Source organism: Kinneretia sp. DJ1R-11 (assembly GCF_025717595.1).
Classification (GTDB): Bacteria; Pseudomonadota; Gammaproteobacteria; order Burkholderiales; family Burkholderiaceae_C; genus Paucibacter_A.
In genome coordinates this window covers 1-57,274 of the sequence record NZ_JAJIRR010000005.1, presented here as the reverse complement: position 1 = coordinate 57,274, position 57,274 = coordinate 1, and the positions used below count along the sequence as shown (strand labels likewise).

Below are 57,274 nucleotides of genomic sequence, written 5' to 3'. Positions count from 1 at the left end.
GCCCGTCGCCCCGCTCGGGGGCCGGGCCAGTGACACGGTCCGGGCCTGGCCAGGGGCTGTACAGCGGCTGGGGCATGCGAACCGGGGTCACGTCGAGGTAGAGGTTGACGACGGTGAACTCCTCGCCGCCCCATTCCTCGGTGCTCCAGCCATAACTGCCCTTGCCCTTGTACAAGCGGAACAAGAAACCAAGCTCGGCCACCGGGTCTCCCGGCTTGGGCAGCACGTCGAAGGACAGGCCGCGCACCTCGTTGCGGCTGCTGTCGATCAGATAGGTCATGGCATTGGCGATGGTGGAGTCGCCCAGCATGTCCAGATCGAAGCGCTCTTCGGTGAAGTAGGGCTTGAAGTCCGGCGCCATGTGGTCGTGCTTGGCGCCGCGCAGCTTGATGGGCGCGGGCGTGGTCTGCCGGGTCTTGAGGTTGTAACGGTCGCCCTGGTCCAGATAGCTCAGGCGAGCGCTGGTCACATTGAAAGCGCCCAGGGTCGGGTCGGTCTTCACATCGGTCAGGTCCACCAGCAAGGCGCCCTTGTCGCCGATCACCTCGACTTCATCACCATGCACCACAGCGGCCGAGTTCTCCTCCACGCCCAGGCCCAGCTTGTAGCCCTTGGCCATCATCAGCGGGATCATGCGGCCGAAGCGGCCACGCTTGAGGAAGTGCTGGTCCACGAACAGGTCAGGCCCGACAAAGCCCAGGCCGCGGTCGATCTGTTTGCCCTCGGCCCACTTGCCTTTCATGATGTTGATGACGCTTGGCGCGTCACGGAACATCACCGTGCTCATGATGGCGGCACCCGCCGAGGTGCCGGCCACCACGCCGCCGCGGCGGTACACGTCCCAGATGGCTTCCAGCATGGGCGTGCTGTGGCCGCCTGGCATCAGCACGTCAACGATGCGCTCTTGCGAGCCGCCGGTAAAAAACACACCGCGGGCGTTCTTGACCTTGGCGATCAAGGACGGGTCGCGCACCACCTTGCTCAGGTCCACCCAGCTGAACTTGGGCGCCACCGGCAGGGCTTCGGCCACGGCGCCGCGTTTTTGCAGCATGTCCACCGCCGTCTTGGCACTGGCCTCGGGATCCTCGGCCGCCGTGCCGAAGACAACAAAACGCGCGCCCTTGCCGCCGGCCAGTTGGACGATGCGGCCCCAGACGTCTTCGTTGTCCGCCTTCAATGCCCCCCCGATGGGCACGGCATAACCCTTGATGGCGCCCTCGCCCGCGGCCAGCGGGCCGGGGCCTGAGGCATTGCCGGCCGCGGCATTGTTGCCTGCCGTCGAGCTGGCCGGTTTGGCCGGCACCGGCGAGGGCGCATGCACGCCCTTGACCGGCGTGGTCGGCGGCGGCGGTGTGGCACCCAGCACCGTGCCGGCGGGGCCGAATGAGCCGGGCTTCAAGGTGTGCACGGTGCCACCCTGGGCTTGGGCGCCCAGGCTCGCCGTGACCAGCAGACCGGCTGCCAGGGTGGAAATCAAAAAATCAGAAACGTGCTTGGTGTTCATGGCCTGGGAGACTGTGTGGATTGGCCACCGCTAACAGGGAGGGAGTCAGCGGCGACACAGACGACGACAAATGCGACGGCGGAACGAATCATGGCACGGCCGCCTCTGGGCCGCCGCACCGGTCAGTCTGAGGCCAGGCCCAAGGCACTTGGAACGCTATGCGAACGCTGAGCGAAAGATAGGTACCCTGAGTTGCGCTGATGCGACTGCAGCGTGAATCCCCTATGGCCCGACAGGCACATGCTTCCTAGACTGGCGCGGAAACCTCATTGGAAGACCGGTTGTCAGCGCCTCGGCGCCTGCGCCGGCCCCCTCACACCCCCGGGAGAAGTACAGATGACCCAGCCCCGCGCTTGCCCCCCCCCCGTTCTGCGTGCCACCGCCCTTGCAGCCCTGATGGCGGCCGCCGGCCTGGCCGGCAACCTGGCTCAAGCCCAGGAAGCACCCAGCACCTTGAACCGAGTCGAAGTGACCGGCTCGGCCATCAAGCGCCTGGAGTCAGAGACTGCCCTGCCGGTGCAGGTGATCACACGGGCTGACATCGTCAAGGCCGGCATCACCACCGCAGCCGAACTGGTGGCCAGCCTCAGCGCTGCCAGCAACAGCCTGACTGACGGCGTGTCCATCGGCACCGGCGGCTTCAAGGACCAGATGGGCTTCAACTCGGCCAATCTGCGTGGCCTGGGCACCTCCTCCACCCTGGTGCTGCTGAACGGCCGGCGCATGGCCAACTTCGCCTCGCCCGGTGACGACTCGGGCGTGGACCTGAACACCATCCCCATGGCCGCCATCCAGCGTGTGGAAGTGTTGCTGGACGGCGCCTCGGCCATTTACGGCACCGACGCCATCGGCGGCGTCGTCAACTTCATCACCCGCAAGGACTACCAGGGCGTGCAACTGGACGCTTATGCCGGTGCCAGCAAGGAAGGAGGCGCAGGCAAGCGCAGTGCCTCGCTGGCCGGCGGCACAGGCGATATCGGTCGGGACGGCTTCAATCTCTTCGGTGTGCTGGACCTGCAGCGCACCGACGCCTTGAGCACCTCGCAGCGTCAGTTCATCTCCGACCTCAAGATCCCCGAACGCCTGCCCCACCTGCTGTCCTCCGCCGGTTTTCCAGCCAATATCCGTCTGAGCCGCGATCAGCGGGACTACCTTCAAGATCAAGGTTTCAAGATCAATGGCAAGACCATCAGCGGCCGAACCATCAATCTCAGCGCACCGGGCTGCCAGCCACCGCACACCCTTTACCTGCCCGAGGGCATCGGCGGCGTCGATGGCTGCACCTACGATTTCATGCGTGACATCGAGCTCTACCCCAAGACCGACAAGGCCAGCTTCCTGGGTCGTGGCGTGTTCCAGCTCGACAGCAGCACCCAGGTGTTTGTCGAAACGGCGCTGACTCGCTCCAAGAGCTGGTACGTGGGCACCTCCAATCGTATCGACGGTGAAGTCGACGTGGCCCGCATCCCGGCCCTGGCAGCCACCGGCCTGGCTGACGCCTTGCCTGACGACCGCAGCATCACCGTGCGCACTCGCTTGCTCGACGCCGGCAAACGCGCCAGCGAGCTGACCAGCACGGGCCAGCGCGTGGTGCTGGGTCTGACCGGCAGCACGGCCGGCTGGGACTACGACTTGGCTTACAACCGCAGCACCAACAAGGTGGCCGACCGTGATGTGGCCGGCTACCTGCTCTACGACAAGACCATGGCTGCCTTTGCCGACGGCACCATCAACCCCTTTGGCCTGCAAAGCGACAAGGGCCTGGCCTTCCTGCGCAACAACCAGATCAATGAGGAAGTGCGCAGCGCCAAGGGCACGATGGAGGTGTTCGACATCAAGGGCACACGTGCCCTGACCCAGCTGGCTGGCGGTGAGATGGCCTTGGCCATCGGCGCCGAAGTGCGGCGCGAAAAGGGCAGCTCGGCCGCCTCGGCCCTGCTGCTTTCCGACAACATCGTCGGCGACAGCACACCCGGCGACGCCCAGTTCACCAACAGCTCACGCAAAGTCTGGGCCGTCTATGGCGAGTTGAACGCCCCCGTCAGCAAAGAGCTGGAAGTGCAACTGGCCCTGCGCCACGACCACTACGACGTGGTCGGCTCCACCACCAACCCCAAGATCGGCCTGCGCTATTCACCGAGCAAGCAGCTGCTGGTGCGAGCATCGGCCGGTACCGGCTTCCGCGCGCCTTCGCTGAACGACCTCTACCGCCCGGTCAAGACCGGCCAGACCGCCGTGCTGCCCGACCCGGTCTGCATGAAGGAAAACGACAACGACCTCTCCACCTGCGCCGACTTCTGGGAGACCCGCACCTACGCCAATCCCAAGCTCAAGCCGGAGACCTCCAAGCAGTTCAGCTTTGGCCTCGTCATCGAGCCGCATCCGCAGTGGACCGTCAGCCTGGACTACTGGAATATTGCCAAGAAGAACGTGATCAGCACCATCGGTGACGATGTGATCCTCGGCAACCTGTCCAAGTACGAAAGCCTGGTGCACCGCCTGAACGAGAACGAAGGCCTGGCAGGCTGCGACTATGACCCTGAAGACTCGACCATCTGCTTCATCGAGTTGCGCAAGGAAAACCGGGGTCGCCAGCGCGCCTCGGGCCTGGACATCGGCATCGACTTGAAGGGTTTGAAGAGCAGCGTCGGCGAGTTCGGCGTGCGCCTGGCCGGCACCGTGGTGCTGAAGTCGCAGAAGCAGACCGGCTTCGGCGACGACTACATCAGCAACCTCGGCAAATTCGTCACCGACGGCGTGGTGCAACGCTGGCGCCATCGCCTGACCCTGGACTGGTCGCAAGGCGCTTACAGCCTGGCTTTGAGCAACACCTACTCGAGCGCCTACACCGACCAGAACTCGGCCATCGACACCAATTCCGGCACCATCGTGGCGCCCAACAAGGTCAAGGCCTATTCGCTGTGGGACCTATCCGGTGCCTGGAACGCAACGAAAGACCTGACCCTGCGCGCCGGTGTGAAGAACCTGCTGAACACCACCCCGCCCTACTCCAACCAGGCCTACTTCTTCCTGTCTGGCTATGACCCGAGCTACACCGACCCGCGCGGCCGTTTCGCTTACCTGAGCGCCCAGTACCAGTTCCGCTGATCGAGGTCGCACAGCCATGAAGCGCCGGCATTGCCTGGGTGGCGCAGCCGGCGCCCTATTGACCGGCTCGGGGCTGAGCTGGGCCCAGAGCGACGCTGCGCTGTCGGCGCTGCACATGGCGCAGCGCCTGGAGCAGCGCCAGCGTGAGCTGAACGAGCAGCTGCCGGCCAGCATGCAGCGCCTGGGCGTGCCCGGCCTGTCCTTGCAACTGCTGCGTCACGGCGAACCCAGCCAGGCCTGGCATCTGGGGTGGCGCGAACGCTCGGAGGACGGTGCGCCGGTGGACGCCAGCACGGTGTTCGAATGCGCGTCCATGAGCAAACCGGTGTTTGCATTTCTGCTGTTGCAACAGGTGCAGCGCGGCCGGCTGGGCTTGGACCAGCCCATCCTGGACTTCTACCCCGAACGTTTCAGCCCGGCTCAAGCGGCGCAGGCGCGCATCACCGCGCGCCAGCTGCTCAGCCACAGCTCGGGCTTGCCGAACTGGCGCGAGGGCGATGAGAACACCGGCCCCCTGCCCCTGAGCTTTGCACCCGGCGAGGGCTTTCAATATTCGGGCGAAGGCTATTTTTATCTGCAAAGAGCGCTTGAGCATCTGCTGGGCGAGCCCTTGCAGACAACGGCCGAGCGCGAGCTGTTTCAACCCCTGGGCATGCGCCAAAGCAGCTTTGTGCTGAATCTAGCGATAGAAGCTCAGCGAGCGCGCGGCCACGCCGAAGACGGCCGCGCCCTGCCCTGGAGCCGTTACGAACGGGCCAATGCGGCCTACACCCTTTACACCACGGCGGGCGACTACGGCCGTTTTCTGGCCCACTTGCTGCGCCCAAGGCAATCAGGTCCGGGACTGCTCAGTGCCGAACTGCGCACCGAAATGCTGGCCGCACAGGCCGTTGCCACCGATCGCCAAGCCCTGGAACGCGCTGGGCGTGCAGAAGGCTTGAACGGTCAGCCGGTCAAGGTTCACTGGGGTCTGGGCTGGATCCTCAACCACATGGCCGATGGCAGCAGGGTGGCCTATCACACCGGCACCAACAGCAGCGGCTTTCGCGCTTTCTGCCAGTTCAACCCTTCACAGGGCAGCGGCATGGTCTTTCTGAGCAACAGCCTGGCCGGCCATCAGCTCTGGCAGCCCATGATCAAGCGCTGGGGCGACCTCTAAGCCTCCAAGCTCAAAGGCCGCGCAGCCCCCTCAGTTCTTGCCGCCTTGCGCGGTGCCCGAATTGCCCGACAGGCTGGACTGGAAGGCGTCCTTGTCCACCAGCTTGACGTTCAGGGCATTGCGGTCCTTGCGGGCCAGATTGCTGCCGGTGGTGTACTCGGGCCGCTCATACGCTGCGTCTTTCTCGTCCGGTGCCTGGCTGCTGGCACAGGCCGTCAGGGCGAGGCAGGCGGCGGCCGACAGCAGGCCGAGGATGGAATGGCGTTGTTCTTGCTTCATGGACTTGGTCTCCCTGGTGTCGAACCGTGCCTCTTGAGCACCGGTCGCGATCTCAACCCTCAATCGGGCCTGCGAATTCTGCCCAGCGCTGGCGAGCCGCCACTCCGGGATAACCCGGCTCATCGACGGAAACGTTCTCAGATCGCCCCGCCGGCGTCCATGCCCAGCTCAGCGGCCATGCGCTGAACCAGGGCCTTGAGTTGCTCCAGCTCCTTGCCCATGCGCTGCTGTTCGGCGCGCAAAAACGCGATGTCTTCGTCCTGCGCCGCGCTGGCGCCGGGCGGGCCGGCATAAGAGCCGGCATAAGCGCCAGCATCGGCCGCCGGCTCACCGCTGAGCAGATGGGCCCAGCGCGCTTCTCGGGCACCGGGTGCACGCGCCAGCTTGACGACAAAGGCCGGGCGCCGCTCGGTGGCCTCGGCCAGTTCTTCCAAAAAGCCCTCGACCGAGGACACATCGGCAAAGCGGTGCAGGCGCTCGGTGTGCAGGCGCAGCTCGGCCGTGGTCTGCGGGCCGCGCAACATCAGCAAAGTCAGCAAGGCCAGGCCGGCACCCGGTACGCCCAGGCCGCGTGCGCCGTTGTGCTCGAAGCGCACGACGCGGCTGCCGCTGACGGTGTTGACCAGGTGCATGGCCTTGAGTTCTTCCAGCGCCAGCAGCACATCGGCCTCGCTGGCGTTCATCACCGGTTCACGCGCGGTCTTCTGGTTGCAGCCCAGGGTCAGGGCGTTGAGGGACAGGGGATAACTGTCCGGCACCGTGGATTCTTTTTCCACCAGCACCGCCAGCACACGCGCCTCCAGAGCGCTCAAAGTTCGCAAAGACATGGATGTTCAGACCCCGAAGCCGTCGTCGGCCTGGATGATGGCCCCGTTGATGAAATGGCTCTCGTTGGCGCAGAGCATGAGCAGAGAGGTGTCCAGATCCTTGGGCTGGCCGACACGCTTGCGCGGCAGCAGCTCCACCAGCTTCTTGCCCTGCTCGGTGCCCCAGTGGTGGTGGTTGATCTCGGTGTCGATATAACCGGGGCAGATGGCATTGACATTGATGCCGTACTTGCCCCACTCCAGCGCCATGGCGCGGGTCATGTGGATGACCGCGGCCTTGCTCATGGAATAGACGCCGATCTGGCTGAGCACGCGCAGGCCGGCCATGGAGGCGATGTTGACGATGCGGCCGCCGATGAAGGTGCCAGGCGCCGAGCCCTGGGCGCGGGCCAGCATGCGCTTGCCCACCTCCTGCGCCACGAAGAAGGCGCCGCGGACATTGGTGTCCATGACGAAGTCGTAGTCGTCGGGCGTGACCTCGGTCAGGCGCTGGGTGGTGCTGACGCCGGAGTTGTTGATCAGGATGTCCAGGGTGCCGACTTCGGTCTCGGCATGGGCCACGGCCGATTTGATGCTGTCCAGATCGGTGACATCCAGGGTCACCACATGGGCATCGCCTCCCGAACCCTCGATCTCGCTGCGCAAGGTCTTGAGCCGCTCGGTGCGGCGGCCGGCCAAGACCACGCAGGCGCCGGCCTGGGCCAGGGTCTTGGCGAACTGGGCGCCCAGGCCGCTGGACGCGCCGGTCACCAGGGCCACACGGCCCGACAAATCAATGCTGTAACTCATGGTCATCCTCTGGGAAAACTGCTGGGGAAGCGTAGCACGCGACCCTGGGCCCGAATGCGAAAACAGAGCGCCACGCCGGGTTCTGATTGACAAGCCGGCAGCGCCTTCGGCCCCGCTAGAGCCCCGCACCTAGCGGCAAGAAAAGCACGACCGTTCGTTTTATCAAAGCCCCTTATAGAATGCCGCGCAGACAAGCCAGCTCAACAGCTTCAGCCAGGACAAGAACACCATGACGACAAACCAAGATCTTCTGAGCCAGTACGGACCGCGTGAATCGATGGAATACGACGTGGTCATCGTCGGCGGCGGCCCCGGCGGCCTGGCCACCGCGATCCGGCTCAAGCAGCTGGCGGCGGCCAAAGGCCAGGAGCTGTCGGTCGTGGTGCTGGAAAAAGGCTCGGAGCCGGGCGCCCACATCCTTTCGGGCGCCGTCATGGACCCGCGCGCGCTGACCGAGCTGCTGCCCAACTGGAAGGAGCTCGGCGCGCCGCTGAACCAAGCGGTGCAGGCCGACGAGGTGCTCTTCCTCAACGAAACCGGCGCCACCGCCACGCCGCAGTGGCTGATCCCAGGCTGCTTCCACAACCACGGCAACTACGTCATCTCCCTGGGCGCCGTCACCAAATGGCTGGGCGAACAGGCCGAGGGACTGGGCGTGGAGATCTTCCCCGGCTTCACCGCCGCCGAAGTGGTCTACGGTGAAGACGGCAGCGTACGCGGCATCGCCACCGGCAATCTGGGCGTGGGCAAGGACGGCGAGCCGACCGAGAACTTCCAGCTCGGCATGGAGCTGCTGGGCAAGTACACCATCTTTGCCGAAGGCGCCCGCGGCCATCTGGGCAAGCAGCTGATCGCCAAGTTCCAGCTCGACGCCGGCAAAGACCCGCAAAGCTACGCCATCGGCATCAAGGAACTCTGGGAAGTGCCGGCCGCGCAAGCGCAGCCCGGCCTGGTGGTGCACACCGCCGGCTGGCCCATGGACGGCGACACCTACGGCGGCGGCTTCCTCTACCACCTGGAGGGCAACAAGGTCACCCTGGGCTATGTGGTCGGCCTGGACTACAAAAACCCCTGGCTCTCGCCCTTTGAAGAGATGCAGCGCTGGAAGACCCACCCCAGCATCCGCAAGCACATCGAAGGCGGCAAGCGCCTGGGCTACGGCGCCCGCGCCATCACGGCCGGCGGCCTCTTGAGCCTGCCCAAGACCGTGTTCCCCGGTGGAGCCCTGGTCGGCTGCGATGCCGGCTACCTGAACGCCGCCCGCATCAAGGGCAGCCATGCCGCCATCAAGACCGGCATGCTGGCCGCCGAAGCCGCCTTCGAAGCCCTGGCCGCCGGCCGCCAGCATGACGAGCTGAGCGCCTACCCCGCCGCTTTCGAGCAAAGCTGGCTCCATGAAGAGCTGAACCAGTCGCGCAACTTCAAGCAGTGGTTCAAAAAGGGCAACACCGTCGGCACCCTGATGACCGGCATCGAGCAATGGCTGCTGCCCAAGCTGGGCCTGAAGAGCCCGCCGTGGACCATCCACCGCCCCCTGCCCGACCACCTCTACCTCAAGCCGGCCGCCGAGTGCGCCAAGATCGACTACCCCAAGCCGGACGGCAAGCTGACCTTTGACCGCCTGTCCTCGGTCTTCGTGTCCAACACCAACCACGAAGAAAACCAGCCCGCCCACCTGACGCTGAAGGACGCCTCGGTGCCGGTGTCGCTGAACCTGGCCAAGTTCGCCGGGCCGGAAGCCCGCTACTGCCCGGCCGGCGTCTACGAGTTCGTCAAGAGCGATGCCGGCGAAGACCGCCTGCAGATCAATGCCCAGAACTGCGTGCACTGCAAGACCTGCGACATCAAGGACCCGAGCCAAAACATCGTCTGGGTGACGCCGGAAGGCGGCGGCGGGCCGAATTACGCCGGCATGTAAACCCGGCACAGCCGCAACGGCTGTTGCGCCCTGACCCTGGGATGGCGGCCAGGGCGCAGCTCAAAACCCCCACAACTGCCTACAAATTCGCACCAGCGCACGCGGCAAGCATGGCCGCACTGGCCCTGGTACGCCAGCGCACGTAAGCTACCAGCACCCGCAAACCTTGTGAAAGCAAGGGACGCAAAACCTCCGGCCTACAGCGTGCTGTCTCTCGGCGCGCCACGGTAGCGGGGTTGCCAGGCAGCCCGGCTCTCGGGGCCTGGCCTCGTCACCATCGAGGCAGTGATTCCATGCAGTACCCGGCTTCCCGCTTGCGCCCCGCTGTTCCGGCCATCCTCGCCACCCTGTCCCTGGCCTGCGCCAGCAGCGCCTTCGCCCGCGAACCCGAACCAACCCGCTCGCTGCGAGACTTGCCCGAGCGCACCGACCGCCTGATCGTCAAATACCGAAGCGACAGCAGCCTCGGCTTGAATGCCGACGGCCAGCTGAGCGTGCAGGCCCAGGCCGCCGTGCAGGTGGCGGCCAACCGCCAGGGTGTGCGCATCCAGCATCTGCGCCGCATGGCCAATGGCGCCCAGGTCTTTGCCCTGAACCGCACGCTCAGCCTCAGCGAAGCCAATGCCATGGCCGCCAGCCTGCGCATGGGCGACGCCTCCATCGAATACGCCGAACCCGATCGACTGCACCACCCCAGCCTCGTAACCAACGACGCCCTCCTGGCCCAGCAATGGAGCCTCAACGATGCCGTCGGCGGCATTCGCGCCACGACGGCTTGGGACAAGGTCAATGGCAGCGGCGTCACCGTGGCCGTGTTGGACACCGGCGTGCGCCCCCATGCCGACCTGACAGCCCGCTTGCTGCCGGGCTACGACTTTGTCACCGGCCTGAGCTTCGCAGGCGACGGCGATGCCCGCGATGCCGATGCCAGCGACCCGGGTGACTTCACCACCGCCAACCAATGCGCCAGCGGATCCAAGGCCAGCAGCAGTTCCTGGCATGGCACCCATGTGGCTGGCATCGCGGCCGCCAGCGGTGGCAACGGCATTGGCGTGGCCGGTGTGGCCTTTGGTGCCAAAGTGCTGCCCCTGCGCGTGCTGGGTCGCTGCGGCGGCTACAGCTCGGACATCGCCGACGCCATCGTCTGGGCCGTGGGCGGCAACGTCAGCGGCCTGCCGCTCAACCCCAACCCGGCCAAGGTGCTCAACCTCTCCCTGGGCGGCTCCGGCGCCTGCGGCATCACCACCCAGAACGCGATCAACACTGCGCGCGCCAAGGGCGCCGTGTTGGTGGTGGCCGCCGGCAACGAGAAAGTGGACGCTGCCAACGTGTCGCCGGCCAATTGCACAGGCGTGATCGTTGTGGCCGCCACCGGCAAGACCGGCGCGCGCGCCAGCTATTCCAACTTTGGCAACTCGGTCACCCTGGCTGCCCCCGGTGGCGACACCGGCGCCGCGATTCTCTCGACCTGGAACGCCGGCAGCACCACGCCCGGAGCCGACAGCTACGCCAGCATGATGGGCACCTCCATGGCCACCCCGGTGGTCAGCGGCGTGGTGGCGCTGATGCTCGCCGCCAACCCGGCGCTGACGCCCGACCAGATCGCCAGCCTGCTGAAGAGCAGCGCCCGCGCCTTCCCGGCCGCCTGCAGCGGCTGCGGAGCGGGCATCGTCGACGCCACGGCCGCCGTCAACCAGGCCCTGGCCACCAAGGGCGCGGTCAGCCCGGCCCCGGCCCCGGCCCCAGCCCCAGCCCCGGCTCCCGCTCCAGTTCCTGCCCCGTCCCCGGCGCCAACGCCCGCCCTCCTCAATGTGAGCGACAAAGAGCCCAACGAAAGCATCGCCACCGCCCAGGCCGTTGCCAGCCTGCCTGCGTTGATCAGCGGCAGCATGGCCAGCAACAGCGACAACGACTATTTCAAGCTCACCTTGCCGGCCGGCCAAACCCTGCTCGCCACACTCAACGCCGCCAATGCCGGCTCGGGCTTCGGCGTCGGCGTCTACACGGCCAGCGGCCAGCAAGTGCTGCTGTCCAACGGCATCGTCGGCGCCAGCCAGCAAATCCGCATCAGCAACCCCGGCAGCACGGCCGTGGTGCTGGTCTTGCGGGTGCTGCGCAGCGCCGGAACCACCGGGGCGTACAGCCTGAAGCTGACGCTCTGAAGAGACTGCGGCTCTGGCTGCGGAGGGTCAGGTCTTGCCCTGGGACTCTGAGGCTTGAAGTTGGAACTGCCTGCCCCGCAGCGCAGTCCGACAGGCTAGACCGCCTCGCCCGTCCTGCGATTGGAGCCAACCAGCACCCGGCGCAAGACAAAGGCCCCGAGCGCGGCGGCCGCTAGCGCAGCCAGCCAGGTGGAAACATCGGCCGCATCCAGGAAGGGCTGGTTCTGTGAGGCCTTCATTTGCTCCAGCACATAGACGGCGGTGTTGACCGCTGCATGCAGAGCGATGCAAGGCAGAAGTGACCGCGAACGCTCGTAGAGCCAGCTGAGCAAAACGCCCAGCCATAACGCCAGCAAGAACTGATAGACGTTCATATGCGCCGCACCGAACAGCAATGCGGAGTAGAAAATCGCGGCCCAGCGTGGGTATTGGTTCAAGAACGCCCGCAGCAAGATGCCGCGGAACAGCATTTCTTCCAGAACGGGTGCCAGTACGCAGGTAGCAATGACCGCCGGAAGGCTGCCAGCCACCATGCTGCTGAAGGCCTGCTCCTCCCAGCGGGACAGGGGCAGTACCTGCTCAACGACAGTGAGCAGCGCGTGATCCAGAAGCAGCACCAGCGGAACCAGCAAAAGGATGGGTGGCAGCAAGAGCATCAAGGTGGCCGAAACCGATGACTTCGTTGCATGCATCAGCTCGCCGTAGCGGATGCGGCTGTAATGCATGGCAGACACAAGCACGATGCCGTTGGCCAGCACCATGACAAGCGCTTGAGTCTGGTCCTCGGTCAGGCCGGCGAAGTGGCGCAAGTCGAAAAGAAGCGCCAGCAAGGCGTACTGCAAAAGGAAGTTCGCAAGAAGAAGCAGGGCGGCCTGTGCGACCGAAGGAAAGTGCGCTTGGCTTGAATTCATGGGGGCGCAGGCAAACGACGATGTGGTTTAAGGAGGCGGTCCAAGGATTCGCGAGCCACTGCATCTATGGCCGCTTCGCGAGTCGAAACTGATGACGCAAATTGTGTGCTGCGAGGTCAAGCTCAACAGCCACGGACCATTCGCCAAGCCCGCACCCTGGACGTATCTGCAAAAAGCCTGTCAGCCGGCAATCTCACATTTTTTCCATGCATCTGAAGCTTTGATGCATCTCTTAAATGGATACGTCGTGCCATTGCGAACCGACACAAGTATGTCTTCGATTTGCTTGACTGTACGCGTGCCGTGGAAATAGTCATACACCTCACCGTCCACCATCAGGGCAAACTGAGGAGAGCCACTTCTTCCTGAGCTGGCATAGTCAAGTTTCTCTTTGAAGGGCTTGACTTCGCTGGGCAGGAAGAATCTTGGAGGCACAGGTGACTTGATGGCTTTCACCACTTTGGAAAACTGAATTTTGGTGAATTCATCAGACTTCTCCAAAATCGGCAGCTCAGTGGCTACCCATGCCACACAAAAGGGGCAATCGTTTCCACCCATGTATATCAAGTGCACATTGGGCTGCTTGATTTCCTGCGAAAAAACGACTGGCGCGAAAGCAGCGACAAGCAAAAGCATGAATCTTCGCAACATCATGGCTCCTTATAAAACGGCCAATCACCGAGACCCAGCAAGAACCAGAAACTCACAGCCGCACCGTCTCTTTGCCCCGACGCTGTTCGAAAAAAGGTTTAAATATGCAAGCGCCCAAGAAGTATCAGGTCTTGACAATTACCCTAGGGCATTGGCACGAACAAGCTCTTGGTGTTGCCCATTTATTTCCATGACTGACTCGTGGCCGCGTGCCATATGACTCAAGAACAATTCGCTGGACTTGGTGAAGCGATGGCCAATGCGCATTGAGTAAGACTTGAAGAGCCAGCTCCAAAATGTTTGAAAATAGACAGCTTCGTCAAGGTCTCGCCATTTGACACCTGCAACACCCTTGCTCCAAGGAAGGACCCCGGAGTACACCCAAACCCCGACATCATCGTAGTAGAGGTGGAAGCTACGAATTACCAAAACTCTGTACGCGATAACCGCTAAGACGAGCACTAGCACAGCAATACCGGCCACCCATGATGCCTGCCACGCGACTGAAACGGCGATAGGTAGTACGAATAATGCGATCAGCCCGATGCTGAAATACGCAGTCCATGATTTACCGCAAAGACTCTTGGCGTTACTTGAAACGACAGGCGCGTTGTCTTGATCCATTTTTCCTCCTATGAGTGGTGAGTGGCACAGAATAAAAGGGCTGACTGAGCTTTAATAAGACTCGCCTGCTGCGTATCGCCACGACTGAGCCCATGTTCAATCTTGGCAACTCAACAGACCACGGTAAGACCCACGTCGAACCGCTGAAGTTCGAGGTTTGTATCACCGGTTTGGAGCCTCCACAGGCCGCAAATCCTGAACGTGACTTTCCACAATCCGCAGCAGACTCTTGCCGAAAGATGAGCTCACTCCGCCTTCTCCCGCACTCCGCGTCCAAGGCCTGAAACGACCCGACCGCGACCCTGGCACCACCAAGCATTCGCCCCGGCCTCAGACCCCGCTTGCAGCCGCAGCCCGCTCGCGCCCCCTGCGAAACACCCACACAAACAGCAGCGCCGCCGGCACCGTCAGCGCCAGTTCGACCAAGAGGGTCAGGCGGCCGCCGGCCTGTGCGAACACCCAGCCATACAAGGCGGTGGTCCAGCCGATCGGGGTGTTGGACAGCGAGGCCATCAGGTTGTATTTGGTGGCCGCGGCACCCTTGCCGATGGCTTCCAGGGTGACGGCCGAGAAGCCGGCGTAGCACAGGCCGGTGATCAAGGCATAGACGCTGGTCCAGACGATGAAGTGCCATTCGGTATGCGGCGCCAGCGCCATGATCAGGCTGGCGCCGGCCAGCAGCAGGCCGAAGAGCACATAGGCCAGCTGCCGGTTCATGCGGTCGCAGATGTAGCCGCCGATCAGGCAGCCCAGGGCCGAGATCAGGCCGCTCAGCGTGCCGGTGACCAGGGCCACGGTGTTGGCCGAGGCCTGCCACTCGCTCGCCATGATGGAGTACATATTTGCCATCGAGCCGGTGCCCATGGGCAAAAAGACCAGCAGCATGGCCAGGGCGCCGTTGCGAGAACGAACCACAGACCATAGGTCGGCGCCGGTGTCGCGCAGGCGCTGGGCGATGCTTGGTGGCGGAACGCTGTCGGCCGTCGTCTCGCCTTCGCTGACCCAGAGGATGGGCAGCGCACACAGCAGACACAGGCCGGCCAAGGCAGCGGCGCCCATCTGCGGCGTCAGGCCGCCCGATTGCACCAGCCACAATGCCGCGCCGCCGCCCAGGCCGCCGCCGCCCAGATTGCCGGCCTGGAACCAGCCGGCCGCCCTGCCCTTGGCGTGCTCAGGCGTCTGGTGCGCCATCAGGCTGTCCACCGCCATGCCCAGAAAGGTCGAGGCCGTGCCCATCAGCAGCACGGCCAGGGTCAGTGGCCACATGGCCGCCTGGGTCAGCGGGCTGCTGCCCACCAGCAAGATGCCGAGCACGATGCCGGCCAAGCCGATGCCGTACCAGGTCTTGCGGCTGAGGCTCAGGTCCACCACCGGGGCCCAGAGGAACTTCCAGGTCTGCGGCAGATAGGCCAGGGCCAGCAGGCCGGCCACCGCTTCAGCGCCGACCTGGGCCTGGGTCAGCAGATAAGCCACGCAAACGGCGGTGTAGCCCGAGGTCGCGCCAAAAGGCGCGATCAGGAACATATAGAGGGCAGGATGCGGGGCCTTGCGGTCCGGGTCGACCAGGATCTTGGCAGCGGTGCTCATGGCGGGTGCACGCCGCCATGAGGCCACGCGCTGGAAAAATGCGAAGGCCGCACCCTAACACCGCCCCAGCCGCATCGGGCCGGGGTTTGCCCGCAAGCCCCCGGCCACCACCTTTCTTTACTGCTTCAGCGTCTGCGCGCCAGCAGGCCGGCCTTCACCGCCGGCCATTCGTGGTCGAGCACCGAGAAGTAGACGGTGTCGCGCACGCGGCCGGTGTCGGTCAAGGTGTGGCGGCGCAAGATGCCTTCCTGCTGAGCGCCAATGCGGGCAATCGCTGCGCGGGACTTGGCATTGAGCGCATCGGTCTTGAGTTCCACCCGCCAGGCGCCCAGGCTTTCGAAGGCATGGGTCAGGAGCAAGGTCTTGGCCTCGGTGTTGGCGCCGCTGCGCTGCCAGTCGCGGCCAAGCCAGGTCCAGCCGATTTCCAGGCGGTGGTCGCGCGGCGAGATATTGCCGAAACGGGTGCAGCCGATGACGCGCCCGCCCTCGCCGTCGTCCTTCTCCCCGCCACCCGCCTCACCACCATTCAGCACAATGGCAAAAGGCAGAGAGACACCGCGTGCCTGCTCGTCCAAAGCCGTTTCCACATAGGCCCGCATATCGGCCTCGCTGCGCACCTGACTCGGTACCCATTGCCAGAGCTCAGGATCCAAGCCGACGGCACACAGGCCTGGCAGGTGGGTCAGGCTCAGGGGTTCCAGGCGCAGCAAGCTGCCTTTCAGGGTCAGGGGCTGGACTTTCATCATCGTCGTCGATTCACTACTCACTTCATTCCTCGCTTCTTCTTCATCTTTGCGCTGGCCGGGCATCACAAACCCAGGCGCGCCATCCAGGCCGCCAGCTCCTGCTCGCGCGGCTGGCCCTGGGCAAAAGCGGCCTGCACACGCTGGCGCTCGGCGGCGCTGCGGTTCTGGCTCAGCTTGAACTTGGCCTCCCAGCGCACGATGTGCAGACGAAAGCCGACGATGGCCTTCAGCATGCGGCTCTGGTAAGCCTCGGGCAGCGCACGCCACTGCGCGGCATAGCCGGGCTCGTGCTGCTCGATCAGGCGCTTGAGCAGGCGGTCCTTCTCCAGCTCGCCTTCGACCAGTTCCAAGCGGCCATAGACATGCACGGCCATGTAGTTCCAGGTCGGCACGTTCTGAACGCCGTCATAGTGCTGGGGCGAAACGTAGGCGCCCGGGCCGCTGAAGACCGCCAGCACCTCGGGGCCGGTGGCTGACAAGCCGCTCAGCCAGGCCCAGTGCGGGTTGGCGCGTGCCATATGGCCCTCCAGGTAGAGCGCCGGGTCCTCGCCTTGCAGGCTCAGGGGCAGGTGGCTGCCGAAGCTCTGGCCCTCGGCTTCGGGGCCGACCAACAAGGCCAGGGGCTGCTCGGCCATGAAGCGGCGTGCCTGGGCGAAATCTTCGCAGCGAAAAGATGGGTTCTGGTACATGGCCGCAAGAATAGCCGCCCGCTTGGTACCATGAAAGAGCCACTTTCACTTGATTTGATGGAACCAATTTCAGAGCCCACGCTGGCCCCACCCTCCGCACTGGAGCTGGACCCGGCCGGCATGCAGTTGCGCCCCGGCCTCGGCCTGAGCCGGCAAATCCATGCCCAGATCAAGGCCCGCATCCTGCAAGGTCAGCTGAGTCATGGTGCGCGCCTGCCCACCACACGCGCCCTGGCCCAGGCGCTGGATGTCTCGCGCAACAGCGTGCTGCGCGCCTACGAGCAGCTGGAAAGCGAAGGCTTGATCGAAGCGCGCATGGGCGCCGGCAGCTTTGTCAGCGCCTTGAAGACGCTGAGCGCCAGCGAAACGCCTGTGCCACTGCTGCAAGCCGGCCCAGCCAAGCCACTCCCTGCGCCAGATCCCACGCCTGTCGAGCTACCAGAAACCCCACTCTGGCAGGCGCTGCAGCACTACCAGCCCACGGCCACGACAGTCGGCCAAGGCCGGGCCTTTCGCCACGGCCTGCCCGCGCTGGACCTGTTCCCGCATGCGCTGTGGTCGCGCCTGCAGGCGCGCTTCTGGCGCCGCCAGGCACGCCCCGACCCCGATGCGGCGCTCAGCTATGGCGACCCCGCCGGCTTGCCGCGACTGCGCGAGCTGATCGCCGCCTACCTGAGCCATTCACGTGGACTGCCCTGCCGGCCCGAGCAGGTGCTGGTGACCGCAGGCTCGCAGCAGGCCATCGCCATCGCTGCCCTTGCCTTGCTAAGCCCGGGCGACCGGGTCGGCATGGAGTCACCCGGCTACCGCGCGGCGGCGGCCGCCCTGGGCTTGGGCGGCGCGCGCGTGCTGCCGGTGCCGCTCGATGAGCAAGGCCTGCGTGTCGGCGCCTTGCGGGCCCTGGGGCCGGTCCGCCTGGTCTACACCACGCCCTCGCACCAATACCCGACCGGCGTGGTCATGAGCCTGCAGCGGCGCCTGGAGTTGCTGGCCTGGGCGCGCGCCAACGATGCCTATGTGCTGGAGGACGACTACGACGGCGAGTACCGCTTCAGCGGCGTGCCGCTGGCACCCATGGCTTCGCTGGAAGCGGGCCAGGCCGGCCGCACGCTCTATGTCGGCAGCTTCTCCAAGCTGCTGTTCCCGGGTCTGCGTCTGGGCTATCTGGTGGCCCCGGCCCACTGGCTGCCGACCCTGGCACGCCTGCGCTCGGTGCTGGACCGGCAGGCTGCCATTGCCGACCAGGCGGTGCTGGCCGACTTCATGGCCGAAGGGCATTTCCTGCGCCATGTGCGACGCATGCGCCGGGCCGCGCGCGAACGCCGCGACGCTTTCATCGAGGCTTGGACGCAAGACCTGACCCCGCTGCACCCGCGCTTTCAGCTGCCGGCGGTTCCAGCCGGCCTGCAGGTCTTCCTGCCCTTGGCCAGTCGCGCCGAGGAGCAGCGCCTGAGCCAGCGCGCCCAAGCCGTCGGCGTGGAAGTGGGCTGCCTGCAGCAGATAGGCGGCCTGCCGACGCACAGCCCGCAGGCCGGCCTGGTGCTGGGCTTCGCGACCGTGCCCACGGCCGACATCCGCCAGGCCGTGCGGGCCCTGGCGGATGTCTGGCGAGGCCTGCTCTGAACGATCAGGTCTTGCCGTACTTCATCTTGGCATCGAGCACGCAAGCATCCTTGGCCGAGCCGGCCATGGCATCGCATTTTTCGGTGGCCACCTTGTAGTTCGCATCGCGCTTCTCGTCCTTGGCTTCGGTGACGGCTTCGCCGACCTTCTTGGCCAGGGTCAGGTCGGCCAGGGCCTTGGTCTCGACGGCCTTGGCCTCCTTGACGCAGACATCCTTGTCATTGCCGGCCTTGTCGTCGCAGCGTTCCTTGGCCACGGCATAGGTGGACTCGGCCTTGGCGACGCCGACCTTGCGCTGATCGGCCAGCTTGCCGGTGTAGGCGAACTCCTGTTCGGCCAGGGCCACTTTTTCCTTGGCCTTGGCTTCTTCGATGCAGACGTCCTTTGCATTGCTGGCCAGGCTGTTGCAGGCGGCCTTGTCGGCCTTGTACGTGGTATCGATGCGGGTCCGGGCATCGTTGTGCTCGGCCTTGCTCATGGCCATGGCGCTGGCCACCGGCAAAGCGGCCAGCAGCAGGGTCAGCAGAGACATCTGGAAGGGGGTGTGGCGTTGAATCATGGAATACCTCTTGGGGTGGGTGGGGGAAGCGGAGTGAAGGTGAAGATGAAACTGATGGGCTGAAGCCTCAGCCGCGCGGCTCGCCGTTGCGGTTGACGGTGATGGTGTCGCCCGGCGGCGTGGTCATCTGCACCCGGTGCTGGCGGCCGCGGAACTGGTAGCTCACATCCCAGTAGGCGGGCCGGTCGGCATCGGCGGGCAGGTTGCGGCAGCGCTGCACATCGCGGCTGCTGATCTGCGGCGCACCCGCGTCGCGGCCGGTCTTGGAGCCGATGGCCGCGCCGGCCACCACGCCGCCGACGGTGGCGATGTCGCGACCCGTACCGCCGCCGATCTGGTGGCCCAGAATGCCGCCGATCAGGGCGCCGGCCAGAGCGCCCGGCACATTGGCCTCGCGCTTGTCCACCGAGACCTGCTCACGCTCCATCCAGCAGCGTTGCTGCGGCGGGCCGAGCACGGCGCGAACGGAGCTGACATCGGCCTCGAACAGGCGCTCCTCGCCTTGGCGACCGAAGTCGCGCACGATCAGGGGCTCGGGGGCATAACGGTCCTCATCCACGCGCGCTCGGGCATCGAGGCGGCGCAAGGACGAGATCTCATTGTTCAGGCCCATGGCCGCCAGCGAAGCGTACTTGCCCGGCCGCAGCACCACACAGCGGCCGCTGAAGCGCAGGTCCTCGCAGACCTCCCAGCGCTCGCTCGCAACCACGACGCTGGAAGCACGGTCGTTGAAGTTCTGCAGGCGCAAATCGGGAACGGCACGCCGGCTCACAAAGGAGGAGCCGCCGAAGTCTTCCCGTTCGTAGGCGGTCAGCTGCGCCCAGGCCAGGCCCGGCAGACAGGACAGCAGGGCCGCAGCGCTGCACAGCAGAGCCGAGGGTGGCGGACACAGAGGCAGGAGGCGGGGCAGTTTCATGGCGGCGGCTTTCTCAGGGTTTCGGGCCGGCCACCGGCCGAATCGGCAGGCAGCTCTTGAGGCCCTGGCTCAGTGTGAGAGGCCGGGGCCGCAGCGCCCAGCGGACAGGGCCGCGAGACGGCGTAGGCCGCTGCCTACAAACTCTGCCGCTGCCGTCGATCTAAGCCGCTAGCCGCTGCGCTTCCTTGTAGGCCTTGTCCGACAAGCGCGCCCTCCAGCTGCCGATGGGCGGCGCCTCGGGAGGCTGGCACACTGGCCGCTGCGGGCCCGCTGGAGTGCTGAATCGGGACGCCTTGCAAGCCCACGCTGCCTCCTTGGCGGCCTACGCAGCCCCGGCTGTGCCTGCCCTGAGCCCCACCATGCGCCCACTGAAGGCCTATCTTGTCGAAGACAGCCCGCTGATCCAGGCGGAGCTGATCGCCACCTTGGAAGAGCTGCTGCCCCTGCAAGTGCTGGGCGCCGCCGACAACGAGGCCGCTGCCCTGCTCTGGCTGGGCCAGGCCGGCCATGCGGTGGACGTGGTGATCGTCGACATCTTCCTCAAGGGCGGTTCGGGCCTGGGCGTGCTGCGGGCTGCCCAACATCTGCGCGCACAAGTTGACCCGCGGCGCCACTGGGTGGTGCTCAGCAACTACGCCACGCCCGACATCCGGCGCAGCTGCCTGGAGCTGGGCGCCGACCGCATCTTCGACAAATCGCGCGAGATCGAGGACCTGATCCAGTACTGCGAAGGCCTGGTCCAAACCCTGCCGGGGCCGCACTGAGAACGCCACGAATCAGCGGCTCATTGCGTCAGCGGATCAAGCCTTGCTTGAGTGCGTAATAGGTCAGGTCGCTGTTCGAGGCCAGGCACATTTTTTCCATCACCCGGCTGCGGTAGGTGCTGACCGTCTTGACGCTCAGGGACATGGCCAGGGCCAGATGCCCGACCGTCTCGCCGGCGGCCAGGCGCAAGAAGACCTGCAACTCGCGCTCGGAGAGCTGCTCATGCGCCGGCAGCGCGCCACCCGGGCCAGGGGCATCGGCCAGCTGGCCGGCCAGCAGCTCGGCGACACCGGGGCTGATGTAGCGGCGGCCGCGGCAGACCGTGCGGATCGCCTGGACCAGCTGCTCGGGCTCGCAGTCCTTGCTCAGATAGCCACTGGCGCCCTGACGCAGCAAGGTGGTGGCGTAATGGGCCTCGGCAAAACCGCTCAGCATCAAGACCGGCAGATGCGGGGCACGGGCGCGGATGGCGATCAGGGCATCGACACCGCTTTGGTCCGGCATGGCAATGTCCATCAGCATCACGTCGATCTCGCCACGCCGCACGATGGCCAGGGCCTCGCGGCCATTGGCCGCCTCGGCCACCACGGCGAAATCTGCCTGCTCCGAAAAATACTGGCGCAAGCCGGCCCGCACGACCGCATGATCATCAACAAGTGCAATTCGAATCATTTGCTGGACCTTTTCTTCATCGTCATCGTCATGTTGAAACCAAACCCCAAACTTCGGGCCGCTCGCGCGGCACCGCCGTGAGCCGGCTGCGCCGCCTGGCCCATCTCGCGGCCTGGCGCCAGAGCTGCCGCATGGAGCAGCGCCGCAGCCGCCAGCTGCAAGCCGGCCTGCACCGGCAGCTCGACGAACTGGTGCGCCAGCGCACCGTTCAGCTGGCCGAGCTGACCCTGCACCTGCAGACCGCGCGCGAGGACGAGCGCCAACGCCTGGCCCGCGATCTGCACGACGAACTCGGTGCCCTGCTGACCTCGGCCAAGCTCGATGCCGCTCGCATCAAGGCCCGTTTGAGCGCCCTGCCGGCCGAGCCGACCGTGGCCTTGGAGCGCCTGGCGCATCTGGTCGCCACCCTCAACAGCGGCATTGCCATGAAGCGGCGCATCATCGAAGACCTGCGCCCCTCGGCCCTCGCCCATCTGGGCCTGCTGGCGGCCCTGGACATCCTCTGCCACGAGTTCGCCGACAGCAGCGGCCTGCAAGTGCACAGCGATCTGCGGCCGGTGCGCCTGGGCGAAGCCAGCGCCCTGGTGCTGTACCGGGCGCTGCAAGAAGCCCTGACCAATATCGCCAAACACGCCCAGGCCCGCAGCGTCTGGGTCAGCCTGCAAATGACAGCCGGCCCAGTGCCCGGCTGCACGGCGCGGCAGGACTTCGCCGAGCTCTGCGTGCGCGACGACGGCTGCGGCTTCGACAGCAGCGCCCGCCCCGGCTCCGCCTACGGCCTGCTCGGCATGCGCTTTCGCGTCGAGGCCGAACAAGGCCAGCTGAGCCTGCGCTCGAGGCCTGGAGAGGGCTGCACGCTGCGGGTGGTTTTGCCGGGGCGTGAATCGTGAATCGTGAATCGTGAATCGTGAATCGTGAATCGTGAGTCGTGAGTCGTGGCTGACGGTATTCACCATTCACCATTCACGATTCACGATTCACCATTCACGATTCACTTTCCCTCCCCCTCGCCCGCACCGCACGCGCCAACAAGTCCAGAGCGCCGCCCTGGCCGGATCCGCCTTGGGCCATGCCGATGCGAACGCGCAGCTGCAGGCTCAGCGGTGCGAGGCTGACGGGCAAGGCCAGGGCCTCGACCAGCTTGGCCGAGACCCCCGCCAACGCGACCGGATCCTCTCCCTGGGCCAGGCGCAGGCAGGCAAACTCAGCGCCGTCCAGGCGGCTCAACATGTCCTCGACCCGCAAGACCCGACCCCAGCGCGCCGCCACAACCTTCAGCAAGGCTTGCGCCAGATCAGCCCCATGTTCGGCCTCGATGGCGGCATAGCCATCGATGCTCATGCTGAACACGGCCAGCAAGGAATCCGGGCGCGGCAGGTGTTGCAGGCCATGCTCCAGCCGCTCCAAGAAGAAACGACGGTTGGGCAAGTCGGTCAGGCTGTCATGCAAGGTCTGGTGGCGGCTGCGGCTGAAGGCATCGGGGCCGCTCAGAGGCGCCATGGGCGTGGCCGCCTGCGCACCCGCACCCGCCGCGCCCAGGCGTGCGCCCAGTTCGGAGCGAGCCTGGGCCAAGGCCACTTGGGCATCAAAGACCTGCAGCTCCAGCTGCAAGCGGCGCGCCAGTTCGTGGAGCAAGGTGCTCTGCAGCTGATCGAGCGCGTCCACGCACTCCAGCACCGTGCGCTGGAGCTGCGGCGACGGGGCGGCCGGCGAGGCGGCGCCGGCCTGCAGCGGCTCGGCCAGGCCAGCCGGTCCGCTGGGCCCCGCGACACTGGCGCGCAGGCGCAGCTTGACGGCGTCCAGCAGCACGCTCCAGTCTGCCAGCGAGACATCGGCCGCAGCGGCGGCCAAACGCCGTGCCTGCACGGCATTCACACCGTCTTGGGCCGACCCAAGCGAAGGCGCAGTGGCTGAAGGAAGAACCTGCGCGGGGCTCGGCGTTGCCTGCGCCGAAGCGCGCGCCCAGCGATTGGGCAAGACCCGCTCCGCCGCCAGCGACGGACCCTCCGCGCCTTGCGGTGCCCGGTATTTACCACCCATATTGTGCATAGCCATCCTCTCCCAAGGAACCATCAAACCAGGTCGTGACACCGGGCCTGAGGCCTAGAGTCGCCCCATCAACATCAGCACGATCAGCACCAGCAGCACCAGCCCCAGGCCACCGCTGGGCAGATAACCCCAGCCGCGGCTGTGTGGCCAAGTCGGAACGGCACCGATGAGCATGACGATCAGGATGATCAGCAGCAAGGTAAAGAGACTCATGGGGAACTCCAGTTCAAAAATCGGAAGGGGCCAGGGCGGCATGCAAGGCATGCCGCTCGTCGTCGAGATTAGGCGCAGCCGCCCCGAAACTCGGTGCGTTGGCGAACACACAAGCGGCTTGTGTCACAACACTTGGGCCACAGCTCAAACCGCGGTTCGCTGTCGCACAGAGGCCGCACCCCGCTCGGCGCACAATCACTTTCTTCTGCGCCCCCGCCCTCTTGCCACGAGCCCAAACTTTTGAACGCCAAACCGCAAGACCACGAGACCGGGGCCAAGGCCAAGCCCAGCGGCGCCGTTGGAGCCGACCACTACGCCACCCTGGGTGTGGCGCATGGCGCCAGCGCGGCCGAGGTCAAGCAGGCCTACCGCAAGCTGGCACGCCGCTTCCACCCCGATGTCAGCCGGGCCGACACCGAGGCGCAGTTCAAGGCCGTGGCGCAAGCCCACGAGGTGCTGATCGACAGCGAACGCCGCTCCGCCTATGACGCCCAGCTGCAGCAACAGAAGGCGGCCAAGGCGAACCGAGGCTTCGAATTCGCGGCCGACAGCGAACTCGGCGAGCTCTTGCGCAAGGCGCGCGGCAACACGGGCTGGCGCGCGGCCAGCCGCGAGCCACTGCTGCGGGGCGAGGACTTGCATGCCGAGGCCGAGGTCGCCCTGGTGGACAGCTATTCAGGCGCCAGCCGGCGCCTGAATCTGCAGCTGCCGCGCCTGGATGACCAAGGCCGGCGCCATCTGCAGGACTGCCCGGTCGATTTGCAGATCCCGCCCGGCTTGCGCAGCGGCCAGCGTCTGCGCCTGGCCGGTCTGGGCGGCCCCGGCGTGGGCGGCGGCGCCGCGGGAGACCTCTACATCACCGTGCAGCTGCGGGCCGAGCCGCCGTTTCGGCTCGACCGCGCCTCAAGCCCGGCGGGCAAGTCCAGCGACCCAGCCGCCAGCGGCGATGTGTTCGTCAGCCTGGCGCTGGCGCCCTGGGAAGCCGCCCTGGGCGCGGCCGTGCAGCTGCGCACGCCGGGCGGAAGCCGCCTGGAACTGCAGGTGCCGGCCGGCGCCTGTGCGGGTCAGAAACTGCGACTCAAGGGCCGCGGTCTGCCCGCCCATCTGAACCTGCCGGCCGGCGACCTTTACGCCGAGCTGGAACTGCGCCTGCCCCTGGCAGACAGCCCGGCCGTACGCGCCGCCTACGAGCAGCTGGCGGCCGCTTGCGCCGACTTCCAGCCGCGCGGCTGAGCCCGAGGCACGAAGAGGCCCTTCAACTCCAGCTCAGGTCGCTCAGGCTCAGCGGCAGCTGGCGCACGCGGTGGCCGGTGGCGGCAAAGATGGCATTGCAAACCGCCGGCGCCAGCGGCGGCAGGGCCGGCTCACCGAGGCCGGTGACTGGCTGATCGCTGCGCAGGAAATGCACATCGACCCGGGTTGGCGACTCGTGCATGCGCAAGAGCGGGTATTCGCCCAGATTACCTTGGACGATGCGGCCGCCCTGCAGGTCGAGCTGGGCATGCATCAGCGTGCCCAGGCCGTCCAGCACCGAGCCCTCGACCTGGTTCTCGGCACCGCTGAGGTTGACGATTTGGCGGCCGATGTCGGACACCACCACCACCCGGTCCACCTTGAGCTGGCCGCTCTTGCTGACCGTCACCTCGGCCACCTCGGCGATGTAACCGCGATGGCTGAAATGGAAGGCCATGCCCTGGCCCTGGCCGCGCGGGAACTTCTTCTTGCCCCAGCCGGACTTGGCCGCCACCTCCAGCAGCACGGCGCGCATGCGGCCGGCGTGATAGGGCTGGCCACGCTCATTGCTGGGCGGCACGATCTCGCGCTCACCGAGCAGCTCCAGGCGCAGCGCCAGTGGGTCGCGTCCGGCCGCATGGGCCAGCTCGTCGATGAAGCTGTGGAAGACCCAGGCGAACACACAGCTGCCCGGTGCCCGCCAAGGGCCCATGGGCACGCCGCATTCCAGCGCGGTTTGCTCCAGCAGGATATTGGGCAGCCAGCGGCCGGGGAACTCGTCGGCCGACAGGCTCCCGCCACTGCCCGGCTGTAGCACCGACTGACCCTCGCGCTGGACCCGGTTGGCGAATGTGACGAAGTGGTTGTGCCAGGCGCTGACCCGGCCTTGCGCATCGACCGCGCCGCGCAGGTGGTGGAAGCCGCCCGGGCGGAAATGGTCGTGGCGCAGATCGTCTTCACGGCTCCAGCAGAGCTTGACCGGCGCGGCCACGCGCTGGGCGATGGCGGCCGCCTCGACGATGAAGTCCGAGCTCAGGCGCCGGCCGAAGCCACCGCCGCTGCGAGTGATGTGCAGGCTGATCTTTTCCTTGGGAATGTTCAGGGTGTTGGCCACCAGATTCTGGCCCGAGGCCGGATTCTGGGTTGGCGCCCAGAGTTCCAGGCTGGAACTCTCTGGTTTCCACCAGGCCGTGCAGTTCTGCGGCTCCATGCTGGCATGCGAGATGAAGGGGTAGCTGTAGCTGGCCTCCACCACCTTGGCGCCGTTGGCCCGCAAGGCCTGCTCGACATCACCGTCCCGGCGCAGGTTGCTGGCGCCGGGCTTGCCGCGCAGGGCCGCAGCCTGGGTGGCAAAGCCGTCCCAGCTCTGCGTGGCCACGGCGCCCTCATCCCACTGCACGCGCAGCTGCTTGCGGGCGCTGAAGGCCGCCCAGGTCGAATCCGCGACGATGGCCACGCCGGGCATCAGGCCGTTGAGATTGCTGGTGCCCTCGATCACAAAGGCATCGCGCACGCCGGGCAGCGCCTTGACCGCGGCCAGATTGGCGCTGACGACCTTGCCGCCGAAGGCCGGGCATTTCTCGTACACCGCGTAGAGCATGCCGGGCAACTTGACGTCGATGCCGAACAGCGGCGCGCCGCGCACCAGCACAGCGTTGTCGACGCCACCGATGCGCTGGCCCAGCAGCTGGTAGTCCTTGGGGTCCTTGAGCAGCACGCTGGCAGCATCGGGCAGGGGCAGCGTGGCGGCCAAGCTGGCCAGCTCGCCATAGCCCAGCTTGCGGCCTGTGGGTCGGTGGTGGACGAAGGAGTCGCGGGCCTGGCAGTCCGCCACCGGCACGCCCCAGCGCTGCGCCGCCGCTTGAACCAAGAGCGTGCGGGCGGTGGCGCCCAGGCGCAGGAAGTCCTGGTAATTGGTGGGCGTGGAAGTGGAGCCGCCCGCGCCCTGGCTGCCGTAGGCCGGGTCCAGATCACCTTGCACGATCTTCACATCGCGCCAGTTCACCGACAGCTCTTCGGCGATCACCATGGGCAGCGAAGTCTTGATGCCCTGGCCGATCTCGGGCTGCTTGGAGATGAGCGTCACCACGCCCTCGGGCGAGATGCTGATGAAGGCGCTGGGCTTGAAGGCCGTGGCCGCTGCGGGCTTGGCGCTTTGAGCCAGGGCCACGGTCGAGCCGCTGAGCGCCAGCACCAGGCCGGCGCCGCTCTGGCCGAGAAAACGGCGGCGGCTGGGGTTCACTGTCGCAGGCATGTTCATACGCCCTCCTTCGCTTGCGGCTTGGCCTTGCGGGAGACGGGCGCCTTGACCGGCACGCCAGCAGCTTGGGCCGAAATCTCGGCGGCACGGTGGATGCCCGCGCGAATGCGCAGATAGGTGGCACAGCGGCAGAGGTTGCCGGACATGGCACCGTCGATGTCGGCATCACTCGGCCTGGGGTTCTCTTTCAGCAAGGCGGCGGCCGTCATGATCTGGCCGGCCTGGCAGTAGCCGCATTGCGGCACGTCCAGCTCCACCCAGGCCTGTTGCAAAGGGTGGCTGGCCTGGGCATCCAGGCCTTCAATGGTCAGCACTTTCTTGAGGCCGACGGTGGCCACCGGGGTCATGCAAGACCGGATGGGCACGCCGTTGAGCTGCACGGTGCAGGCACCGCAGGCGCCGACGCCACAGCCGTATTTGGTGCCGGCCAGGTCCAGGCTGTCACGCAAGACCCAGAGCAGAGGTGTATCGGGTGCGGCCTCGACCTGACGGATCTGGCCATTGATATGCAGGCGGTACAAGCTCATGGTGCGGGCTTTCCAAGAAAGGCTGGAGGTCGCGGAGCAGCATAGCAAGAAGCCGCCGGCCGCGCTGAGGCCGCCGCAGCCCGCAGGAAAGCACGGCTCAATCGTTGAGCAGCAGTTGCAGGATCACCCCGGTGGCAATAGCGACCAGCAGGTAGTCACCGCCCGATTGCACCCAGTGGTAGCCGCGTGGCGGCGCACTCAGACGGTGGCCACGCCAGTCGTCCACCACATAGCGCGTGCCGCGGTAGGCCGGAGGCAGACGGCCGCCGCGGTAATAGGCGTGATCAGGCCCGCCACCGCGCCGGTCATCGGCCCGGCGCTGGCCATAATTGTAGGCAGGAGCGCGGTAGGGCCCGCCACCGTGTCGCTCGTCCTGGGCGCGCGAGGGCGAACGGTTGCGCTCCGGGCCGCGGTCGCCGTAACGATCAAGTTCCCGATCACGCTCCCGATCGCGGTCTCGGTCCGAGCTGCGTTCTTGCTCATGGCTGCGCGCATCGCGCTCGCGCGCGCCGCGCCTTTCGCTGCCGGGCTGGGCCAGCGCCGGAGTGATCGTCGCCGCGACGGCCGACATCAAGGTCAGGATTCTTGCCCAGCGCCACAGGCGGACGGGTCGTGCTGCGTTCATGAGCTGCTCCTCAGGTGAAGGGCCGTGGGTTCAATGGCCGCTGCTGTCGCTGGGGCGGCCCGACTCGAACAAGAACCAGGTGCGGCGCTCACCCTCGTCGATCCAGACCTCGATCAAGCTGGCCGTGGCCAAGTCGCGGTGTTCGGCGCACAAGCCATGGGCCTGGCGCAACATTTGAGCCAAGGTCTTGTTGTCCTCGCAGAGCTCGGCCAGCATATCGGCCGGCTCCACGAAAGCGGCGTCGTTGTCGAGCAGACGCTGGCTGCGCGAGATATGGCCGATCGAACGCAGGGTCGAGCCGCCGACCTTGCGGATGCGTTCGGCCAGCGGGTCGGTCATGGCCAGCAACTCGCCCGATTGATCGTCCAGCATCAGGTGGTAGTCGCGGAAATGCGGCCCGCTCATATGCCAGTGGAAGTTCTTGGTCTTCATATAGAGCGCAAAGACGTCGGCCAAGATGCCGTTCAGGCTGGCCGATATGTCACGCGTGGCATTGGCCTGCAGATCGGTCGGTGTTCTCAGCGCGCCACTGCGGCGCGCCAGGGCATTGGGGGCGGTTTGGAGTTGGGTGGTGGACATGGGGGCCTTGGGTGGTGGTGGGATTGGTGAATCGTGAATCGTGAATCGTGAGTCGTGAGTCGTGAGTCGTGAGTCGTGAGTCGGGCTTAGGTTGGGGAGAGGCAAGACCATTCACCATTCACCATTCACCATTCACCATTCACCATTCACCATTCACCATTCACTCCTCACTTCCCCCCAACATACCCCCGCCCCCCTCTTCGCTCGGTGCGCTGTCGCACAGGTCCGCAGCAAACACCGAGCCGCATTGCAGGCGCTTGGCCTGGTACATGGCGCGGTCCGCTTGCAGCAGCAGGGCTTCGGCGCTGCGGCCGTCGGCAGGCCAGCATGCGATGCCAATGCTGGGGCGCATCTGCACGAGTTGACCCTGCAGTTGCACCGGCGCCGACACGGCATCAAATAGCTTGCGGGCGAGGCGCTCCAGGGCCTCACGGCCCAGACCCTCGGTGCGCAGGCAGGCAAACTCGTCACCGCCCCAGCGCGCCACCAAATCGCCCGAGCGCAAGGCCCGGGCCTGGCGCAGGGCGACGATCTTGAGCAGCTCATCGCCGGCCGCATGGCCCAGCACATCGTTGATGGCCTTGAAACCGTCCAGATCGAGAAACAGCACGGCCAGCCCCGTCTCTTTGCCCGGCTGCGTGCTGCTTGGCAAGGCACCCTCGAGCTGCGTCAAGCTCATCGCCAAGCGTTCGCGGAAGTAGCGCCGGTTGGGCAAGCCGGTCAGGCTGTCGCGGCGTGCCAGCACCTGGGCCTGGCGTGCGGCTTGGTGCGCATGATCCAGTTCCTGCCGCACCTGCTGCAAGTCGCCCAAGGCCTGCTCGGCGTCCTGCTCCAAGCGTGCGCGTCGTTCCAGCTCATGACGCAAAGTCAGCTGAAGCTGATCCAGGGCCTCCACGCAGTCGGACACGCAAGCATGCGGCGATTGCCCGGACGGGCGATCAGCGCCGTCCAGGCTCTGCAGACGGTGCTTGACGGCCGTGAAGAGCAGCTCCCAGTCCTGCACGGCCACGCCGCCACGCCCGCGGGCCACCAGCATGGCACCCGCCTCGACCCCGGCCGCCGGCTGCGGCTCTGACAGCGGCGTTTCGGTTGCCCCCGGCGGCGGGGACTGCGTTTGGCCCGCCCGGGCGGGACGAAAATCAGCGGCCATGCACAACCCGGCGCGGCACAAAGGCCGCGCGCTTCAAGCCGCTCCTGCGCAAGGTGGGCTGCAACTGGGGGCTGGGGAACTGATCGGCATAATTTTCAAGGTCAGCGGCATAGCAACTGCAGGCAGCGGCTTCCAGGCCGCTGCGGTCCAGCACGGTCAGCTCGCCGCGGTGGTATTCGATCAGGCCGCTGCGCTGCATGGCGCCGGCCGCCTGGGTCACACCGACCCGGCGCACCCCCAGCATATAGGCGAGGAACTCATGGGTGACGGCCAGCTGCGGCGCGCGCGCGCGGTCCTGGCTCATCAGCAACCAGCGCGCCAGGCGCGGACCGATCTGATGGAAACGCAGACAACCGGCGGCACAGGCCAGATGGGCCAGGCGCACATAGAGATAGCGCTGCAAGACCGCCTGCAAGGGCTTGCTGCGCGCCAGCTCGGCCACAAACACCGGTGCGGCACAGCGCCAGGCCTGGCCGTCGCCCTGCACCAAGGCGCGCAAGGGCGCCCGGTTGACGCCCAAGCTCAGCTGAATGCCCAACATGCCCTCGCGGCCGATCATGCCCATCTCCAGGCTCGGGTGCTCGTCGATGCGAGCCAGCAGGGAGATGAAGGCGTCCGTGGGGAAGTAGACATGGCGAGTGTCCTCGCCAGCCTCGCACAAAGTCTCAGAAAGGCTCAGCTGTACCGGCTCGCAGAGCGCCAGCAAGCTGTTGCGTGCCGCCGCCGGCAAGGCGGCGATCAGGCGATTTTGCAGCGCCGCTGCAAGGGCCGGCATGGAGGGAGGGGCTCTGCCGCTGGCACCGCTCGGGGTGCTGCGTGAAACTCGGAGTTCGCTCACTGCAGAATCCTTTGTGCGCCTCAGGACAGGAGGCGCTTGCGGTCCAAGCATGAGGGCATCGTCGGGTGCTAACTGTCTGGCAGCACACACAGACGACGCCTGCTGGTCGGTTCGGGTCGCGGCGCAAACCAGCAGTTCAAACCGCCAGCATGTCCGGCAGCAGTCGGTCGTACTCTTTTTTCACCACGCCGTAACACTCGCAGCTGCGTGCTTCCAGGCCCAGGCGATCAAGCACCGAGATATGGCCACGGGCATAGCGGATCAGACCCTGCTTCTGCAGCTTCAGCGCGGCCTCGGTCACGCCCTCGCGGCGCACGCCCAGCATATTGGCGATCAGCTCCTGCGTCATGATCAACTCATCGCCCTGCAGGCGATCCAGGCTCAAGAGCAGCCAACGGCAGAGCTGCTGATCGAGACTGTGGTGGCGGTTGCAGGCGGCGGTCTGCGCCATCTGCGTGATCAAGGCCTGGGTGTAGCGCAGCAGCAGGTGCATCAGCGGGCCGCTGCGATTGAACTCCTCGGTCATGGCGTTGGCGCGCATGCGATAGCCCTGGCCGGCGCTCTGCACCACGGCCCGACTCGGTGTCGAGCCCCCCCCCATGAAGAGCGAGATGCCGACGAGGCCCTCTTTGCCGACCACGGCGATCTCGGCCGAGGCGCCGTTCTCCATCACGAACAGCAGCGAGACGATGGAATTGCAAGGGAAGTAGACATGGCTCATCGGCCGGCCCGACTCATACAAGACCTGGCCGAGCGGCATCTCCACCGGCTCCAGAAAGCCGCGGCATCGCTGCCACTCAGCATCGGGCAAAGCGGCAAGCAAGAGGTTCTTCTTCGGATCGATGGTGTGCGCCATTTAACAAACTCCCTGTACTGTCTTCAATGGGAGGGAAGCCTCCCTGCCGGCCTGACAAGACCTTGGCGATCTGACTATAGGTTTGCACGGTATCGGGGTCTGTTCGCTAGCGAACATACCTGAAAAGTGCTGCGGCACGCCAGATGGCCCTAGTTCCGCAGGGCGTCAGCGTTCGTCAGCGCACAGACCCTGGACCCTCCCCCCCCTACCTTGAACTTTCCACGGACCCGCTGAGTGCGGCTGGGTCTGCGTCTGTTCCTGCTGCCCGAGGCCACCCATGACCCTGATCTCCCTGCGCCATAGTTTGCGCGCCTGCTACCTCGACTTTGCGGTCTACGCCCTGCTGATACTTGGTCTGGGCAGCAGCCTGGCGCCGCCGCAGACCCCGCGCGAGGCGGCCGGCCTGCTGGTTCTGGCACTTGTGGGCCTGGCCTTGTGGTCGCTGATCGAATACCTGACCCACCGCTTCGTGCTACATGGCATCCAGCCCTTCCAGGGCTGGCACAGCGAGCACCATGCCCACCCGCGCGAGCACCTGGGCCTGCCGACCTGGCTCAGTCTGGCTCTGTTCACAGCCCTGGTCTACCTGCCGCTGCGGGCCATGCTCGGCGCGGCAAGCGCCGGCCCGCTGATGATGGGAGTGCTGGCCGGCTACCTGATCTACTCCATGGCCCACCACGCCAGCCACCACTGGCCGGCACGCGGCATGTGGATGGAGCGGCGCAAGCGCTGGCATGCCCTGCACCACCAGGCCGGCCAAGCCCGCTGCTACGGTGTCAGCACCACCTTCTGGGACCGCGCCTTGGGCAGCCACCTGCGCCAGCGCGGCCTCAGCGAGCGCAGCCGCAGCCCCTGAGCCCGCAAAACAACAGCGCCCGGCCGGTACGCCAACGCACAGACCGGGGCAGCTGTGTCCGCTGAAACTGAAAGTTCGCTACCGGCCCCTGGCCGAACCTCACAGGGCTCATCGGGAATCCGGTCCTATTGCCGTTCACAAGGATGACCATGAACAAGCGTTCCAATCACCAAACCTCGCCGACTCCGGCCTCATCGCCTTCTTCATCATCTTCACTCAGCGCCCGGCCTCGCCCGCTGCAGCGCCTGGCTTGGCTGGGCATGGCCGGCGTGATGCCGCTGCTGTGCGGCTCGGTGCTCGCCCAGGAGCCCTATGTCTACGGCGGCTTCGGCGTCGGGCAGTCACGCGCCAAGCTGGACGCTGAACGGGCCATCAGTGCCGTTCTGCCAGCCGGCGTCAGCGCCCAGGACATCAGCCGCGACGAACGCGACACCGCCTACAAGGCCTTTCTCGGCTACCAGATGAACCGCAACTGGGCCATCGAAGCGGGCTACTTCCAGTTGGGGCGCTTCCAAGTAGGCACTCAGACCACACCGTCCGGTGCGGTCGCCGGGCGCTTTGACTTGAAGGGCATCAACCTTGACTTGGTCGGCAGCATGCCCATGAGCGAGAGCTGGTCGCTGCTGGGCCGCATCGGCACGCAGTTCAACCGCACCCGCACCCATTTCGAAGGTTCGGGCGCGGCGGCCTTCGCCACCTCCGACCCCAGCCGGCGCGACACCAACATCAAGCTTGGTGCCGGCCTGCAATACCAGATGGGCGGCATGGCCCTGCGTGCCGAGGCCGAGCGCTACCGGGTTCGCAACGGCCTGGGCTATCACATCCCGGTCAATCTGGTGTCGCTGAGCCTGGTTTTCCCTTTTGGCCGCTCACCCACGCCGGCACCGCGGGTCAGCGCTGTGCAGCAAGCGCAGCCGGTGATGATGGCCGCCGCGCCAGCACCGGCCGCGCCCATGCCCGAGATCGTGCCCGTGCCCCTGCCGCCGCCGGCGGCTGGCATTCCGATCCCGCCGCGCCGCATGAGCTACTCGGCGGAGTCGCTGTTCAGTTTCGACGAGGCCGCCATCCAGCCGGCCGGCGCCCGGGCACTGGACGCCCTGGCCCAGGAGCTCAAGGGCACGGACTTCCAGCTGATCATGGTGGAGGGCCACACCGACCGCTTGGGCAGCAGTGAATACAACCAGACCCTGTCACAGCAGCGCGCTGAGGCGGTCAAGAACTACCTGGTCAACACCGGCGGCATCGCCGCCAACAAGATCAGCGCGGTCGGCAAGAGCGAGTCCATGCCCGTGACCCGGCCGGAAGACTGCAAGGGTCAGAACAAGACCGCCGCCCTGATCAGCTGCCTGAAGGCGGACCGCCGCGTCGAGGTCGAAGTGCAAGCCGAAATCAGCGCGCAACGCTGAAGCGCAAAGGCTTGTCCTACAGCGCCGGGCCGGACTGTCTGACAGACAGCGCCGCCCGGCGTTTCTACGCTAAGAGCAGACAAGGAGCTTCCTCATGAACCCCAGCAAGACCTTCGCCAACGGGCCCTGGAGCACCGCCGCATTCGCACCCGAATCGGGCTCAGCCGAGCCAGCCGCACACAGCGGCCTGGGCGAGCACCTGATCGCCTGCCTGCGCCTGCGCGGCCCCTTGTTCGCCCTGCGCTGCCGCGCCGATGCCCTGCGCAGCTTTGTCGGTGCGCACCTGGTCACCAGCGTTCTGGTCCTGCTGCTGGCCGGCGGTCTCTTGGCCTTGTGCCTGCTCTGAACCATGGGCCGACTGCATCGCTTGAACGTCGGGACCTGGCTGGCCCGGCATGTCGGCCCGGCTTTCTTCTTCCTGACCGCCGCCGAGCCGGAAGCACCGGCTCTGCTCAACGACATGCTGGACCCGCAAGAGGGCCCGGTGCTGGCACCGATACGTTCCGAAATCTTCGGCCAGCAGCGCTTTGCCCAGCATGGCCGCAGCCTGGCGGCCACGCACCGGGTGCTCGCGGTGCACGAGCAGCGCCGCGGCCAGACCTTCTTCCCGCGCCTGCGCAGCAATGTCGCGAGCCTGCGCCGGGCCCACCGTTTTCTCGCCGCCCAAGCCAGCACCGGTTTTGACATCAGCCCGGCCGCCGAATGGCTGCTGGACAATTTCCATCTGATCGAGGCCCAGCTCAAGGAAGTCCACGAAGGCCTGCCGCGCCGCTATTTCCGCGCCCTGCCGGTGCTGCAAGACCCGCCCCTGGCCGGCCTGCCGCGCGTCTACGGGGTGGCCTGGGCTTTTGTGGCCCACACCGACGGTGCCTTTGACGAAGAGCTGCTGGTGCACTTTCTGTGTGCCTACCAAGAGGTGCGGCCGCTCAATCTGGGTGAGATGTGGGCGCTGCCGACCACGCTGCGCGTGGTTTTGATCGAGAACCTGCGCCGCCTGGCCGAACGCGTGGCCGGCCAGAAGGCCGCACGTGAGCTGGCCAACCAATGCTGCGACCGAATCGAGCGCCTGGGCCTGGCCGAGCTCGACCAGCAGCTCGCCGGCCTGCGCCAACGCGGCCTGGACCAGGCCTTTCTGGCGCAGATGGCGCAGCGCCTTTTGCACCGCACCGGCAGCGACGGCCCGGTCGCGGACACGCCCTTGCAGCAGGCCGGTGCCGAACTGCGCCGCGCTTGGCTGCTGCAGGCCTTGCCCGACCCGGCCGGCGCGCAGCTGCAACAGGCCGCCGAGCAAACCGCCGACAACCTCAGCGTCAGCAATGCCGTCAGCTCGCTGCGTGTGATCGGCGAGGCCGACTGGCCCGAGATCGTGGCGCGCAGCAGCCCGCTGATGCAGCTGCTCTTGAACTGCGACAGCTTTGCCGCCGAACACAGCCGTACCCGCGACCAAACCCTGCACGGCATCGAGACCCTGGCGCGGCGCTGCGGCCGCAGCGAGCTTGGCGTGGCGCAGGTGCTGATCGACGTGATGCTATGCCCGCACGCCGGCGGTGCGCCCGTGCCGCCCCATGCCCAGACCGCCGGCCACTGGCTGCAGGGCGAAGGCCGCCCCGCCCTGCTGCAGGCCCTGGGCTTGCAGGAATCGGCCAGCCTGCGTTGGCGGGCCGCCCTGCGCCGCCATGCCCTGGTCCTTTATCTGGGCGGCTTGGGCCTGGGCTGCGCTGCTTTGCTGGCCGGTCTGGCGCGCTTCGATCCCGCCCTGGCCGCGGCCCCCTGGCCCTGGCTGCCGGCCTGCCTGGCGCTGATGCTGCTGCCGGCCTCGGAAGCCTGGCTTGCCTTGATGAACCGCCTGCTCAGTGAATCGCTGCGGCCGGCCCAGCTGCCGCGCCTGGCCCTGGCCGAGGGCATTGCGCCGACCCAGCGCGTGCTGGTGGTGATGCCGGTGCTGCTCAGCGACGCCGCCACCATTGCCGAATTGGCCCACCGCCTGCAGCTGCACCAGCTGGCCAACCCGGAAGCACAAGCCCAGTTCGCCCTGCTCAGCGACTGGGCCGATGCCGACAGCGCCAGTCTGCCCGGCGATCAAGCCCTGCTCGACGCGGCCGTGGCCGCGATCCGCGCCCTCAATCTGGCCACACCGGTGGCCGCGGGCGCCCCGGCGCGCTTTCTGCTGCTGCACCGGCAGCGCCGCTTCAGCGACAGCGAGCAACGCTGGATCGGCTGGGAGCGCAAGCGCGGCAAGCTGGAGCAGTTGGTGGAAGCGCTGGCGCAAGGCGAAAACAGCGGCCTGGCTTTCGCCGACCTGGGCCCGCTGTCCCAGACCGCACCGCACACCCGCTATCTGCTGACCCTGGACAGCGACACCCAGATGCCACCGGGCCGCCTGCGCGAGCTGGTGGGCGTGGCCGCACACCCTCGCAACGAGCCACGCCTGAGCCCGGCCGATGCGGCCGGCCAGACCGGACCGCGCCGGGTGGTGGCCGGCTACGCCATCCTGCAACCGCGGGTGGTCACGCCGCTGCCGGCGCGCGGCGACTTCACGCCCTACCACTGGCTGTTCGCCGGCCAATGCGGCCTCGACCCCTATGGTTCGGCCAGCTCCGAGACCTACCAAGACCTGTTCGACGAAGGCAGCTTCACCGGCAAGGGCCTGCTCCATGTGCAGGCCCTGCAAGCGGTGCTGAACGGCCGCCTGCCCGAGGGTCAGGTCTTGAGCCATGACCTGCTGGAAGGCGCCCTGGCCCGCTGCGCCGCCGTCAGCGACATCAGCCTGGTCGAGGACGCGCCGTTTCACGCCGATGTGGCCGCCTCGCGCGTGCACCGCTGGATCCGTGGCGACTGGCAGCTGCTGCCTTTTCTGCTGCCGCGCCGCTGGAGCCGCCAGGCCCTGCGCCTGGGCGCGCTGAACCGCTGGAAGCTGCTCGACAACCTGCGCCGCTCCCTGGTGGCGCCCGCCTCCCTGCTGCTCTTGCTGCTGTCCCTGGCCCTGCCCGCGGGCCTGTGGCTGGCGCCGGGCCCGGCCCTGGCCCTGGTGCTGGCCGCCCATCTCGCCGGGCCCTTGCTGGGCGCCTTGGCCGGCTTGCTGCCCAGCCACGGCGGTTTTGCGCCGGGCCATTTCTGGCTGCGCGGTCTGACCGAGCTGGCACGCGCCCTGCTGGGCAGCTTGTGGCAGCTGGCCCTCTTGCTGGAACAAAGCGCCCTGGCCCTGGACGCCATCGTGCGCGCGCTCTGGCGCAGCGGCCACAGCCACCGGCTGCTGCTGCAATGGACCACCGCGGCAGCGGCTCAAGCGGCAGCCGCGCGCAGCTGGCCGGCCGTGTTCGCCCGCCACCGCCGCGCCAGCCTGGGCGCCTTGCTGGCCCTGGCCGGCCTCTTGCTGGCCGGCACCGAGGCGCCGGCTCTGGCCACGGCCTTGTGCCTGCTCTGGGCCGCCACGCCGCTCTGGATCGGCTGGGCCAGCCGGCCGCAAGGCCTGATCGGCGGCCGCCGGTCCGAGCGCGTCAGCCTTCAAGAGCGCGCCTATTTGCGCGGCATCGCGCGCGACACCTGGCGCTTCTTCGAGCGCTGCGTCGGCCCGCAAGACCGCCACCTGCCGCCCGACAATCTGCAGATGCTGCCGCAGGAGATGCTGGCCCATCGCAGCTCGCCGACCAATATCGGCCTCTATCTGCTCAGCGTGGCCTGCGCACGCCAGTTCGGCTGGATCGGCACGGAGGAATTGATGCGCCGCCTGCAGGCCACGCTGGACAGCCTGGGCACGCTGGAGCGCCACCGCGGCCACTGGCTGAACTGGTACGACACCGAAACCGGCGCCGCCCTGCTGCCGCGTTATGTCTCCACCGTGGACAGCGGCAACCTATGCGGCCACCTGCTGGCGGTGGCCCAGGCCTGCCGCGCCCTGGCTCTGGCACCCTATGCCGCCGAGCCGGCCGCCGCTGCGGTACAGGATTCGCTGCAGCGCCTGCGCGAGCTGGCACCGCTGTGGCCCGAGCAGCCACAAATCATGCTCAACCAGGGCTTGATGCGCCTGCTGCTGATCGAAGACCCCTTGCAGGAAGCGCGCCGCGCGCCACAAGCTTTTGAGCAGCTGCTGCGCGAGGCCGCCGAGGGCATGGACGCGCTGAACCGGCCCGGGCCAGGCATCGATCCAAGCTCGGCGCGCCAGCGCCTGGCCTGGCTGCTGATCGATCACCTGAACACCTTGCGCTCGGCCCTGGAGGACCAGCTGGCGGTTTGCCTGCCCGCTGCGCAGCAAGCCGCCAGCGCCCGCCTGCTGGCCCTGGCGCAGCGCTGCGAGGCCCATGCCGGCGAGCCCGACTTTGCCTTCCTCTACCACCCCAAGCGCCATTTGCTGCACATCGGTCTGCGCGTCGCCGAGCAAGAACTCGATGCCGGCTTCTACGACTTGCTGGCCTCGGAGTCGCGCCTGACCAGCCTCTGGGCCATGGCCAAGGGCGATGTGCCGGTGCGCCATTGGGCGGCGCTGGGCCGGCCTTTCTTCGCCGTCGGCCTGGCCGCGGGCCTGCGTTCCTGGTCGGGTTCCATGTTCGAGTACCTGATGCCCAGCCTGATGCTGGACGAGCCGGTGGGCAGCGCCCTGCGCGAAGCCTGCCGTGCCGCCATCGAAGAGCAGATCGCGTTCACGGCCGCGGCCGGCCTGCCCTGGGGCATTTCGGAGTCGGCCTATGCCGGGCGCGACCACAGCCTGGCCTACCAGTACGCGCCGCAGGGCGTGCCACGCCTGAGCCTGCGTCGCACGCCGCCCGACGAGCTGGTGATCGCGCCCTACGCCACCGCCCTGGCCGCGCAGCTGGAGCCGCAGCGAGCCTGCCGCAACTTCGAACGCCTGGAAGCGCTGGCGGCGCGCGGCCGCTACGGTTTCATCGAAGCCTTGGACTTCAGCCCCGCCCGCCAGGGCCAGGAGCAAGGTCCGGGCCTGCCCCAGGCCGGACCGGCCGGCCATGTGCCGGTGGCCACCTTCATGGCCCACCACCAGGGCATGAGCATCGCCGCCCTGGCCAATGTGCTGCTGGCCGGCCAGGTACAGCGTTGGGGCATGGCCTGCGCGCCGTTGGAGGCGGTGGCCTCGCTGCTGCATGAGCGCTCGCCGCGCGAGATTTCGCGCCTCTACCAGGCGCCCGCGCTGCTGCCGGCCCAGGTTTTCGAGCGCCGCGCGGGCGGCCTGCTGCGCGAGGTCCACCCGGGCATGGCGGCGATCGAGCCGAGCCAGCTGCTGTCCAACGGCCGCTACCAGCTGAGCCTGCGCCCCAACGGCGCGGGTGCGTCGAACCTGGGCGCCATGGGCCTGAGCCGGCGCCGCGACGACGCCTTGCGCGACGAGTACGGCAGCTTCTTCTTCCTGCGCGGCCTGGACGCCGCGGCGTCGCAGCGCCTGGTCTCGCTGACCCAGCACCCGGCGCCCGATGCGGCCGCCCATTACCGCTGCAGCTTTCACCCGGACCGGGTCTGCCTGAGCGCGCGCTGGCCGGGTCTAAGCAGCCAGCTGACCGTGTGGATCAGCCCCGAAGACGATATCGAGTTCCGCCAGGTGGAGCTGCACAACCTCGGTGAGCAGGACTTGGAGCTGGAGCTGATTTCGGCCTTCGAGCCGACCCTGGCCGAGCCGCGCGCGGACGAGGCCCACCCGGCCTTCAGCAACCTGTTTTTGCGCGCCGAATGGAACCCGCAGCAACAAGCCCTGCTCTGGCAGCGCAAGGCACGCCTGCCCGGCGAGCCGGAGCTGCACCTGGCGCATTTCCTGACCGAGCTGGTGCTCAGCGAAGACAGCGACGCGCCAGCCGAACGCGGCTCGCTGCTCGGCCTGGCCGTGCAGACCGACCGCCAGCGCTGGCGTGGGCGGCTGCGGCCCGCCAGCCAGCCGCTGGGGCAGCTGCGTGCCGTGCCCGGCGGCCGGGAGTCGGTGACCCTGGACACCGGCCTCGATCCGGTCTGCGTGCTGGCCACCCGGCTGCGCATTGCCCCAGGCGCGAAACTGACCCTGACCTTTGCCACGGCGGCCAGCCATCTGCCCGGCCTGCTCCATGCGGTGATCGACAAATACCGCCAGGCCGCCCATGTGCAGCGCGCCTCGCTGATGTCGGCCACGTTGACCGGCATCCGTCTGCGCAGCCTGCGCATCAGCCCGGCCAATCTGGCCGCCGCCCAGACCCTGAGCACCGCCTTGCTGATGAGTTTGAGCCGACCGCATCTGGCCCAGGCGGGCGCTGCCGGCTCCGGCACGGCCCCGGATGCCTGCGACCGCAGCCTGCTCTGGCGTTTCGGCATCTCCGGGGACCAGCCCATCGTGCTGGTGCAAGCCGGCGTGATCGAAGGACTGGGCCTGCTGCGCAGCCTGGCGCAGGCCATGCGGATCTGGGCCTGGGCCGGTGTGGCCTGTGATCTGGTGGTGGTCAATGGCGAGGCTGCGTCCTACCAGCTGAGCTTGCAGCGCGAGATCGCGGCCTTGCGCGAGCGCCATCTGGCCGAGTGCAGTGCGCAAGCGCAAATGCAGCAGCCCCCAGGCCAGCCCAGCCGCAGCGGCTTTCATCTGCTGCGCGCCGAGGAACTGAGCGCTGCCGAGTTCGCCAGCCTGCGCAGCCTCGCCTGCATCACCCTGGATGCCGACGGCCGCCCCCTGCACCACCATGTGCAGGCCTGGGCCGAACAGTTCGAGACGGCCTGCGCACTGCGCCAGGACGGCGGAGCACTGAGCGTGCAGCTGCGCCCCATGCCGACACAGCAGCAGGCCGCACCAGGCCAGTTCAGTGCCGACGGCAGTCACTTTGAATTCGAGGTCAGCCCCCGGCAGCGGCCCGATCGACCCTGGATCAATGTGCTGGCCAATGCCGGCTTCGGCTGCCAGGTCTCCGACAGCGGCGCCGGCTACAGCTGGGCCGTCAACAGCCGCCTGCATCAGCTGACGGCCTGGTCCAACGACCCGGTGGCCGACACGCCGTCCGAATGGTGCCTGCTGCAAGACGAGCGCAGCCAGGAGACCTGGAGCTTGTGCCCCTCGGCCTGGGGCGACGGCGGGCCGGCCCAGGTGCGCCACGGCCAGGGCTGGAGCAAGATCAGCCAGCAGCGCGGCAGCCTGAGCTGGACCCTGCGCTGGTGCGTGGACAGCCGCCTGGCGATCAAGCAGCTGCAGATCAGCCTGCACAACAGCGGCGAACGCGAGCGCCATCTGCGCCTGATTGGCCTGACGGAGTGGCTGATGGGGGCCAGCCGCAGCGAGCGCATGAGCAGCCGCTGCAGCCATCTCCAGCAAGGCGGCGCCACCGCCCTCTTGTGCACGCAGACCGAAGCCTCGGCCGGCTTCGGCCAGAGCACGGCCTTCCTGGCCCTGCTGCCACAGCTGGCGGGGACAGCCGGGGTGGCGGGCCAAGGCTTTGAGGGTGAACGACTGGACTGGACCTGCGACCGGCGCGAACTCTTCGACGCCCGCGGCCGCCTGCAGCTCCCGGACCATGGCGGCGAGGTCAGCGGCGCCGGCCTGGACCCCTGCGCCATGATCAGCCGCCGCTGGACCCTGGCCGCCGGGCAGCGCTGCGAGCACAGCTTTCTGCTCGGCCACGCCGACAGCCCGGCAGCGGCCCAAGCCCTGCTCGCTCAGGCCCTGCAGCAGCCACCGGCCGCCCGGCTCCAAGCGGCCCGCGCCAGCTGGGATGAATTGCTGAGCGCCACCGAGGTGCGCACGCCCGACCCCTTGTTCGACGCCATGGTCAACCGCTGGCTGCTGTACCAGACCCTGGCCTGCCGGCTCTGGGCCAAGGCGGGCTTCTACCAGGCCGGCGGCGCCAGCGGCTTCCGCGACCATCTGCAGGACGCCATGGCCTTGGCCTGGGCAGCGCCCGAGCTGCTGCGGGCGCAGATCCTGGAGGCCGCCGGGCGCCAGTTCGCCGAGGGCGATGTCCAGCACTGGTGGCATGCGCCGCTGGGCGCCGGCGTGCGCACCCATTGCTCGGACGACCTGCTCTGGCTGCCCCTGGCCTGCCTGCACCATCTGCGCGCCAGCGGCGACGCCGGCCTGCTCAAGGAGGAGCTGCCCTTTCTCGACGGCGTGGCCCTCCCCGAGCCCGGCGAAGACCGCTATGCCCGGCCGGGGATCAGTTCCCAGAGCGCAAGCGTCTACGAACACGCGGCGCTGTGCATCGACCACAGCCTGCGTGTCGGCGCCCATGGCCTGCCCCTGATCGGGACGGGCGACTGGAATGACGGCATGAACCTGGTCGGCCCGCAAGGCCGCGGCGAGTCGGTCTGGCTGGGCTGGTTTCTGTGCCGCCTGGTGGCCGACTTCGCGCCGCTGGCGATCGAGCGCGGCCAGGACGAGCGGGCGCAGCGCTGGCTCAGCGCCGCTGAGGGCTGGCGGCACGCTCTGCTGGACCAGGCCTGGGACGGCGCCTGGTACCGGCGCGCTTTCTTCGACGAGGGCCAGGCCCTGGGCAGCCACGCCAATGCGCAGGCCCGCATCGATTTGATCGCGCAGGCCTGGAGCGTGCTGTCGGGCGTGGCACCGCTGGCGCGGCAGCAAGAAGCGCTGGCCTCCATGGACGCGCTGCTGGTGGACGGCGAGGCGGGACTGATACGCCTGCTGGACCCGCCGTTCCAGGACGCGAGCGCGGAGTCAGCCACCCAGAGCAAGACCGAGGCCGAGCCCGCGCCCAACCCAGGCTACATCCAGGCCTACCCGCCCGGCGTGCGCGAGAACGGCGGCCAGTACACCCACGCCGGCGTCTGGGCCTTGATGGCACAGGCCGGCTTGGCCCTGCAGTTGCGCGAAGCCGCTGCACGCGATCCCGAGGCGGCCGCGGCGCTGCGGCAACAGGCCGATGCGGCCGGCGAGCAGGTGTACCGTTACTTCCGCTACCTGTGCCCAGCCCACCGGGCCAGCGACCCCGGGCAAGGCCCGGTCTACGGCACCGAGCCCTATGCCGTGGCCGGCGATGTCTACAGCGCTCCGCCCTACACCGGGCGCGGCGGTTGGAGCTGGTACACCGGCTCGGCCGCCTGGCTGCATCGCGCGGCCGTCGAGTCCATATTCGGACTGCGCCTGAGCGCCCGCAGCCTGATGCTGCAGCCCTGCCTGCCCGCGGCCTGGCCGCGCGCCGAGTTGAGCCTGCGCCGCCATGGCCGCCTGATGCACTTCACCTTGCTGCGTGGAGGCCAAGCGGCGGCCCAGGAGCTGGCCCAGGCCCAAGGTGCCCGGCTGCTGCAGCCAGGCGAGACGCTGGACTGGCTGGGCCTGCCGCAGGAGGCGCACTTCGTGCTGCCGATCTGAGGGCTGGAGCAGCTTTTCACTGCAAGGAAAACAGACAGACCCAGAAGAAAAAAAGCGGCCGAGGCCGCTTTTTTGTCATGCCTGCGGAGCTCGCCCCTCAACGTGCGGCGATCACCCCGCTGTCATCGGACAGCACGATCTCGACACGGCGGTTCAGCTGGCGGCCGGCGGCATTGTCATTGCTGGCCACCGGATGCGATTCGCCGAAGGACTGGCTGAGCAGCTGCTGGCCGTCCACGCCCTGAGCGATCAGAGCATTGCGCACAGCGGCCGCGCGGCGCGACGACAAGGACTCGTTGCTGGCATCGCTGCCGACGCTGTCGGTATAGCCCTCGATCTGGGCGCGGCGCTGCGGGTAGGCCTTCAAAAAGCCGGCCAGCTTGTCCAGGCTGCGCTGAGCGCCGCTCTTGAACTCGGCGCGGTTGGTGTCGAACAGCACATCGCCGATGGTGATGACCAGGCCGCGCTCGGTCTGCTTGGCGTTGAGCTCGCGGATTTGCGTCTCCAGCTGGTAGGTGCGGATGCGCGCCTCCTCGGCCTGCATCTGGGCCTGCTGCTGCACGGCCGCCGTCTGCGCTTGCGCGTTCATGCTGTCCTGCTGCGATTGCGCCGCTTGAGCCTGCGCCTGGCCGGCCTTGCGGCCGGCCCGATCAGCCTCTTCGGTGCGGGCCTGCAAACGGATCTGGTCGCGCCGCACATTGGCGCTGCCGATGGCTGCCTCGGCCACCTTCTGGCGGGTCGCCTCTTGGGCGATGGCGACCTGCTGCTTGGCCAGATAGGCCAGGTGGTTGACCTTGGCCACTTCGTCCTGCTGAGCCCAGGCGGCATCGGCCCGGCCCAGGGCGTCAGCGGCCAGCTTCATCTCGCCCGCTGCCATGGACTGGGTTTGCGGGTTGTCCTGGGCGGCGCGGTAGTCGCTGCGGGCTTCATCGAGCATGGCGTTGTTGCTGGGCAGGCTGCTGCAGCCGATCAGGCTGGCCGAGACCGCCAGCAGCGCGGCGCTGACCAGGGACAAGGAATGGATACGACGTGGGATCTTCATGGGAGCTGCCTTTCGAAATTGAAGGGAGGGCCGGCCGGAGCGCGGCGCCGCGAGTGCGGGAAAAGAGGGCAAGGCGGTCGCCGGCCTCATGGGCGCTTGCGGCTCAGTTCTTCGCTGAGCACGCGGCTGGACTCGGCCAACTCTTCGGCGGCCTTGCGCGCCTTGCCGGCACCGGCCTTCTTCTCGGCCAGCTGGGCATTGGCCTGGGCGTCCTGGGCCAGCCAGAGCGCGCGTTCGTAGTCCTTGTCGTTCATGGCCAGGCGGGCGCGGTCGAGCTTGTCCTGGGCGCTGCGCATGTCTTGCGGTGCCCACTGCACACCCCCGGCTGCCGTGGCACTGTTCAGGGCAGCCGCCGACACGGCCATCTGTTCGGTCGGCGGCGGCATGCTGGCGCAAGCGCCCAGCAAGCTCGCGCCGAGCAGCGCCAGGCTCAAGGTCGCTGAAAACAAGGGCGAACGCGGGGCGCTCCGCGCTGGTGCAGCTGCTCGCCCGATGGACCCGGGCAGCGAATCGGGTCTTGCAAGGAACTTCGACATGATGCGGTCTCCAAGGGTTTCGTAGACCTGCAAGCCTGGCGGCTGCCATGCGCTCGGTCGGTGCGTTAGAGAACACAGGCATGACGGTGGGTGCGACGGCCTTGCGTCCTACAGCGCCCTCAGTTGCCGGCCTATTCGCAGGGCACAAACCGCTGCCTACATTGAGCTGGACCTCTCGATTCCTTCACCCAACGAAAGCCACCCATGAAGAACTTGCGCACCCTCAGCGGAACCGTTCTCTGCGCCGGCCTGCTGCTCATCGGCAGCGGCTGCGCTGTCACCCGCGGCCAGGAAACCGTCGGCGCTTATCTGGACGACAGCGCCATCACCACGGCCGTCAAGGGCCGCTTTGTCGACAACAAGGACGTGGACGCCTCGGCCATCAGCGTGGAGACGCTCAATGGCACGGTGATGCTGTCCGGCTTCGCCAAGAGCGGCCGCGAAAAGACCACGGCCGAAACGCTGGCCTGGAAAGTGGTCGGCGTGAAGGCGGTCAAGAACGAGATCGCTGTACGGCCGTGACAAAGGGGCGCGGTGAATCGCGATTCGTGAATCGTGATTCGTGGGCAGCTATTGGCTCAGAACCCCACATCACCCATCCCCATCCCCATCCCCATCCGCATTCACGATTCACGATTCACCAATCACCCATCACCCACCACCCAAAGGACCCCCTCATGAACTGGGATCGCATTCAAGGCAATTGGAAACAAGCTTCTGGCAAAGCCAAGGAGCAATGGGGCAAGCTCAGCGATGACGACCTCAACATCGTCGCCGGTCGGCGCGAACAGATGGCTGGGCTGATCCAGGAGCGCTACGGCTTGCTCAAGGACGAGGCCGAAAAGCAGCTGGCTGCCTGGGAAGTCCGCGCCACCGATGGCTGGTTCAGCACGCCCAAGCCCAAGAGCGACGGCAAGGTGCCCGACGGCATGTAAAGCCAGCCAGGACCCAGCCCCCCTTGGGCCCTGTGCTGCGAGCCGGATCAGAGCAACATCTGATCCGGCTTTTCTTTGTTCGCCGCCGTACGAGCGGTCCACATCTGCACCAGGGTCAGACCCACGGCCAGCATGGGCGGGCCGATGAAGACGCCGATGAAGCCGAAGGCCGCGATGCCGCCGAACACGCCGAGCACGATCAGCAGCATGGGCAGGCTGCTGTGCCGGCTGATCAGCAAGGGCTTGACCACGTTGTCGATGCTGCTGATGGCCAAGAGGCCCCAGAGCAGCATGAACACGGCCCAGCCGGTCTGTCCCTGCTGGAACAACCAGATCGTGGCGCCGCCCCAGAGCAAGGGCGGCCCGACCGGCACCATCGAGAAGAAAAAGGTGGCCGCCGCCAGGGCCAGGGCGCCGGGAACACCGGCAATCCAGAAGCCGGCCAAGGCGACCGCGGCTTGCGCCAGGGCCGTGCCGAAGATGCCGTGCACGACGCCGGTCACGGTGTGGTCCACGGTCTCCAGAATCTCTTCGCCATGATCGCCAGCCAAGGTGCGCAGCATGGCGCGCAGGGAGCCGACCAGGCGCTCGCCGTCACGGTAGAAAAAGAACAGCACAAAGGCCGCAAACAGCATCTGGATCAGGCTCGAGGCCACCGCCCGGCCGGCCACCAGCAGCACGGTCTTGGTCGGCTCGATCAAGCTTTTGAGCAGGGCCACGAACTCATCGCGGCTGTCGGCAATGCGGTGCCAGTAACTGTCCAGGGGCTGGCCGATCAAGGGCAGCTCGCGCAGCCAGGCCGGGGGCTGTACGGGCCCGGCGTCCAACATATGCCGCAACCACTCCACGCCATGGGTGACATCGTCGGCCAGGCTCAGGGCCAAAAGGCTGCTGGGGCCGATCACCAACACCACCAGCAAGCTCGTCATCAGCAAGGCCGCGGCCGTCTCATGGCCACCGAAGCGGCGGCGCAGCCGCGCATACAAAGGCCAGCTGGACAGGCAAGCCACGGCCGAAAACAGCAGAGCCGGAATGAAAGGCTGCAGGATCTGGAAGCAGCCGACCACCACGACAGCCAGAGCGGCAAGTTGAAGGTATTGCTGCAGCTTGGGATTCACGAAACAGGCACTCCAGACAAGACGAGACAAGATAACAAATACCGCCAGCGCATCAGCATACCGGCCCCAATTCACGATTCACGATTCACGATTCACGACTCACCATTCACCCCTTCACCCATTCACCTCCCCTCACTCCCACCGATAGTCCGCCGCCGCACTCAGCCGCCACCCCCCGCCCTCGCCGGCCAGGTCCAGCACCTGGCTGTGAAAGCCAAGCAAGGCCTCGTGATGGCTGACGCTGATCGGTGTGATGGCCAGAGCGGCCAGCTGGCCGTAGAGCAAGGCCTCGTTGCCGCGGTCCAGCGCACTGGTCGATTCATCGAGCAGCAGGTAGCGCGGCTTGGCCAGCAGCGCCCGGGCGAAGGCCAGACGCTGCTGCTCGCCGACCGAGAGCACATGGGCCCAGTCCATCTGCGCCTGCAAGCCGCCGAAACGCTGGGCCAGCTGCGGCAGATTGACCCGCTCCAGCCACAACAGCAGCTCGGCATCGCTGATGTCACGCTCGGCCTGCGGGTAGAGCAGCTGGCTGCGCAAATCGCCCAAAGGCAGATAGGGCTGCTGAGGCAGGAACAGCATGTCCTCGCCGCCTGGGCGCAACACACAGCCCGAGCCGGTCGTCCACAACCCGGCCAAGGCGCGCAGCAGCGAGCTTTTGCCCGAGCCGCTGGCGCCGGCAATCAGCAAGCCGGCGCCGGGCTCGACCTGCAGACTCAGGGACTGGATCAGCAAATGCTCGTGACGCGGCGTGAACAGGGTCAGGTCTTGCAGGCCGAGCTGAAAGGCCGGCCGGCTGCTGATGCACTGCAGGGCCGGCAGGGGCGGCTCGGCCAGCGCCAGAGAAAAGGCATGCAGGCGCTCGATGCCAGCAGAGAAGCGGCTCAGGCCTTCGAAGTGCTCGACGATCAGGGTCAAGGCACTGAGGATGGCCGCAAACGCACCGGCCGCCTGCAGCGCCCGCCCGACCTCCAGCCGCCCGGCCAGCACATCGTCGGCAATGATGACGCTGGGCAGCAGCAAGGTCAGAAAGCTGTGGCCATATTGGAAGAGATTGAGGCGCAGCTGCCAGCGCAAGACCTGGCGGTAGTTGTCATAGAGCCGGCCAAACACGCGCTGCAGGGCCGAGCGCTCGCGTGCCTCGCCTTCGTGGAAGGCAATCGGCTCGGCATACTCGCGCACGCGCACCAGGGCAAAGCGGAAGTCGGCCTCACGCTGCAATTGCGCGAAGTTCAGGCCGATCAGACGGCGCCCGAACAGGCCGCCGGTGAAGACCGTGCCCAGCAGGGCATAGCCAAGCAGAAAGTAGACCAAGCCGCGCGAGATGGACCAAAGCACGCCGGCAAAAGCCAGCAGCTGCAGCAAGGCACCCAGCAGCACCATGGCAAAGAACAGCGACTGCTGGGTGAAGGCATTGATGTCCTCGGCGATGCGCTGGTCGGGGTTGTCGATGCCGGCCGCACCCATGCCAAGCCGGTAGTAGGCGCGCCCCTGGAAGTAGCGTCCCAAGAAATGCTCGCTCAGCCAACGCCGCCATTGCAGGGCCAGGCTGTCGCGCACGAAATAGTAGAAACCGTAGACCGGCACGGCCGCGGCCAACACGGCCGCAAAACGCCAGATCGTGGCCCAGAAGCGCGGCCCATCGCGGGCGGCCAAGGCCGAGGTGAATTCGCCCGTCTCCTGGTTGAACAGCACATTGAAGGCGGTCTGAGCCAGCAGGAGCGCGATCAAGAGACCGAGCATGGCCAAAGAGCGCCAACGGCCCTCGGCCACCCAGAACAGGCGGGCAATGACCCAGAAGCGCCGACCCAGGCCGGGGTTGAAACCGGCGGCCAGCGGCGCCGCCGACTCGGGCGGAGTCGGCGGCGCCGGTGTGGTGCTCAATGATTCAGCGCGTCCGCATAGGGCTTGCTGCCGTAGTAGGCGTGAATGCCGCGGGCCCACTCGGAGTCAGCCATATCGGGCCACTGGTCTTTGTCAAAGCCCGGGGCGTCTTGCAGGCGCTCGCGCTCGACGTTGAGCACGAAGCGCTTGTTGACGGTGTCCAGGCGCAAGGCACTCCAGGGCACGGCGAAGAGCTTTTCGCCCAGGCCCAGAAAGCCGCCAAAGGACAGCACCGCGTAGGCGACATGGCCGCTCTTCATGTCCAGCATCAGCTCCTTGATGTCGCCGAGATCGTCGTCACTGAGGCTGACCACATCGTTGCCGATCAAGGTGTCGGCACCCATCAGCTGCGGGCCGGGGCCGCCATGCTGACTCTTGCTATCGCCCAGTGCAGCCGAGCTGCGCAGCGAGGCTGTGTTCATACCCTTGTACATGCCGTAGGGATCGCGTTCTTCGTAGTTCATGGAGGCTCCTTAATGGATCGGGTTGGGGTGCTTGCAGACTAGGGCCATACCGCTCAGCTGGTCTGTTATCCAGCGCACAAAGCCCGGCCACGCTCGTGCGCTGGCGAACCGACCGGGCCGCCGGCCGGACCTATAAACAGCGGACACCCCTCTCCATGAAAGCGAGCCGCCATGAAAAACCGCCCCGTCCTCAGCCTGCCCAAACGACTGCCACCCAGCCCTGCCGAAGCGCGGGTGGGCGACCTCAACCACGCTTTCGATGAAGAACGCCAGCTGCCGCCGCAAGGCCGTCATGACGAACGACCCGACACCCTGGACGTCGAACGCGAGCAACACACGCCAGGCCGCGACCTCAGCAGCGGCACTGGCGCCTGCTCATGACCACGGGTTGGTGGCTGACTCTGCTGCTGATCGTGCCGACCTTCGGCATGGCGGCCTGGATGTGGTGGGTGGTGGCGCGCCTCAACCTTGACAGCCTGAGCCTGTGCGAACTGCCCGGTATGACGCGGGAAGAGTGAGTCGACCGGGCGGCACTGCGGCCAGGACGGTTATAAAGCTCAGCTTGATGACCATTCCCCGCGGGGACCGCTGCAATGTCCGGCTCTTCTGGTACGACCCCTATTCGGCGCGCCCACGCGCTGCCGCTGCTGCTGCTCGCAATGGGCAGCTGCTTCAGCCCGCACTTGCTGGCGCAAGAAGCAAACGCCGTCTCGGCGCCCTTGTTGGCCAGCGCCCAGGCCAAGCCCGCCCAGCGCGCGATCGACCATGCCTCCTATGCCGGCTGGCGCAGCATCCAGGGCACGGCCCTGAGCCGCGACGGCCAATGGGCGGCCTACGCCCTGGTGGGACAGGAAAGCGACGGCGAGCTGGTGCTACGCCGCCTGACGGACGGCCAGGAATGGCGCGTGCCGCGCGGCACGGCGCCGGTCTTCAGCGCCGACGGCCGCTTTGTTGCCTACGCCGTGCAGCCCAGCCGCGCCGAGCTGGACAAAGCCAAGAAGGACAAGAAAAAAGGTGAGGACGCGCCCAAGCCCGGCGCCGGCTGGCTGGACCTGAGCAGCGGCAAGCCCGAGAGCCTGGAGCGCGTCAAGCGCTTCGCCTGGGCCGAAGAAGGCGGCACCCAACTGGCCCTGCTCTTGGAGCCGGTCAAAGAGGCCGCCAAGAAAGACGAGGCCGCCAAGGCCAAGGCCGATGAGGCCGATGACCAGACCGCCACTGCCGCAGCCACGAACAGCGCCACCGGCAAAAAGAAAGACAGCGGCAGCGAGCTGGTGCTGATCAACACGGCCACCGGCCAGCGCCAAAGCCTGGACAAGGAAGCCAGCGATTTGGTCTGGTCGCGCAAGGGCGATCGACTGGCCTATGCCGTCAGCGTGAAAGAGCCCTCAGGCAAGGCCGACGCGGCCGCCACGGCCAAGGCGCGAGCGCGTGAAGGCGTCTACCTGCTGGAGCTGGGCGCGGAGAACGCCACGCCGCAAGCGCTGCTCGCCGGCGCTGGCAGCTACAAGCAGCTGGCCTTTGACCGCAGCAGCCAGCAGCTGGCCTGGCTGAGCAACCGCGACCATGTGGCAGCGCAGGCCGCCAAACCGGAAGAAAAGAGCGACGCCAAAGCAGACACCAAAGCCGAGGACAAAAAGGACAAGGCGGAAGATCCGACCCCATTCAAACTCTTCCTCTGGCGCGCCGATCAGAAGGCCGCACACACCGTAGCCAGTGCCGAAACCGCCGGCCTGCCCGCCGGCTGGGGCCCGAGCGAGCATGGGCTCTTGAGCTTCAGCAAAGACGGCCAGCGCCTGTTCCTCGGCACCGCGCCTGTGCCCAAGCCCGAGCCCAAGGACGCACCCGAGCCGATCAAGGTGGACCTCTGGCACTGGAAAGACCCCGAGCTGCAGTCGGTGCAGAAGGTCAAGGCCGACAAGGAACGCCAACGCAGCTACCGCGCCGTACTGCACTTGCAGGCGGCGGGCAGCGACAAGCCGCCGCGCCTGGTGCAGCTGGCCCGCACCGAGCTGCCCACCGTGGTGATCAATGACAACGCCGAGATCGCCCTGGGCCTGAACGACCGGCCTTATCAGATCGAAGAATCCTGGTCCGGCCAGAAGCAGGACGCCTATGCCGTGGACCTGAACACCGGCGAGGCCAAGCTGCTGGCGCGCAAGCTCAAGTTCACGCCCAAGCTCTCGCCGACCGGCCGCTATATGCTGGGCTACCAGGTCGAGGACCGCGGCTGGTGGGCCTGGGACACGCGCAGCGGCCAGGCGCATGCGCTGACCTCCAAGCTCAGCAAGAGCAGCGGCGTGCGCTTCGACAACGAAGAGCGCGACACGCCCGGGCCGGCCGAACCGTATGGCTCAGCGGGCTGGACCGAGGGTGATGCCAGTGTTGTGCTCTACGACCGCTACGACCTCTGGGCCGTGCAGCTGAATGACCTGAACGCTCGCAATCTCAGCCAGGGCTGGGGCCGCAAGAACGGCCTGCAGCTGCGCCAAATCGTGCTGGACAGCGAAGAGCCCGAGCACAAGCCCCTGCCCGCTGCCGGCCTGATGCTGGGCGCCACCCACCTGCTCAAGCGCGACACCGGCTTCTACCAGCTGCCGCTGGCCGGCGGCCAGCCGCAGCGCCTGCTGCATGCCGACAAGCTGCTGGGCACGGTGATCAAGGCCAAGCAAGCCGACACCCTGCTTTACACGCAGCAGAGCTTCAGCGAGTTCCCCGACCTCTGGGCCAGCAACACCGCCTTGCTCGCGCCGAAGAAGATCAGCCAGGCCAACCCGCAGCAGGCTGACTACCTCTGGGGCACGCAAGAGTTGATGGATTACACCAGCGCCGACGGCAAAAAGCTGCAAGCCTTGCTGACCAAGCCGGCGAACTTCGACCCGGCCAAGAAGTACCCGGTGATGGTCTACATCTACGAAAAGATGACGGACAAGCTGCACAACCATGTGGCACCGGCGCCGGGCCAGAACATCAACCCGACGCGCTATGCCAGCCAGGGCTATCTGGTGCTGCGGCCCGATGTGGTGTTCAGCGTCGGCCACCCGGGCCAGAGCGCCATGAACACGGTGCTGCCGGCCGTGCGCGAGTTGATCAAAAAAGGCTATGCCGACCCCAAGCGCGTGGGCATCCAGGGCCACAGCTGGGGCGCCTACCAGATCAACTACATGCTGACGCGCACGAATATGTTCCGCGCGGCGGAAGCCGGCGCGTCCATGGCCAATATGGTCAGCGGCTACGGCGGCATCCGCTGGGGCACCGGCATCAGCCGCGCGGTGCAATACGAGCAAGGCCAGAGCCGCATCGGCGCCACGCCCTGGGACAAGCCGCAGCTCTATCTGGAGAACTCGCCCATCTTCCAGATCCACAAGGTGCAAACGCCTTACCTCACCGTGCACAACGACGAGGACGATGCCGTGCCCTTCTACCAGGCCATCGAGTTCTTCACCGCCCTGCGCCGCTTGGGCAAGGAAGCCTACTGGTTCAACTACAACGGCGAGAAACACGGCCTGCGCGAGCGCGACAACATCAAGCACTACAGCCTGCACATGACCGAGTTCTTCGACCACTACCTGCTGAACGCGCCGCGCCCCAGCTGGATGGACCAACCTGTGCCCTGGCTGGAACGCGGCAAGCGCGATGTGTCGGAGGCCTACAAGCCCAAGGCCGCTGAAAGCGTTGGCAAGGCGGGCGCTGCGGCAGCCACGTCTCCGTAAACCGTTAGCCCATCAGCACAGCCCGGCACCGCAAGGTGGCCGGGCTTTTCTTTTGCGCCCAGCGCTCAGATGAATGAGAAAAACGAGCGCACAAAGCAAAAACCCCTGATCAGCTTTCGCTCATCAGGGGTTTCGCATTTTTGCAGCGTCTGTCTTCGACTTTTCAGTCTGCAAATTCGGCAGGCGAAGCCCGGTAACTTGCCTTTCGTAGGCACTTGCGACTTTGGCCAGCTCACCAGACAACAACTGCCGGCTCACACCGCCTTGGTCAACGCAAGAACTCGGATCACCTCGTCGTAGATCTCGGGCCAGTCTTCACAGATGTTCCCGCCGCGAATCAGGATTCCCACAAGAATGCCGTCGCGCCATATGAAGCCACCTCCGCCAACAGCATTCTGAGGATCCGCGAGGTCCATCTTGCAGCGGAGCACAGGCGGCTGGCCTTCCGGGTCGCGCCGATCAGTCGCTACATACTCAGTGAACACAAAGTGCTTGGAGGGCTTACCCGTTTCATCATCGACTTCACGGTATTCCATTCGGTCCAGCCCGGGTCTAAGCGTCACTCGATTGCTCACGCGCCCGTCTCGCTCGGCGAGGAGGATGCGGCCATAGCCACGGTCCTGAGCGATGTCGTGGGAACGGATCTGCAGCTGAATCACCCAGTCATTGGGGTCATGCTGGGTCGGATCTCGTCCGCTGGTCGTCTTGCTGGGCCACCGAAACTTCATGCCAAAGTGCGCGTCATAGTCGCGCGGCACCAAAAACCAATGGTTGTTCCACTTGCTAAGCGCGTATTTGTTGTAGTCGACCTTCAGGCCCGCAGGCTTTTTGTCACCACAATGCACGCTGTCACGGCAAAGCTCTTCTTGCCGTTCAGCTTCGGCCTTCAATCGGGCTGCAGTCTTGGCTTCTTCCTCCGCGCTGGGCTTGCAAGCCGCCAAGGTGAACAAGATCAGCGCGAAGCTGCCCGTGAGCAGGCCCCATCGAAAGGATGATCGAGGATGTGCCGCTGAACGGGTCTGCCCGCCAGCTTGCAAGGGACATCGTGAACTGCGATGCCTGAAGGTCAAATCCAGACCCGGCTTCTTCATTCTCCCAACTCTCCTTTTCCAATGGAACGGCCTTCGCTCCCTCGTCCTGAGCAGCCGAGACCGCTTAGGGTCGACCAATGTGGATGTCGTTTGTTTCGTCCCCAAAAATTCGAATGTCACTAACGATTCAGCGAGTCGTAGAAGGCCACAGAGTCAGCTGAGATCACGTGTCACTTGATTTTCGGCATCTAGGCTCAAGGCTGTCGCGTCCTTTGGGTCAGGGCTTTCCTGGACCGCAGTTGCAGCAACCGCATGCGGTCCCCATGTCTTGCACCAGCAAACCGATTCGTACGACCATTGGTACTACCGTATCTCCCGGATTCTGGCGCACCAACACGAACGCACACATCCGAGCGGACAAGAAAAAACCCGCCAAGTCAGAAACTTGGCGGGTTGATCTTTGCCTAACGAACGGTCTAGGACTTTGCGTTGGCGGAGTCGGAGGGATTGGAATTCATATAAAGATCAATTACTTACTTTATTGGATACCATCCCGTATCACCACCCGTACTACCAAATGTTGCGGAAGTGCACGGAGGACTGCGAACGTTGGCGCACATAGCGGCTCACAGCGGCCCACCACTTTGAACACAAGCGCAGGGTTCAGCCGATGCTTCGTGAGCGTCGCTCCTTCACTGCTCGGGAGATCAGTTCGGATCGGTGACAGGAGCGACCGTAGCAAAGCCATTTGCCAAAGCCTCGGCATCCAGCATCTTGACCACTGGCAGGTGAGCACGAACCGAACGGTTCACTGTGTAGTTAAGTGCCGCCTGCAAGACCGCTTTGACATTTGCAACGGCCAACCCTTGAACTGAAAGCACGGCTTGGTCCAAACCGCCCTCTACTTCCCAACCTTTGTCAGCCAGCCAGCCATGGACAAACGCTCGCAACGCTTCGCCCTGCGGCGGCAAGAAACCAACCTTCTCTGTAAAGCGTCCGCCGCGCAGTACCGCGGGATCTAGCATCTCCGGATGGTTCGTCGCCGCGATGTACAGCACATCGGGTGCCTTGCCGTGAGCGCCATCCATTACGGTCAGGAGCGTGTTGGTCGCTACGCGAGCGCCGCCCATTTTCCGGTCAGCAAGAATGTCGTCGGCTTCGTCAATAAAGATGATCGCTGGCCTGGCATCCTCGGCTTGGGCGCAGATTTCACCGATCTTGCTTGGGGCATACGCCAACTCAGAGCCATTCGTGATGAAAAAGGCCCACCCCGTCTCCTTTGCCAGGGCGCGAGCTGCTTCAGTTTTGCCTGTACCGGGCGGGCCATAGAACAGGATGCCGTCCGGAACGGTCGCCCCCACGGCCTCGGCATCAAAGATCTCCTTCATGCGCCAGGCCAGGCCGAAAAGGGTGTCGGAATGGCCAGGCTCCAGTGCCAGATCGTCCAGGCACTTGGTCGATTCTGGAAATGTTGAACGTTTCGCCTGGACTTCTCGAAGCGCACGCGCAAGGTCGTGTCTGTCAATGACACCTCCGGTTGGAGGCAGCACTTTTCCTGCCTGGTGCGCAATAGCCAGAAGACGCGCTGCTGAGAAACCGACCCAACGTTCAGCGGCCGCCCGAATCTCAGTTGGCAAAACTGAACTGAAAGGCGCCTCTCGCTTCAGGCCGTTCGTCAACAAGCCAATCCGAGCAGGCAAGTCCGGCGGCGGAAGTTCAATCTTGAAGTCGAACCTACCCTCGCGAATCGCAGCTACATCCAGGCGGTCCAAGAAATTGGTAGCAGCAATGACTACCACGCCGCGACCCCGAATCCGAACCATCTCTGTGAGGAACGCATTGGTCGTACGCTGACCGTCGTGGCTCGAGCCATCGCTGCGATCGCTGATAACTGAATCGACCTCGTCAATCAAGAGCACACACGGGGCTTGTCGCTCGGCATCTCGAAAGGCCTGAACGAGTTGTTCGGTCGTCTGACCCACCCACTTGCTACCGATGTCAGCGATTGAAACCGAAATGAAACCAACACCCAACTCTCCTGCCAATGCCTCCGAAATCGCGGTCTTGCCATTGCCGGGGCGGCTGTAAAGCAAGATGCCATTCGTAGCCTGTAAGCCGCTGGACAAGGCTGAGTGCCCCGCGTCAAGTAGGCGGCATTTGGCTGAAGCCATGCCAGCGAGGTCAGAAAAGCTGAAGCGAGGTCGAGCTATCGGGAACTTCAGCGCGGGTTCAGCCACGCGCTCATCGCCGGCCAATTCGGGCCCTAGCGCTCGCGTCCCTATCTCTTTTGTGTCACCCGGCTTGACTGCGCCGGCGGCCCACCGCTCCAGGCGCCAAAGCCCTTCTTCAATGGCGCGCAAAGATGGGTCTATCAGCCTCCAATGCACCCAACCGATCGTCGCCCCTGTGGCAATGAAGACCACCGTTGCCAGCGCAAATCCACCCAAAGCAATCCCCCAATGCCCGGCACCCAAGTTGGCCGCGGCCACGGCTGCCGCGTAAATGGAAGGAAACACCATCAGAGGCCGGACCAGTAGGCAAGGAATAACGATCCAAACCGCCACAAGCATCTTGTGTTCGCGGACCCAAGGCGACACATCACTGAGCAGCGATCCACATTGGGACCAGAAATCTGGAACCGGAGAACCTCTAAGGTAGCCATAGGCAAGCGCTGCTGGAATCGTGAGCAAAGACCAGCGGGCCAACCAGGCCATACGGTCTAAGAAATTGAGATAGGCCTCGTATACAGCTATCCCCATCTCTACGCCTCGATGGATTCTTGGGTGTCTTGGATGCATCAGTTCATGCTATCTATTCACTTTCTCCGTTCAAGTCCAGTCATTGCGATGCAGGCACCTTGCTGAAGCGGCTTGATCGGAATGTCGGACTACAAAGGCGATTTCAAATCGCGCTGACCACATTCCTATCGAGCGTCGCAGGGATTCTCGGAGGCAGCATGAGTTCAGCCCGATATGACTTGCAACATCCAAATGGAAGGGTGTAGCTGGCGTAGGGGCACAGTTGCTGTTGCACCATCGGCCATAGCCGCTGCATAGTTGGCTAGCGGTAGGCTATGTCCGCTTCAGGCCAGATCGGGTCATTCAGTCGCCTAGATCGTTCGGCAGCAATGTGCCCATTGCGGGTATTCGTCTTGGCTCGATCAGTTCACACAGTCGGCCACTACCCGACATTGGTGACAGGC

The 57,274-nt window shown here is 66.2% G+C and carries 46 protein-coding genes and 1 riboswitch (1 of these 47 cut by a window edge); of the genes, 17 read left to right on the top strand and 29 right to left on the bottom strand.

The genetic code is table 11. The annotated features are described in order from the left end of the window. A protein-coding gene (locus LNV23_RS10615) for a cyanophycinase (protein WP_263562954.1) crosses the window boundary here: on the bottom strand, positions 1-1,504 show its 5' portion. Its footprint begins 11 nt before the window's first position; only the first 1,504 of its 1,515 coding nucleotides appear in the window; its start codon is at positions 1,502-1,504; its stop codon lies off the left edge, out of view. Positions 1,505-1,840: 336 nt separating this feature from the next. On the opposite strand from LNV23_RS10615, the gene LNV23_RS10610 reads away from it, so the two are divergent. Both LNV23_RS10610 and LNV23_RS10605 read left to right on the top strand, forming a co-directional pair. Then, a complete protein-coding gene (locus tag LNV23_RS10610; RefSeq protein WP_263562953.1) occupies positions 1,841-4,612 on the top strand; it encodes a TonB-dependent receptor in 2,772 nt (923 codons plus the stop codon). Positions 4,613-4,628: 16 nt separating this feature from the next. Continuing rightward, positions 4,629-5,771, top strand: coding sequence for a serine hydrolase domain-containing protein (locus LNV23_RS10605; RefSeq protein WP_263562952.1), 1,143 nt, complete (start codon positions 4,629-4,631; stop codon positions 5,769-5,771). A 30-nt stretch (positions 5,772-5,801) separates the two neighbouring features. On the opposite strand, the gene LNV23_RS10600 is transcribed toward LNV23_RS10605, so the two are convergent. From LNV23_RS10600 to LNV23_RS10590, 3 genes are all read right to left on the bottom strand, one after another. Further along, a complete protein-coding gene (locus LNV23_RS10600) occupies positions 5,802-6,050 on the bottom strand; it encodes a hypothetical protein (protein WP_263519383.1) in 249 nt (82 codons plus the stop codon). Positions 6,051-6,187: 137 nt separating this feature from the next. Then, positions 6,188-6,877 carry a YceH family protein gene (locus LNV23_RS10595; RefSeq protein WP_263562951.1) on the bottom strand — a complete coding sequence of 230 codons (690 nt, stop codon included), beginning with the start codon at positions 6,875-6,877 and terminating at the stop codon, positions 6,188-6,190. 6 nt (positions 6,878-6,883) lie between these two features. Continuing rightward, on the bottom strand, positions 6,884-7,666 hold the full coding sequence (locus LNV23_RS10590; RefSeq protein WP_263519381.1) for an SDR family oxidoreductase: 783 nt from the start codon (positions 7,664-7,666) through the stop codon (positions 6,884-6,886). A 229-nt stretch (positions 7,667-7,895) separates the two neighbouring features. Here LNV23_RS10590 and LNV23_RS10585 point away from each other — a divergent pair, with 229 nt between their 5' ends. Beyond that, entirely contained in the window at positions 7,896-9,584 is a 1,689-nt protein-coding gene (locus tag LNV23_RS10585; protein WP_263562950.1) for an electron transfer flavoprotein-ubiquinone oxidoreductase, read from the top strand. Positions 9,585-9,732: 148 nt separating this feature from the next. Continuing rightward, positions 9,733-9,828, top strand: a riboswitch (cyclic di-GMP riboswitch). Between the two features lie 49 nt (positions 9,829-9,877). After that, positions 9,878-11,746: a S8 family peptidase gene (locus LNV23_RS10580; RefSeq protein ID WP_263562949.1), complete on the top strand. Its 1,869-nt coding sequence runs from the start codon at positions 9,878-9,880 to the stop codon at positions 11,744-11,746. Positions 11,747-11,841: 95 nt separating this feature from the next. Here LNV23_RS10580 and LNV23_RS10575 read toward each other — a convergent pair whose 3' ends face one another. The 6 genes from LNV23_RS10575 to LNV23_RS10550 form a co-directional block, all read right to left on the bottom strand. Beyond that, positions 11,842-12,657: a CPBP family intramembrane glutamic endopeptidase gene (locus LNV23_RS10575; RefSeq protein ID WP_263562948.1), complete on the bottom strand. Its 816-nt coding sequence runs from the start codon at positions 12,655-12,657 to the stop codon at positions 11,842-11,844. 180 nt (positions 12,658-12,837) lie between these two features. After that, positions 12,838-13,293: a hypothetical protein gene (locus LNV23_RS10570; RefSeq protein ID WP_263562947.1), complete on the bottom strand. Its 456-nt coding sequence runs from the start codon at positions 13,291-13,293 to the stop codon at positions 12,838-12,840. 153 nt (positions 13,294-13,446) lie between these two features. Next, positions 13,447-13,932, bottom strand: a complete 486-nt coding sequence (locus LNV23_RS10565) for a hypothetical protein (RefSeq protein WP_263562946.1) — start codon at positions 13,930-13,932, stop codon at positions 13,447-13,449. Positions 13,933-14,262: 330 nt separating this feature from the next. Continuing rightward, positions 14,263-15,519 carry an MFS transporter gene (locus tag LNV23_RS10560; protein ID WP_263562945.1) on the bottom strand — a complete coding sequence of 419 codons (1,257 nt, stop codon included), beginning with the start codon at positions 15,517-15,519 and terminating at the stop codon, positions 14,263-14,265. 125 nt (positions 15,520-15,644) lie between these two features. Then, positions 15,645-16,286, bottom strand: coding sequence for a GNAT family N-acetyltransferase (locus LNV23_RS10555; RefSeq protein ID WP_263562944.1), 642 nt, complete (start codon positions 16,284-16,286; stop codon positions 15,645-15,647). 41 nt (positions 16,287-16,327) lie between these two features. Next, positions 16,328-16,954: an FMN-binding negative transcriptional regulator gene (locus LNV23_RS10550; protein WP_263562943.1), complete on the bottom strand. Its 627-nt coding sequence runs from the start codon at positions 16,952-16,954 to the stop codon at positions 16,328-16,330. Between the two features lie 57 nt (positions 16,955-17,011). Between LNV23_RS10550 and pdxR the strand changes: the two genes are divergently transcribed. Then, on the top strand, positions 17,012-18,577 hold the full coding sequence (gene pdxR / locus LNV23_RS10545) for a MocR-like pyridoxine biosynthesis transcription factor PdxR (RefSeq protein ID WP_263562942.1): 1,566 nt from the start codon (positions 17,012-17,014) through the stop codon (positions 18,575-18,577). 4 nt (positions 18,578-18,581) lie between these two features. Here pdxR and LNV23_RS10540 read toward each other — a convergent pair whose 3' ends face one another. Then, entirely contained in the window at positions 18,582-19,136 is a 555-nt protein-coding gene (locus LNV23_RS10540; RefSeq protein ID WP_263562941.1) for a hypothetical protein, read from the bottom strand. A gap of 67 nt (positions 19,137-19,203) precedes the next feature. Beyond that, positions 19,204-20,052, bottom strand: coding sequence for a beta/gamma crystallin-related protein (locus LNV23_RS23975; protein ID WP_318023228.1), 849 nt, complete (start codon positions 20,050-20,052; stop codon positions 19,204-19,206). Positions 20,053-20,411: 359 nt separating this feature from the next. Between LNV23_RS23975 and LNV23_RS10525 the strand changes: the two genes are divergently transcribed. Continuing rightward, the gene (locus tag LNV23_RS10525) at positions 20,412-20,816 is read left to right on the top strand and encodes a response regulator transcription factor (RefSeq protein WP_263519370.1); all 405 of its coding nucleotides are present in this window, start codon (positions 20,412-20,414) and stop codon (positions 20,814-20,816) included. A 28-nt stretch (positions 20,817-20,844) separates the two neighbouring features. Here LNV23_RS10525 and LNV23_RS10520 read toward each other — a convergent pair whose 3' ends face one another. Beyond that, positions 20,845-21,489, bottom strand: coding sequence for a response regulator (locus LNV23_RS10520; RefSeq protein WP_263562940.1), 645 nt, complete (start codon positions 21,487-21,489; stop codon positions 20,845-20,847). 77 nt (positions 21,490-21,566) lie between these two features. Between LNV23_RS10520 and LNV23_RS10515 the strand changes: the two genes are divergently transcribed. Then, complete coding sequence (locus tag LNV23_RS10515) at positions 21,567-22,379, top strand: sensor histidine kinase (RefSeq protein WP_263562939.1); 813 nt, start codon at positions 21,567-21,569, stop codon at positions 22,377-22,379. Positions 22,380-22,473: 94 nt separating this feature from the next. Here LNV23_RS10515 and LNV23_RS10510 read toward each other — a convergent pair whose 3' ends face one another. Both LNV23_RS10510 and LNV23_RS10505 read right to left on the bottom strand, forming a co-directional pair. Continuing rightward, positions 22,474-23,538, bottom strand: a complete 1,065-nt coding sequence (locus LNV23_RS10510) for a GGDEF domain-containing protein (protein ID WP_263562938.1) — start codon at positions 23,536-23,538, stop codon at positions 22,474-22,476. A gap of 54 nt (positions 23,539-23,592) precedes the next feature. Next, positions 23,593-23,751, bottom strand: coding sequence for a DUF3309 family protein (locus tag LNV23_RS10505; protein WP_263519366.1), 159 nt, complete (start codon positions 23,749-23,751; stop codon positions 23,593-23,595). Between the two features lie 240 nt (positions 23,752-23,991). Here LNV23_RS10505 and LNV23_RS10500 point away from each other — a divergent pair, with 240 nt between their 5' ends. Continuing rightward, positions 23,992-24,984: a DnaJ C-terminal domain-containing protein gene (locus LNV23_RS10500; RefSeq protein WP_263562937.1), complete on the top strand. Its 993-nt coding sequence runs from the start codon at positions 23,992-23,994 to the stop codon at positions 24,982-24,984. Between the two features lie 22 nt (positions 24,985-25,006). On the opposite strand, the gene LNV23_RS10495 is transcribed toward LNV23_RS10500, so the two are convergent. The 7 genes from LNV23_RS10495 to LNV23_RS10465 all read right to left on the bottom strand — a co-directional run bounded on the left by LNV23_RS10495 (position 25,007) and on the right by LNV23_RS10465 (position 31,819). Further along, positions 25,007-27,244 carry a xanthine dehydrogenase family protein molybdopterin-binding subunit gene (locus LNV23_RS10495; RefSeq protein WP_263562936.1) on the bottom strand — a complete coding sequence of 746 codons (2,238 nt, stop codon included), beginning with the start codon at positions 27,242-27,244 and terminating at the stop codon, positions 25,007-25,009. After that, on the bottom strand, positions 27,241-27,771 hold the full coding sequence (locus tag LNV23_RS10490; protein WP_263562935.1) for a (2Fe-2S)-binding protein: 531 nt from the start codon (positions 27,769-27,771) through the stop codon (positions 27,241-27,243). Before LNV23_RS10490 ends, LNV23_RS10495 begins: the two co-directional genes overlap by 4 nt. Positions 27,772-27,868: 97 nt before the next feature. Continuing rightward, positions 27,869-28,396, bottom strand: coding sequence for an RcnB family protein (locus LNV23_RS10485; RefSeq protein ID WP_263562934.1), 528 nt, complete (start codon positions 28,394-28,396; stop codon positions 27,869-27,871). Positions 28,397-28,426: 30 nt separating this feature from the next. Then, entirely contained in the window at positions 28,427-28,975 is a 549-nt protein-coding gene (locus LNV23_RS10480) for a Dps family protein (protein WP_263519361.1), read from the bottom strand. A 160-nt stretch (positions 28,976-29,135) separates the two neighbouring features. Further along, positions 29,136-30,011, bottom strand: a complete 876-nt coding sequence (locus LNV23_RS10475) for a GGDEF domain-containing protein (RefSeq protein WP_263562933.1) — start codon at positions 30,009-30,011, stop codon at positions 29,136-29,138. 103 nt (positions 30,012-30,114) lie between these two features. Then, entirely contained in the window at positions 30,115-30,900 is a 786-nt protein-coding gene (locus LNV23_RS10470; RefSeq protein WP_263562932.1) for a Crp/Fnr family transcriptional regulator, read from the bottom strand. Positions 30,901-31,099: 199 nt separating this feature from the next. Further along, complete coding sequence (locus tag LNV23_RS10465; protein WP_263562931.1) at positions 31,100-31,819, bottom strand: Crp/Fnr family transcriptional regulator; 720 nt, start codon at positions 31,817-31,819, stop codon at positions 31,100-31,102. Positions 31,820-32,096: 277 nt separating this feature from the next. Here LNV23_RS10465 and LNV23_RS10460 point away from each other — a divergent pair, with 277 nt between their 5' ends. The 4 genes from LNV23_RS10460 to LNV23_RS10445 all read left to right on the top strand — a co-directional run bounded on the left by LNV23_RS10460 (position 32,097) and on the right by LNV23_RS10445 (position 43,355). After that, a complete protein-coding gene (locus tag LNV23_RS10460; RefSeq protein ID WP_263562930.1) occupies positions 32,097-32,675 on the top strand; it encodes a sterol desaturase family protein in 579 nt (192 codons plus the stop codon). Between the two features lie 149 nt (positions 32,676-32,824). Continuing rightward, the gene (locus tag LNV23_RS10455) at positions 32,825-34,081 is read left to right on the top strand and encodes an OmpA family protein (RefSeq protein WP_263562929.1); all 1,257 of its coding nucleotides are present in this window, start codon (positions 32,825-32,827) and stop codon (positions 34,079-34,081) included. Positions 34,082-34,175: 94 nt separating this feature from the next. Continuing rightward, a complete protein-coding gene (locus LNV23_RS10450) occupies positions 34,176-34,427 on the top strand; it encodes a hypothetical protein (protein WP_263562928.1) in 252 nt (83 codons plus the stop codon). 3 nt (positions 34,428-34,430) lie between these two features. Then, a complete protein-coding gene (locus tag LNV23_RS10445; RefSeq protein ID WP_263562927.1) occupies positions 34,431-43,355 on the top strand; it encodes a GH36-type glycosyl hydrolase domain-containing protein in 8,925 nt (2,974 codons plus the stop codon). A gap of 97 nt (positions 43,356-43,452) precedes the next feature. Here LNV23_RS10445 and LNV23_RS10440 read toward each other — a convergent pair whose 3' ends face one another. Both LNV23_RS10440 and LNV23_RS10435 read right to left on the bottom strand, forming a co-directional pair. Continuing rightward, the gene (locus LNV23_RS10440; protein WP_263562926.1) at positions 43,453-44,397 is read right to left on the bottom strand and encodes an OmpA family protein; all 945 of its coding nucleotides are present in this window, start codon (positions 44,395-44,397) and stop codon (positions 43,453-43,455) included. Positions 44,398-44,483: 86 nt separating this feature from the next. Beyond that, positions 44,484-44,846 (bottom strand): DUF4398 domain-containing protein, encoded by a 363-nt coding sequence (locus LNV23_RS10435; protein WP_263562925.1) that lies wholly within the window; start codon positions 44,844-44,846, stop codon positions 44,484-44,486. A gap of 291 nt (positions 44,847-45,137) precedes the next feature. On the opposite strand from LNV23_RS10435, the gene LNV23_RS10430 reads away from it, so the two are divergent. Both LNV23_RS10430 and LNV23_RS10425 read left to right on the top strand, forming a co-directional pair. Next, on the top strand, positions 45,138-45,455 hold the full coding sequence (locus tag LNV23_RS10430; protein WP_263562924.1) for a BON domain-containing protein: 318 nt from the start codon (positions 45,138-45,140) through the stop codon (positions 45,453-45,455). Between the two features lie 155 nt (positions 45,456-45,610). Beyond that, the gene (locus tag LNV23_RS10425; RefSeq protein ID WP_263519349.1) at positions 45,611-45,868 is read left to right on the top strand and encodes a CsbD family protein; all 258 of its coding nucleotides are present in this window, start codon (positions 45,611-45,613) and stop codon (positions 45,866-45,868) included. Positions 45,869-45,915: 47 nt separating this feature from the next. On the opposite strand, the gene LNV23_RS10420 is transcribed toward LNV23_RS10425, so the two are convergent. The 3 genes from LNV23_RS10420 to LNV23_RS10410 form a co-directional block, all read right to left on the bottom strand. Then, the gene (locus LNV23_RS10420; RefSeq protein WP_263562923.1) at positions 45,916-46,986 is read right to left on the bottom strand and encodes an AI-2E family transporter; all 1,071 of its coding nucleotides are present in this window, start codon (positions 46,984-46,986) and stop codon (positions 45,916-45,918) included. A gap of 132 nt (positions 46,987-47,118) precedes the next feature. Then, on the bottom strand, positions 47,119-48,867 hold the full coding sequence (locus tag LNV23_RS10415) for an ABC transporter ATP-binding protein/permease (protein ID WP_263562922.1): 1,749 nt from the start codon (positions 48,865-48,867) through the stop codon (positions 47,119-47,121). Then, positions 48,864-49,331, bottom strand: a complete 468-nt coding sequence (locus LNV23_RS10410) for a PRC-barrel domain-containing protein (protein ID WP_263562921.1) — start codon at positions 49,329-49,331, stop codon at positions 48,864-48,866. Before LNV23_RS10410 ends, LNV23_RS10415 begins: the two co-directional genes overlap by 4 nt. Before the next feature lie 171 nt (positions 49,332-49,502). Here LNV23_RS10410 and LNV23_RS10405 point away from each other — a divergent pair, with 171 nt between their 5' ends. From LNV23_RS10405 to LNV23_RS10395, 3 genes are all read left to right on the top strand, one after another. Continuing rightward, complete coding sequence (locus LNV23_RS10405) at positions 49,503-49,712, top strand: hypothetical protein (RefSeq protein ID WP_263562920.1); 210 nt, start codon at positions 49,503-49,505, stop codon at positions 49,710-49,712. Beyond that, positions 49,709-49,849, top strand: coding sequence for a hypothetical protein (locus LNV23_RS10400; protein WP_263562919.1), 141 nt, complete (start codon positions 49,709-49,711; stop codon positions 49,847-49,849). Before LNV23_RS10405 ends, LNV23_RS10400 begins: the two co-directional genes overlap by 4 nt. A gap of 75 nt (positions 49,850-49,924) precedes the next feature. Beyond that, positions 49,925-53,041, top strand: coding sequence for a prolyl oligopeptidase family serine peptidase (locus tag LNV23_RS10395; protein ID WP_263562918.1), 3,117 nt, complete (start codon positions 49,925-49,927; stop codon positions 53,039-53,041). Between the two features lie 254 nt (positions 53,042-53,295). Here the strand turns inward: LNV23_RS10395 and LNV23_RS10390 are convergent, their stop codons facing one another. Further along, the gene (locus LNV23_RS10390) at positions 53,296-54,132 is read right to left on the bottom strand and encodes a hypothetical protein (protein WP_263562917.1); all 837 of its coding nucleotides are present in this window, start codon (positions 54,130-54,132) and stop codon (positions 53,296-53,298) included. 647 nt (positions 54,133-54,779) lie between these two features. After that, positions 54,780-56,831 carry an AAA family ATPase gene (locus LNV23_RS10385; protein WP_263562916.1) on the bottom strand — a complete coding sequence of 684 codons (2,052 nt, stop codon included), beginning with the start codon at positions 56,829-56,831 and terminating at the stop codon, positions 54,780-54,782. Between the last annotated feature and the right edge of the window lie 443 nt (positions 56,832-57,274).

Bases quoted from the DNA above. Each gene is read 5' to 3' on its own strand.
- LNV23_RS10610 (WP_263562953.1), top strand. From the start codon at position 1,841: ATGACCCAGCCCCGCGCTTGCCCCCCCCCCGTTCTGCGTGCCACCGCC.
- LNV23_RS10605 (WP_263562952.1), top strand. From the start codon at position 4,629: ATGAAGCGCCGGCATTGCCTGGGTGGCGCAGCCGGCGCCCTATTGACC.
- LNV23_RS10600 (WP_263519383.1), bottom strand. From the start codon at position 6,050: ATGAAGCAAGAACAACGCCATTCCATCCTCGGCCTGCTGTCGGCCGCC.
- LNV23_RS10595 (WP_263562951.1), bottom strand. From the start codon at position 6,877: ATGTCTTTGCGAACTTTGAGCGCTCTGGAGGCGCGTGTGCTGGCGGTG.
- LNV23_RS10590 (WP_263519381.1), bottom strand. From the start codon at position 7,666: ATGAGTTACAGCATTGATTTGTCGGGCCGTGTGGCCCTGGTGACCGGC.
- LNV23_RS10585 (WP_263562950.1), top strand. From the start codon at position 7,896: ATGACGACAAACCAAGATCTTCTGAGCCAGTACGGACCGCGTGAATCG.
- LNV23_RS10580 (WP_263562949.1), top strand. From the start codon at position 9,878: ATGCAGTACCCGGCTTCCCGCTTGCGCCCCGCTGTTCCGGCCATCCTC.
- LNV23_RS10575 (WP_263562948.1), bottom strand. From the start codon at position 12,657: ATGAATTCAAGCCAAGCGCACTTTCCTTCGGTCGCACAGGCCGCCCTG.
- LNV23_RS10570 (WP_263562947.1), bottom strand. From the start codon at position 13,293: ATGCTTTTGCTTGTCGCTGCTTTCGCGCCAGTCGTTTTTTCGCAGGAA.
- LNV23_RS10565 (WP_263562946.1), bottom strand. From the start codon at position 13,932: ATGGATCAAGACAACGCGCCTGTCGTTTCAAGTAACGCCAAGAGTCTT.
- LNV23_RS10560 (WP_263562945.1), bottom strand. From the start codon at position 15,519: ATGAGCACCGCTGCCAAGATCCTGGTCGACCCGGACCGCAAGGCCCCG.
- LNV23_RS10550 (WP_263562943.1), bottom strand. From the start codon at position 16,954: ATGTACCAGAACCCATCTTTTCGCTGCGAAGATTTCGCCCAGGCACGC.
- pdxR (WP_263562942.1), top strand. From the start codon at position 17,012: ATGGAACCAATTTCAGAGCCCACGCTGGCCCCACCCTCCGCACTGGAG.
- LNV23_RS10540 (WP_263562941.1), bottom strand. From the start codon at position 19,136: ATGATTCAACGCCACACCCCCTTCCAGATGTCTCTGCTGACCCTGCTG.
- LNV23_RS23975 (WP_318023228.1), bottom strand. From the start codon at position 20,052: ATGAAACTGCCCCGCCTCCTGCCTCTGTGTCCGCCACCCTCGGCTCTG.
- LNV23_RS10525 (WP_263519370.1), top strand. From the start codon at position 20,412: ATGCGCCCACTGAAGGCCTATCTTGTCGAAGACAGCCCGCTGATCCAG.
- LNV23_RS10520 (WP_263562940.1), bottom strand. From the start codon at position 21,489: ATGATTCGAATTGCACTTGTTGATGATCATGCGGTCGTGCGGGCCGGC.
- LNV23_RS10510 (WP_263562938.1), bottom strand. From the start codon at position 23,538: ATGCACAATATGGGTGGTAAATACCGGGCACCGCAAGGCGCGGAGGGT.
- LNV23_RS10505 (WP_263519366.1), bottom strand. From the start codon at position 23,751: ATGAGTCTCTTTACCTTGCTGCTGATCATCCTGATCGTCATGCTCATC.
- LNV23_RS10495 (WP_263562936.1), bottom strand. From the start codon at position 27,244: ATGAACATGCCTGCGACAGTGAACCCCAGCCGCCGCCGTTTTCTCGGC.
- LNV23_RS10490 (WP_263562935.1), bottom strand. From the start codon at position 27,771: ATGAGCTTGTACCGCCTGCATATCAATGGCCAGATCCGTCAGGTCGAG.
- LNV23_RS10485 (WP_263562934.1), bottom strand. From the start codon at position 28,396: ATGAACGCAGCACGACCCGTCCGCCTGTGGCGCTGGGCAAGAATCCTG.
- LNV23_RS10480 (WP_263519361.1), bottom strand. From the start codon at position 28,975: ATGTCCACCACCCAACTCCAAACCGCCCCCAATGCCCTGGCGCGCCGC.
- LNV23_RS10475 (WP_263562933.1), bottom strand. From the start codon at position 30,011: ATGCTGGTGGCCCGCGGGCGTGGCGGCGTGGCCGTGCAGGACTGGGAG.
- LNV23_RS10470 (WP_263562932.1), bottom strand. From the start codon at position 30,900: ATGCCGGCCCTTGCAGCGGCGCTGCAAAATCGCCTGATCGCCGCCTTG.
- LNV23_RS10465 (WP_263562931.1), bottom strand. From the start codon at position 31,819: ATGGCGCACACCATCGATCCGAAGAAGAACCTCTTGCTTGCCGCTTTG.
- LNV23_RS10460 (WP_263562930.1), top strand. From the start codon at position 32,097: ATGACCCTGATCTCCCTGCGCCATAGTTTGCGCGCCTGCTACCTCGAC.
- LNV23_RS10455 (WP_263562929.1), top strand. From the start codon at position 32,825: ATGAACAAGCGTTCCAATCACCAAACCTCGCCGACTCCGGCCTCATCG.
- LNV23_RS10450 (WP_263562928.1), top strand. From the start codon at position 34,176: ATGAACCCCAGCAAGACCTTCGCCAACGGGCCCTGGAGCACCGCCGCA.
- LNV23_RS10445 (WP_263562927.1), top strand. From the start codon at position 34,431: ATGGGCCGACTGCATCGCTTGAACGTCGGGACCTGGCTGGCCCGGCAT.
- LNV23_RS10440 (WP_263562926.1), bottom strand. From the start codon at position 44,397: ATGAAGATCCCACGTCGTATCCATTCCTTGTCCCTGGTCAGCGCCGCG.
- LNV23_RS10430 (WP_263562924.1), top strand. From the start codon at position 45,138: ATGAAGAACTTGCGCACCCTCAGCGGAACCGTTCTCTGCGCCGGCCTG.
- LNV23_RS10425 (WP_263519349.1), top strand. From the start codon at position 45,611: ATGAACTGGGATCGCATTCAAGGCAATTGGAAACAAGCTTCTGGCAAA.
- LNV23_RS10410 (WP_263562921.1), bottom strand. From the start codon at position 49,331: ATGAACTACGAAGAACGCGATCCCTACGGCATGTACAAGGGTATGAAC.
- LNV23_RS10405 (WP_263562920.1), top strand. From the start codon at position 49,503: ATGAAAAACCGCCCCGTCCTCAGCCTGCCCAAACGACTGCCACCCAGC.
- LNV23_RS10400 (WP_263562919.1), top strand. From the start codon at position 49,709: ATGACCACGGGTTGGTGGCTGACTCTGCTGCTGATCGTGCCGACCTTC.
- LNV23_RS10395 (WP_263562918.1), top strand. From the start codon at position 49,925: ATGTCCGGCTCTTCTGGTACGACCCCTATTCGGCGCGCCCACGCGCTG.
- LNV23_RS10390 (WP_263562917.1), bottom strand. From the start codon at position 54,132: ATGAAGAAGCCGGGTCTGGATTTGACCTTCAGGCATCGCAGTTCACGA.
- LNV23_RS10385 (WP_263562916.1), bottom strand. From the start codon at position 56,831: ATGGGGATAGCTGTATACGAGGCCTATCTCAATTTCTTAGACCGTATG.